General features: G+C 67.5%; 57 protein-coding genes and 2 tRNA genes (1 of these 59 cut by a window edge). 16 read left to right on the plus strand and 43 right to left on the minus strand.

Translation table 11 applies throughout. The features are described 5' to 3' along the window. Positions 1-138 precede the first annotated feature (138 nt). The 11 genes from ABWV23_RS05650 to ABWV23_RS05700 all read right to left on the minus strand — a co-directional run bounded on the left by ABWV23_RS05650 (position 139) and on the right by ABWV23_RS05700 (position 6,803). A tRNA-Phe gene (locus tag ABWV23_RS05650) sits at positions 139-213 on the minus strand. Positions 214-296: 83 nt separating this feature from the next. Then, positions 297-479, minus strand: coding sequence for a DNA gyrase inhibitor YacG (locus tag ABWV23_RS05655; RefSeq protein ID WP_353345840.1), 183 nt, complete (start codon positions 477-479; stop codon positions 297-299). Continuing rightward, positions 476-1,501: a ribonuclease E/G gene (locus tag ABWV23_RS05660; RefSeq protein WP_353345842.1), complete on the minus strand. Its 1,026-nt coding sequence runs from the start codon at positions 1,499-1,501 to the stop codon at positions 476-478. Before ABWV23_RS05660 ends, ABWV23_RS05655 begins: the two co-directional genes overlap by 4 nt. Beyond that, entirely contained in the window at positions 1,498-2,076 is a 579-nt protein-coding gene (locus ABWV23_RS05665; RefSeq protein ID WP_353345844.1) for a Maf family protein, read from the minus strand. The genes ABWV23_RS05660 and ABWV23_RS05665 overlap by 4 nt, the downstream gene beginning before the upstream one ends. Before the next feature lie 45 nt (positions 2,077-2,121). Then, on the minus strand, positions 2,122-2,340 hold the full coding sequence (gene infA, locus ABWV23_RS05670) for a translation initiation factor IF-1 (protein WP_005978431.1): 219 nt from the start codon (positions 2,338-2,340) through the stop codon (positions 2,122-2,124). Between the two features lie 190 nt (positions 2,341-2,530). Next, positions 2,531-2,989: an arsenate-mycothiol transferase ArsC gene (locus ABWV23_RS05675; protein ID WP_353345846.1), complete on the minus strand. Its 459-nt coding sequence runs from the start codon at positions 2,987-2,989 to the stop codon at positions 2,531-2,533. 2 nt (positions 2,990-2,991) lie between these two features. Beyond that, positions 2,992-3,471, minus strand: a complete 480-nt coding sequence (locus ABWV23_RS05680) for a UPF0262 family protein (protein ID WP_353345848.1) — start codon at positions 3,469-3,471, stop codon at positions 2,992-2,994. 7 nt (positions 3,472-3,478) lie between these two features. Beyond that, complete coding sequence (gene hisD / locus ABWV23_RS05685) at positions 3,479-4,780, minus strand: histidinol dehydrogenase (RefSeq protein WP_353345850.1); 1,302 nt, start codon at positions 4,778-4,780, stop codon at positions 3,479-3,481. 111 nt (positions 4,781-4,891) lie between these two features. Further along, positions 4,892-5,362, minus strand: a complete 471-nt coding sequence (locus ABWV23_RS05690; RefSeq protein ID WP_353345852.1) for a DUF2948 family protein — start codon at positions 5,360-5,362, stop codon at positions 4,892-4,894. Then, positions 5,362-6,627 carry a UDP-N-acetylglucosamine 1-carboxyvinyltransferase gene (gene murA, locus ABWV23_RS05695; protein ID WP_353345854.1) on the minus strand — a complete coding sequence of 422 codons (1,266 nt, stop codon included), beginning with the start codon at positions 6,625-6,627 and terminating at the stop codon, positions 5,362-5,364. Before murA ends, ABWV23_RS05690 begins: the two co-directional genes overlap by 1 nt. A 5-nt stretch (positions 6,628-6,632) precedes the next feature. Further along, positions 6,633-6,803, minus strand: a complete 171-nt coding sequence (locus ABWV23_RS05700) for a hypothetical protein (protein WP_353345856.1) — start codon at positions 6,801-6,803, stop codon at positions 6,633-6,635. Between the two features lie 236 nt (positions 6,804-7,039). Between ABWV23_RS05700 and ABWV23_RS05705 the strand changes: the two genes are divergently transcribed. Both ABWV23_RS05705 and ABWV23_RS05710 read left to right on the plus strand, forming a co-directional pair. Beyond that, complete coding sequence (locus tag ABWV23_RS05705; RefSeq protein WP_353345858.1) at positions 7,040-8,953, plus strand: laminin B domain-containing protein; 1,914 nt, start codon at positions 7,040-7,042, stop codon at positions 8,951-8,953. 150 nt (positions 8,954-9,103) lie between these two features. Then, positions 9,104-9,178: transfer RNA gene (locus tag ABWV23_RS05710), tRNA-Thr, on the plus strand. Positions 9,179-9,488: 310 nt separating this feature from the next. On the opposite strand, the gene ubiV is transcribed toward ABWV23_RS05710, so the two are convergent. The 5 genes from ubiV to ABWV23_RS05735 form a co-directional block, all read right to left on the minus strand. Beyond that, complete coding sequence (gene ubiV / locus ABWV23_RS05715) at positions 9,489-10,406, minus strand: ubiquinone anaerobic biosynthesis protein UbiV (protein WP_353345860.1); 918 nt, start codon at positions 10,404-10,406, stop codon at positions 9,489-9,491. A 5-nt stretch (positions 10,407-10,411) separates the two neighbouring features. Further along, positions 10,412-11,413, minus strand: a complete 1,002-nt coding sequence (gene ubiU / locus ABWV23_RS05720) for a ubiquinone anaerobic biosynthesis protein UbiU (protein WP_353345862.1) — start codon at positions 11,411-11,413, stop codon at positions 10,412-10,414. Then, complete coding sequence (gene ubiT, locus ABWV23_RS05725) at positions 11,410-11,940, minus strand: ubiquinone anaerobic biosynthesis accessory factor UbiT (protein ID WP_353345864.1); 531 nt, start codon at positions 11,938-11,940, stop codon at positions 11,410-11,412. The genes ubiU and ubiT overlap by 4 nt, the downstream gene beginning before the upstream one ends. Further along, on the minus strand, positions 11,937-12,638 hold the full coding sequence (locus tag ABWV23_RS05730; protein ID WP_353345866.1) for a 5-formyltetrahydrofolate cyclo-ligase: 702 nt from the start codon (positions 12,636-12,638) through the stop codon (positions 11,937-11,939). The genes ubiT and ABWV23_RS05730 overlap by 4 nt, the downstream gene beginning before the upstream one ends. Positions 12,639-12,714: 76 nt before the next feature. Next, positions 12,715-13,173, minus strand: coding sequence for a group III truncated hemoglobin (locus ABWV23_RS05735; RefSeq protein WP_353345868.1), 459 nt, complete (start codon positions 13,171-13,173; stop codon positions 12,715-12,717). An 89-nt stretch (positions 13,174-13,262) separates the two neighbouring features. Between ABWV23_RS05735 and ABWV23_RS05740 the strand changes: the two genes are divergently transcribed. From ABWV23_RS05740 to ABWV23_RS05760, 5 genes are all read left to right on the plus strand, one after another. Beyond that, positions 13,263-13,679 carry an RrF2 family transcriptional regulator gene (locus tag ABWV23_RS05740; RefSeq protein WP_353345870.1) on the plus strand — a complete coding sequence of 139 codons (417 nt, stop codon included), beginning with the start codon at positions 13,263-13,265 and terminating at the stop codon, positions 13,677-13,679. A gap of 25 nt (positions 13,680-13,704) precedes the next feature. After that, entirely contained in the window at positions 13,705-13,992 is a 288-nt protein-coding gene (locus ABWV23_RS05745; RefSeq protein WP_353345872.1) for a DUF6522 family protein, read from the plus strand. A 148-nt stretch (positions 13,993-14,140) separates the two neighbouring features. Further along, positions 14,141-14,503: a glycine zipper family protein gene (locus ABWV23_RS05750; RefSeq protein ID WP_353345874.1), complete on the plus strand. Its 363-nt coding sequence runs from the start codon at positions 14,141-14,143 to the stop codon at positions 14,501-14,503. A gap of 14 nt (positions 14,504-14,517) precedes the next feature. Further along, on the plus strand, positions 14,518-14,895 hold the full coding sequence (locus ABWV23_RS05755; RefSeq protein ID WP_353345876.1) for a hypothetical protein: 378 nt from the start codon (positions 14,518-14,520) through the stop codon (positions 14,893-14,895). Positions 14,896-14,926: 31 nt separating this feature from the next. After that, the gene (locus tag ABWV23_RS05760; protein WP_353345878.1) at positions 14,927-15,781 is read left to right on the plus strand and encodes an SDR family oxidoreductase; all 855 of its coding nucleotides are present in this window, start codon (positions 14,927-14,929) and stop codon (positions 15,779-15,781) included. Here ABWV23_RS05760 and ABWV23_RS05765 read toward each other — a convergent pair. After that, entirely contained in the window at positions 15,778-16,812 is a 1,035-nt protein-coding gene (locus ABWV23_RS05765) for an AraC family transcriptional regulator (RefSeq protein ID WP_353345880.1), read from the minus strand. The genes ABWV23_RS05760 and ABWV23_RS05765 overlap by 4 nt on opposite strands. Positions 16,813-16,934: 122 nt before the next feature. Between ABWV23_RS05765 and ABWV23_RS05770 the strand changes: the two genes are divergently transcribed. Continuing rightward, positions 16,935-17,594, plus strand: a complete 660-nt coding sequence (locus tag ABWV23_RS05770; protein ID WP_353345882.1) for a hypothetical protein — start codon at positions 16,935-16,937, stop codon at positions 17,592-17,594. A gap of 46 nt (positions 17,595-17,640) precedes the next feature. On the opposite strand, the gene ABWV23_RS05775 is transcribed toward ABWV23_RS05770, so the two are convergent. From ABWV23_RS05775 to ABWV23_RS05795, 5 genes are all read right to left on the minus strand, one after another. Continuing rightward, positions 17,641-18,069 (minus strand): glyoxalase superfamily protein, encoded by a 429-nt coding sequence (locus ABWV23_RS05775; RefSeq protein ID WP_353345884.1) that lies wholly within the window; start codon positions 18,067-18,069, stop codon positions 17,641-17,643. Continuing rightward, positions 18,066-19,445 carry an MATE family efflux transporter gene (locus ABWV23_RS05780; protein ID WP_353345886.1) on the minus strand — a complete coding sequence of 460 codons (1,380 nt, stop codon included), beginning with the start codon at positions 19,443-19,445 and terminating at the stop codon, positions 18,066-18,068. Before ABWV23_RS05780 ends, ABWV23_RS05775 begins: the two co-directional genes overlap by 4 nt. Before the next feature lie 382 nt (positions 19,446-19,827). Continuing rightward, a complete protein-coding gene (locus ABWV23_RS05785) occupies positions 19,828-20,313 on the minus strand; it encodes a flavodoxin family protein (protein ID WP_353345888.1) in 486 nt (161 codons plus the stop codon). Between the two features lie 350 nt (positions 20,314-20,663). Beyond that, positions 20,664-22,127 carry a D-alanyl-D-alanine carboxypeptidase family protein gene (locus tag ABWV23_RS05790; protein WP_502901601.1) on the minus strand — a complete coding sequence of 488 codons (1,464 nt, stop codon included), beginning with the start codon at positions 22,125-22,127 and terminating at the stop codon, positions 20,664-20,666. 237 nt (positions 22,128-22,364) lie between these two features. Next, positions 22,365-23,072: an HAD family hydrolase gene (locus ABWV23_RS05795; RefSeq protein WP_353345890.1), complete on the minus strand. Its 708-nt coding sequence runs from the start codon at positions 23,070-23,072 to the stop codon at positions 22,365-22,367. 99 nt (positions 23,073-23,171) lie between these two features. Between ABWV23_RS05795 and clpS the strand changes: the two genes are divergently transcribed. The 4 genes from clpS to hemF all read left to right on the plus strand — a co-directional run bounded on the left by clpS (position 23,172) and on the right by hemF (position 26,502). Beyond that, positions 23,172-23,513, plus strand: coding sequence for an ATP-dependent Clp protease adapter ClpS (gene clpS / locus ABWV23_RS05800; RefSeq protein WP_353345892.1), 342 nt, complete (start codon positions 23,172-23,174; stop codon positions 23,511-23,513). Between the two features lie 9 nt (positions 23,514-23,522). After that, a complete protein-coding gene (locus tag ABWV23_RS05805; RefSeq protein ID WP_353345894.1) occupies positions 23,523-24,533 on the plus strand; it encodes a class I SAM-dependent methyltransferase in 1,011 nt (336 codons plus the stop codon). Between the two features lie 51 nt (positions 24,534-24,584). Next, complete coding sequence (locus ABWV23_RS05810) at positions 24,585-25,388, plus strand: SDR family NAD(P)-dependent oxidoreductase (RefSeq protein WP_353345896.1); 804 nt, start codon at positions 24,585-24,587, stop codon at positions 25,386-25,388. Positions 25,389-25,608: 220 nt separating this feature from the next. Next, the gene (hemF, locus tag ABWV23_RS05815) at positions 25,609-26,502 is read left to right on the plus strand and encodes an oxygen-dependent coproporphyrinogen oxidase (protein ID WP_353345898.1); all 894 of its coding nucleotides are present in this window, start codon (positions 25,609-25,611) and stop codon (positions 26,500-26,502) included. Between the two features lie 31 nt (positions 26,503-26,533). Here hemF and ABWV23_RS05820 read toward each other — a convergent pair whose 3' ends face one another. The 9 genes from ABWV23_RS05820 to ABWV23_RS05860 all read right to left on the minus strand — a co-directional run bounded on the left by ABWV23_RS05820 (position 26,534) and on the right by ABWV23_RS05860 (position 38,385). Continuing rightward, the gene (locus ABWV23_RS05820; RefSeq protein WP_353345900.1) at positions 26,534-29,638 is read right to left on the minus strand and encodes an efflux RND transporter permease subunit; all 3,105 of its coding nucleotides are present in this window, start codon (positions 29,636-29,638) and stop codon (positions 26,534-26,536) included. A gap of 1 nt (position 29,639) precedes the next feature. Next, the gene (locus ABWV23_RS05825) at positions 29,640-30,980 is read right to left on the minus strand and encodes an efflux RND transporter periplasmic adaptor subunit (protein ID WP_353345902.1); all 1,341 of its coding nucleotides are present in this window, start codon (positions 30,978-30,980) and stop codon (positions 29,640-29,642) included. Between the two features lie 103 nt (positions 30,981-31,083). Beyond that, positions 31,084-32,061: an ornithine cyclodeaminase family protein gene (locus ABWV23_RS05830; protein ID WP_353345904.1), complete on the minus strand. Its 978-nt coding sequence runs from the start codon at positions 32,059-32,061 to the stop codon at positions 31,084-31,086. Next, positions 32,058-32,909 (minus strand): alpha/beta fold hydrolase, encoded by an 852-nt coding sequence (locus ABWV23_RS05835; RefSeq protein ID WP_353345906.1) that lies wholly within the window; start codon positions 32,907-32,909, stop codon positions 32,058-32,060. Before ABWV23_RS05835 ends, ABWV23_RS05830 begins: the two co-directional genes overlap by 4 nt. Continuing rightward, the gene (locus ABWV23_RS05840; protein WP_353345908.1) at positions 32,906-34,357 is read right to left on the minus strand and encodes a M81 family metallopeptidase; all 1,452 of its coding nucleotides are present in this window, start codon (positions 34,355-34,357) and stop codon (positions 32,906-32,908) included. Before ABWV23_RS05840 ends, ABWV23_RS05835 begins: the two co-directional genes overlap by 4 nt. Before the next feature lie 21 nt (positions 34,358-34,378). Beyond that, the gene (locus ABWV23_RS05845) at positions 34,379-34,924 is read right to left on the minus strand and encodes a TRAP transporter small permease (protein WP_353345910.1); all 546 of its coding nucleotides are present in this window, start codon (positions 34,922-34,924) and stop codon (positions 34,379-34,381) included. A 4-nt stretch (positions 34,925-34,928) separates the two neighbouring features. Beyond that, positions 34,929-35,909, minus strand: coding sequence for a TRAP transporter substrate-binding protein (locus tag ABWV23_RS05850; RefSeq protein ID WP_353345912.1), 981 nt, complete (start codon positions 35,907-35,909; stop codon positions 34,929-34,931). A 53-nt stretch (positions 35,910-35,962) separates the two neighbouring features. Then, complete coding sequence (locus tag ABWV23_RS05855; protein ID WP_353345914.1) at positions 35,963-37,252, minus strand: TRAP transporter large permease; 1,290 nt, start codon at positions 37,250-37,252, stop codon at positions 35,963-35,965. Further along, positions 37,249-38,385, minus strand: coding sequence for an NAD(P)/FAD-dependent oxidoreductase (locus tag ABWV23_RS05860; RefSeq protein WP_353345916.1), 1,137 nt, complete (start codon positions 38,383-38,385; stop codon positions 37,249-37,251). The genes ABWV23_RS05855 and ABWV23_RS05860 overlap by 4 nt, the downstream gene beginning before the upstream one ends. A 125-nt stretch (positions 38,386-38,510) precedes the next feature. Here ABWV23_RS05860 and ABWV23_RS05865 point away from each other — a divergent pair, with 125 nt between their 5' ends. Beyond that, positions 38,511-39,104 (plus strand): helix-turn-helix domain-containing protein, encoded by a 594-nt coding sequence (locus ABWV23_RS05865; RefSeq protein ID WP_353345918.1) that lies wholly within the window; start codon positions 38,511-38,513, stop codon positions 39,102-39,104. A gap of 1 nt (position 39,105) precedes the next feature. Here ABWV23_RS05865 and ABWV23_RS05870 read toward each other — a convergent pair whose 3' ends face one another. From ABWV23_RS05870 to coxB, 11 genes are all read right to left on the minus strand, one after another. Then, positions 39,106-40,521: an FAD-binding oxidoreductase gene (locus tag ABWV23_RS05870; protein WP_353345920.1), complete on the minus strand. Its 1,416-nt coding sequence runs from the start codon at positions 40,519-40,521 to the stop codon at positions 39,106-39,108. A 41-nt stretch (positions 40,522-40,562) separates the two neighbouring features. Further along, entirely contained in the window at positions 40,563-41,381 is an 819-nt protein-coding gene (locus ABWV23_RS05875) for an MBL fold metallo-hydrolase (RefSeq protein ID WP_353345922.1), read from the minus strand. Positions 41,382-41,782: 401 nt separating this feature from the next. Continuing rightward, positions 41,783-42,367 (minus strand): GNAT family N-acetyltransferase, encoded by a 585-nt coding sequence (locus ABWV23_RS05880; RefSeq protein ID WP_353345924.1) that lies wholly within the window; start codon positions 42,365-42,367, stop codon positions 41,783-41,785. Between the two features lie 19 nt (positions 42,368-42,386). Continuing rightward, positions 42,387-43,649, minus strand: coding sequence for a M16 family metallopeptidase (locus tag ABWV23_RS05885; RefSeq protein ID WP_353345926.1), 1,263 nt, complete (start codon positions 43,647-43,649; stop codon positions 42,387-42,389). Next, positions 43,646-45,034 carry a threonine synthase gene (thrC, locus tag ABWV23_RS05890; protein ID WP_353345928.1) on the minus strand — a complete coding sequence of 463 codons (1,389 nt, stop codon included), beginning with the start codon at positions 45,032-45,034 and terminating at the stop codon, positions 43,646-43,648. The genes ABWV23_RS05885 and thrC overlap by 4 nt, the downstream gene beginning before the upstream one ends. 5 nt (positions 45,035-45,039) lie before the next feature. Next, complete coding sequence (locus tag ABWV23_RS05895; protein WP_353345930.1) at positions 45,040-45,711, minus strand: SURF1 family protein; 672 nt, start codon at positions 45,709-45,711, stop codon at positions 45,040-45,042. 96 nt (positions 45,712-45,807) lie between these two features. Beyond that, positions 45,808-46,617 carry a cytochrome c oxidase subunit 3 gene (locus tag ABWV23_RS05900; protein ID WP_353345932.1) on the minus strand — a complete coding sequence of 270 codons (810 nt, stop codon included), beginning with the start codon at positions 46,615-46,617 and terminating at the stop codon, positions 45,808-45,810. 22 nt (positions 46,618-46,639) lie between these two features. Beyond that, positions 46,640-47,215 (minus strand): cytochrome c oxidase assembly protein, encoded by a 576-nt coding sequence (locus ABWV23_RS05905; RefSeq protein ID WP_353345934.1) that lies wholly within the window; start codon positions 47,213-47,215, stop codon positions 46,640-46,642. Then, positions 47,215-47,385: a cytochrome c oxidase system small membrane protein gene (locus tag ABWV23_RS05910; protein WP_353345936.1), complete on the minus strand. Its 171-nt coding sequence runs from the start codon at positions 47,383-47,385 to the stop codon at positions 47,215-47,217. Before ABWV23_RS05910 ends, ABWV23_RS05905 begins: the two co-directional genes overlap by 1 nt. Before the next feature lie 4 nt (positions 47,386-47,389). Next, positions 47,390-48,331: a heme o synthase gene (gene cyoE, locus ABWV23_RS05915; protein ID WP_353345938.1), complete on the minus strand. Its 942-nt coding sequence runs from the start codon at positions 48,329-48,331 to the stop codon at positions 47,390-47,392. 49 nt (positions 48,332-48,380) lie between these two features. After that, positions 48,381-49,268 (minus strand): cytochrome c oxidase subunit II, encoded by an 888-nt coding sequence (gene coxB, locus ABWV23_RS05920; RefSeq protein ID WP_353345940.1) that lies wholly within the window; start codon positions 49,266-49,268, stop codon positions 48,381-48,383. A gap of 180 nt (positions 49,269-49,448) precedes the next feature. Here coxB and tldD point away from each other — a divergent pair, with 180 nt between their 5' ends. Both tldD and dprA read left to right on the plus strand, forming a co-directional pair. Further along, entirely contained in the window at positions 49,449-50,870 is a 1,422-nt protein-coding gene (tldD, locus tag ABWV23_RS05925; RefSeq protein WP_353345942.1) for a metalloprotease TldD, read from the plus strand. 107 nt (positions 50,871-50,977) lie between these two features. Next, the gene (dprA, locus tag ABWV23_RS05930) at positions 50,978-52,144 is read left to right on the plus strand and encodes a DNA-processing protein DprA (protein ID WP_353345944.1); all 1,167 of its coding nucleotides are present in this window, start codon (positions 50,978-50,980) and stop codon (positions 52,142-52,144) included. 184 nt (positions 52,145-52,328) lie between these two features. Here the strand turns inward: dprA and ABWV23_RS05935 are convergent, their stop codons facing one another. Beyond that, a complete protein-coding gene (locus ABWV23_RS05935) occupies positions 52,329-52,778 on the minus strand; it encodes a hypothetical protein (protein ID WP_353345946.1) in 450 nt (149 codons plus the stop codon). A gap of 151 nt (positions 52,779-52,929) precedes the next feature. Between ABWV23_RS05935 and topA the strand changes: the two genes are divergently transcribed. Next, positions 52,930-54,319, plus strand: the 5' portion of a protein-coding gene (gene topA, locus ABWV23_RS05940) for a type I DNA topoisomerase (protein WP_353345948.1). Its footprint extends 1,205 nt past the window's final position; only the first 1,390 of its 2,595 coding nucleotides appear in the window; it begins with the start codon at positions 52,930-52,932; the stop codon falls past the right edge of the window.

Genomic DNA, 54,319 nt, shown 5'->3' on the forward strand with positions numbered 1-54,319 from the left:
ACGCCCAACTGAAGCCCTCGTGCGGCCCTACTGGGTAGGTAGGCGATAGCGCGTCCCCAGTACGTCCCCATTAAGGAAAATAACATTCTCTACGCGCTGATGCCTCGAAAATACTTCAATCATTTCAGCTGCTTGAAGTGGTGCCCGGGGGCGGAATCGAACCACCGACACGAGGATTTTCAATCCACTGCTCTACCCCTGAGCTACCCGGGCACGGGAAAGGCGCTGGCCTTTGGGTGGGGGCGTTCTAGGCATTCCTCGAACGGGTGTCCAGAGGCATTTTGGCCTTTGTGACGCTAATGTGGGCGCATGGCTCCGGCCTCGATCTGTTCGACCGCGTTTTCAAGGTCTTCGGGGTCGTCGGAGGGCACCGCATAGGCCCCGGTCAGCCAGTTGCCCAGGTCGATATCGGCGCAGCGTTTCGAGCAGAACGGGCGATAGGCAGGATCGGTTTTCGCCTTGCAGACCGGGCAACTCATGCCAGCACCTCGTGCAGCGGCGCGCGCCCGCGCTTGCGCTGCAGCTCGTAGTGGCCAAGCGGGGTCCAGCCGGCCAGCGCGGTCTCCTCGGGGTCGGCACGGAACGCCGCGCGCAGGGCACTCTCGAAGGTGCGCCGGTCCTTCTTGGGCATCGGCGCCAGGTCGATCGTGATCTGGCCGCCCAGCCCCCGCAGGCGCAACTGGCGCGGCAACTCTCGAGCGGCAGCGATATTGGCCTTGAGCCCGGCGGCGAGCGAGGTATCGGCGCCGGTATTCACATCGACCGCCACCAGCGCCCGGGTCGGTTCGACGAAGATGTAAGCGCCCCCCGAGAGCGGCGCGCGCGGCGATTTCAGCGTCTCCATCAAGTCGAGCACGCCGTGACGGTCGAAGCCGCCCGGATCGGTCTCGACCTGCGCCGGCTCCGACCAGTCGCGCCAGGCCAGCAGGTGCGGCCCGTCGCCCTCGGTCAGTTTCTCGGCGGCGCCGTCCCGATCCGCCAGCACCGCATCGGCCAGCGCCAGCATGGCGTCCACGTCCTCAGCGATCTCGTCGGCATCGGCGCCGGCGCAGGCCGAGCGCAGGATGAGGCCATGGGCGCTGTCGTCGGCGACCTCGGTACCGGCCGCGGCGAGGATGCGGATGCGCTCCTCCTCGTCGTGGATGCGACGCGACAGGTTGATCCCCGGTGCCTCGGGGGTGGCGATGGCATAGCGGCTCTTGAACAAGAGCTTGGTGGTCACCGGGATCGCCTTGCCCGGCTCGGCATAGCCGGTGACCTGCACCAAGAGCGCCTGGCCCGGCGCGATTCCCTTGACCTGGCGCAGGTAGGCATTGCCGTCCGGGGTGTCGAGGAACAGGCCTCCCTGCCCCTTCATCGGGCGTCGCGCGATGGCGCGGTAGATCGCGCCGGGGCGCGGGGCGTCGCTGTCGATCAGCAGATCCTCCAGCCGCCCATCAACAAGAAGCGCCGCCGCCTCGCGGTCACCGATATGGTCCAGGATGATCTGACGGCCCTTCATCTGTCTTCTCCGTAAACGGGGTATCCTGCCGCCTGCAGCAGCGTGGCGGTTTCGGCGAGCGGCAGGCCGACGATCCCGGTGAAGGATCCGCTGATCCAGGGGATCAGCGCACCGGCGGGCCCCTGGATGCCATAGCCGCCGGCCTTGCCCTGCCAGTCGCCGCAGGCGAGATAGGCGGCGATGTCAGGCTCGGACAGGCGTTTCATGCGCACCGCGCTGACCACGTCGCGCTCCCACAACCGGTCGCCGCGCCGCACCGCCACGGCGGTGATCACCCGGTGACGCCGCCCCGACAGAAGCCGCAGAAAGCGTTCGGCCTCGTCCCTGTCGGCCGGTTTGCCAAGGATGCGGCGGCCCAACGCCACGGTGGTATCGGCACAGAGCACGATCTCATCCGCTGCGGCATTGATCGCCTGCGCCTTTTCGCGCGCCACGCGGGCGGCATAGGGGCGAGGTGGTTCGTCCTTGTGGGGGTCTTCGTCGATATCGGCCGGGCGGATCTCGTCCGGCACGACATGGATCTGCGCCAGCAACTCGCGCCGGCGCGGGCTGGCTGAGCCCAGGATCAGTTTCATCTCACGGGCCCTCGCGCATATGCTGCCGCGCCGGGGGCGCGGGTCTTACTTGAAGCGATAGTTGATCCGACCCTTGGTCAGATCATAGGGGGTCATCTCGACCTGCACCTTGTCGCCGGCAAGGACACGGATGCGGTTCTTGCGCATCTTGCCTGCCGTATGCGCGATGATCTCATGGCCGTTTTCCAGCTCGACCCTGAATGTCGCGTTCGGCAGGAGTTCCTTCACGACACCGGGAAATTCGAGCGTATCTTCCTTGGCCATGTTCTCTCCATAGTGGTTTCAGCCGCGCATTTGCGGACCGTGCGCTTAGATGATCCCTTTCCCCCGGATTTTCAAGGCTGCTTGCGACCGAACCGTACAATTTGTGGCGGATATCCCCCGAAACACCGGGCCACACCCCCGCTTTCGGGGCACGTCATGGTGCAAGACCCCCCGAATCCGCGACCTCGGGTCAGGGGTCTTCCCGGGGCGGTCCCCATTTCTCGACCAGCTTGGCGATGATCTGGTCCCGAGTCTGGCGGTAGGCCTCCAGTTTCTCGGCCCGGGTGTTGCCCAGCCCGGTGGGATCGAGAATCGGCCAGTACTCGACCTCGAGGTGAAAGAACCGGGTCAGGTCCAGCGCCCGGCGCTGGCTGGCGGGCGAGAGCGACACAACCAGGTCAAAGGAGCTGAGGTCGTCGCCCCATTGCTCCATGTCCTCGAACGAGCGGCTGCGGTGCCGCGAAAGCTCCACGTCGATCTCCTGGCTGACCGCGATGGCGAACCCGTCGATCTCCAGGTCGCTCCTGACACCGGCCGACTGCACGTAGGAGGACATGCCATAGAACTTCTTCATGATCCCCTCGGCCATCGGCGACCGGCAGGAATTATGATCGCAGCAGAACAGGATCGACTGCGGCAGCGGTTCCATGGTTACGCCCCGAAGTGAAGGACGCAGATCAGCGTGAACAGGCGCCGCGCGGTGTCCTCGTCGACCTCGGCCTTGCCTTCCAGCCGTTCCTTGAGGACCCGGCTGCCTTCGTTGTGAATGCCGCGTCGCGCCATGTCGATGGTCTCGATCTGGCTGGGCGGCATGGTCTTGACCGCGTTGTAATAGGATTCGCAGATCTGGAAGTAGTCCTTGACCACCTGGCGGAACGGGCCAAGCGACAGGTGAAACTCCGCCGCCTTCTGCGCGTCCTCGGTGTCGATGTCGAAGACCAGCCGCTTGTCGCGGATCGACAGCGTCACGCGATAGGGGCCCTCGGGCACCGCGCGGCCCTCCCGCCGGGGCAGGGTAAAGCTGTTCTGTTCCAGAAGGTCGAACATGGCGACCTTGCGTTCCTGTTCGATCTCGGGCGTCGGCGGGGGCAGCCCCGCGTCGTCCAGCGCGATATCCACGATATGTGACATGGGCCGCCTACCTGTTCAGTTGATCCAGACGCGCACGCACCGACAGGCCGTGCGCCTCGAGGCTTTCGGATTGCGCCAGCCGTTCGGCGCCGGGGCCGATGGCGCGCAGCGCCTCGGGGGTCATCCGGGCCAGGGTCGTACGCTTGAGGAAATCCATCACGCTGAGGCCGGAGGAAAACCGCGCCGAGCGCGCCGTGGGCAGCACGTGGTTCGGCCCGCCGACATAATCGCCGATGGCCTCGGGCGTGTACTGGCCCAGGAAGATCGCCCCGGCGTGAACGCATTTTTCGGCCAGCCCCTCGGGGTCGGCCACGCAAAGCTCGAGGTGTTCGGGCGCGATGCGGTTGGACAGCGCCGCCGCCTCGTCCAGATCGCGCACGGTGATCACGGCGCCGAAATCGCGCCAGCTTGCCCCGGCGATGGCGCGGCGTTCCAGCGTTTCAAGGCGCTTGTCCACCGCAGCGGCCACCCGTTGGCCAAAGGCCGCGTCGTCGGTGATCAGCAGAGACTGCGCGCTTTCGTCGTGTTCGGCCTGGCTCATCAGGTCGAGCGCGATCCAGTCGGGATCGTTGTCCTTGTCGGCGATCACCAGGATCTCAGACGGGCCGGCGATCATATCGATGCCCACCTTGCCGAACACCCGCCGCTTGGCCGCCGCGACAAAGGCATTGCCGGGGCCGGTGATCTTGTCGACCGGCTGAATCGTGTCGGTGCCATAGGCCAGCGCCGCGATCGCCTGCGCGCCGCCGATGCGATAGATCTCATCCACCCCGGCGAGATGCGCCGCCAGCAGCACCAGCGGGTTGACCTGGCCATCCGGCGTCGGCACCGCGACGGCAAGTCGCCCGACCCCCGCCACCTTGGCCGGCACCGCGTTCATCAGCACCGACGACGGGTAGGACGCCAGCCCGCCCGGCACGTAGAGACCGGCGGCAGAGACCGGCGTCCAGCGCCAGCCCAGCGTGGCCCCCTCGGGATCGGTCCAGCGGGCATCCTCGGGCATCTGCCGCACGTGATAGGCACGGATGCGTTCGGCGGCCAGTTCCAGCGCCTCACGCTCCTTTGCCTGGACGGTTTCGATCGCTGCGGCGATCTCCCCGGGCGTGAAGGCCAGTGTTTCGGGCGTCAGCTCCAGCCGGTCGAATTTCGCGGTCAGCTCGATCACCGCCGCATCGCCACGGGCGCGCACATCGGCGATGATCGCGGCCACGGTGTCGTCGACATCGGGGCTGTCCTCGCGCTTGGCGGCGAGCAGCGCGGCGAAGGCAGGGGCGAAATCGGCGTCTTTGGTGTCGAGGAAAACGGGCATCAGGGGGTCTCCGGGTCTGGTCCCTGCACATATCCGCAGGCGGGGCGGGGCTCAAGCCCGCACAGGCCGGCACGCCCCCTGCCCCGAACCGGGGGGCGAACGGAACACTGCTCAGTCAGAATGCGAAGGCGTCCGACCCGAAGGGGCGCGATAAGGGCGGGTGACATCCTTGAGCGTGACGCCAAGGGCCTCGACCTCCAGCCGGATCGCGCCATCGCCGGCCAGCGTCAGGAGGATATGCCCGGTGCCGTCCTCGCCCGGTTCGAAATCGACCGAAAGCAGCGACAGGATGGTATCGGCGTCGCGGTGCGGCACGCCTTGGCTGGCGACCCTCAGAACCTCATCCACCACCAGAAGCGACCGGACCCGTTCCGGTCCGTGCCTCTCGCCGCCCTTGTCCTCCCAGCGGAAGCGGTTGAGCAGGATGGCGAAACGCCGCCCGGCCGGGGTCCAGGACATGTCGGCGGCGACAAAGACGGCGTCCTGCACCAGCGCCGAAATCACCTTGAGATCCTCGGCATCCAGTGCGCCCAGGTTCAGCGGCGCTTCGCCGCCCTCTTCGAATGTGGCATCTTGGCTCATCAGTCCTGGATCCGTTCGATTCTCGCGCCCACGGCCTGCAGTTTGCGCTCCACGTTCTCATAGCCGCGGTCCAGATGATAGACACGGTTGACCACGGTTTCGCCCTCGGCGGCGAGCGCGGCCAGGATCAGCGAGACGCTGGCGCGCAGGTCGGTCGCCATCACCGGCGCGCCCTTGAGCTGTTCGACCCCGGTGACGGTGGCGGTGCCGCCGTGCACCTCGATACTGGCCCCCATCCGCATCAGTTCCGGCGCATGCATGAACCGATTCTCGAAGATGGTCTCTTCCAACACGCTGACCCCCTCGGCGGTGCACAACAGCGCCATCATCTGCGCCTGCAGGTCGGTGGGAAACCCGGGGAAGGGTTCGGTGGTGACATCCACCGCGTTGACCCGGCCATTGCGGCGGGCGACCTTCAGCCCCTTGTCGGTCTCTTCGACGGCGATGCCGGCGGCGTCCAGTTTCTCGCAAAAGGCGCCGACAAGGTCGATCCGCCCGCCCAGCAACTCGACCTCGCCGCCGGCAATGGCGGGGGCCAGCATGTAGGTGCCCAGTTCGATCCGGTCGGTCACCACCGGGTGCGTCGCCCCATGCAGCCGGTCGACCCCCTGGATGGTGATCTCCGGGGTGCCGTCACCCTCGATCTGCGCGCCCATCTTCCGCAGGCAGGAGGCCAGGTCGACGATCTCGGGCTCGCGCGCGGCGTTTTTCAGAACCGTCGTGCCCTTGGCCAGCGTCGCGGCCATCATCACGTTCTCGGTCGCGCCCACCGAGGCAAAGGAAAATTCGATCACCGCGCCCTTGAGCCCGCCCGGCGCCTTGGCATGCAGATAACCGTCCTTGAGTTCGATCTCGGCGCCCAGCGCCTCCAGCCCGAAAATATGCAGGTCCATCGGCCGCGCCCCGATGGCACAGCCGCCGGGCAGCGACACCACCGCGTGACCCAACCGGGCCAGCATCGGCCCCAACACGAGGTTCGAGGCCCGCATCTTGCGCACGATGTCATAGTCGGCGACGTGGTTGTTGATGTCATGGCTCGACATCGCCAGCACCTGCCCGTCCTGCAGGTCGCTCACCTCGGCGCCCAACGATTGCAGCAGCGCCGTCATGGTGCGGATGTCGGACAGCCGCGGCGCATTGGTCAGCGTCAGCGGTTCCTCGCTCAGCAGGGTCGCGGGCATCAGTGTCAGGCAGGCGTTCTTCGCCCCCGCAATGGGGATCTGGCCGGCAAGCGGCCCGTTTCCCGTGACCAGTATCGAATCCATCTGCCCTAACCCTCGTTCTTGTCCGTCGCACCCGCGTCCTCACCCGGCCTACCCTCGGCGCGGGCGCGCGCCTGCGCCTTGCGCTTGGCCATATTGGCCTTGAGCGCGGCCTTGAGCCGGTCTTCCCGACCCGCCGCCGGGGTCGTCTTGTCTGTCTGTTTCGGTCTGCGTGCCATGGGTCACCTCTACAGCAGCCCCCGCGCCTGGTCCAGATTGAGCGGCGCCCTTAAGGGCGCGGCCGGCGCAAATCGCGGGGTGGGCGCAATTGACGCATATCAACAAAAAAATTCTGAAATTCGAATATAATTATTCTTGTCAGGTACGGGGAAGCCGACGCCACCTGACAGGCCGGATTTCCGGCCCCGTTTCCGGCAATGACGCCCTGACGGACATCACCATTGGGAAATGAAATATGACAAAAAGTACTTTCAAAACCGACTTGGAGGGGTGGACCACCACCAACGACACGCAGCTTTTCGACGCTGTCGATGGCGATCCCGCCGGCAGTTTGCGCGGCATCGAGAAGGGCAACGATACTTGGTATTTTCTGGCCCCCGATGCCTATCTGGGCGACCAGTCCGATTATTATGGTGGTTCGATCAGTTTCGACATGAAGCAGGACACCACCGCCAACCAGTTCAGTGATATCGACATCATTCTCACCGGCGGCGGGATGGATCTGGTTCTGGACATAGGCGACAACCCGGGCACCGACTGGACCTCCTACTCGGCCAATCTGTCACTGGGCGGCGGCTGGCGGATCGACAGCCTGTCCGGCTCGGTGGCGAGCGAGGCGCAGATCCAGTCGGTTCTGGCCGATCTCGAATCGCTCTCTGTCCGTGGCGAGTTCGTCAACGGCAACACGGACGATGCCAGCAACCTCGATAATTTCTCGATGGTCAAGGAACCGGCGACGCCGCCCGAGTACATCGGCGTGAAGATCGATTCTACCTTTGACACCGGGCTGGACGGCTGGTCCTTCGTTGCCGACGTCAAGGCCTTCGATTGGGTCGATACCGGCGGCAACCCCGGCGGTTATGTCGAGGCGGTCGACTATGCCACCGGCGCCGTATGGTATTTCGTGGCGCCCGAGAAATACCTCGGCGACAAATCGGCCTATGCCGGCGGCGAGCTGGAGTTCGACCTCAAGCAATCCTCGCTCAGCAGCCAATTCGACGACGAGGATGTGGTGATCACCGGCGGTGGCAAGACCATCGCGCTCAGCACCGAGGACAACCCCGGGCTCGACTGGACCCATTATGCGGTCTCGCTGGACACGGACAGCGACTGGCGGCTGGGGTCGATATCGGGCGAAGCGGCGAGTCAGGCCGATATCGACGCGGTTCTCGCCGATGTGACCAGCCTGTGGATTCGCGGCGAATACGTGAATGGTGCGGACACCGGCGGGCTGGACAATGTCCGGCTGAGCCCCGACCCCTCGGCGGTCCGGGTCCTGTCCGACACCACGCTGGGGGAGTTGCTGTCGAACCACGACACGCTGTCGGATGCGCTGGCAGCGACCGAGGGTGGCAACGTGGTGCAGATCAACAAGGCCACCGCGGTGACCGAGGACAGCTATACGGTCGCCGACAACGGGCTGACCGTGACCTCGAACCGGGCCATCGGCGCCGAACTCAAGCTTGACGGGGTGACCAGCCTGACGTTGTCAGGTGACAATGACCTCGACGCAACCGGCAACACCCGGAAAAACACGCTGATCGGATCGGATGGCGACAACACGCTCACCGGGCGGGGCGGGCGCGACGTGCTGACCGGCGGCGACGGTGACGACCACCTCCTGGGGGGCAACAAGGCCGACAAGCTGTTCGGCAACAAGGGCGCCGACAGCCTGTTCGGCGAGAACGGCAACGACACGCTGAAGGGCGGCAACGGCAGGGACCTGCTCGACGGCGGCCTCCACAACGACCTGCTGCTGGGTGGAAACCTTGGCGACAAGCTGCTCGGCAACAAGGGCGCCGACGAGCTTTTCGGCCAGAATGGAGCCGACAAGCTCAAGGGCGGTAACGGCGGGGATCTGCTGGACGGTGGGGCCGGAAACGACAAGCTCTACGGCGGGATTGGCGACGATACGTTCCAGTTCTCGGACGGGTCCGGCCTCGACACTCTCTTCGATTTCGAGGCATCGAACGATGACGAAAAGATCGACCTGTCCGGCATGACCGCGATCACCGGTTTCACCGATCTGGTGAACAACCACATGACCAAGGACGGGGCCGACGTTGTGATCGACGCCACCGGCGGCGATGTCATCACCTTGGCGGGGGTCCAACTGGCGAACCTGGACACGGTCGACTTCCTGTTCTGAGCCGCGCCGGAATCGCCATCGGGCGGCCCCTCGCGGGGGGCCGCCCAGTTGTCCTTGGCCCCCAGCCGCAGGGCAGCGAGGGCTCATCGAAAAAATTCCGAAGAAGCGCTTGCGCCCCTCGGATTTTGCGTCTAACTAGCCGCCCACGGCGCTGCTGTAGCTCAGAGGTAGAGCACTCCCTTGGTAAGGGAGAGGTCGAGAGTTCAATTCTCTCCAGCAGCACCATTTTCGGTCGGCTTTATAACCACGACACGCATCTCGCCCGCACGAGATCACTGTTTGACCCGCCTCTGCGGCCCCCCCCCGGACTGTTGACAAAGCCCTTGGTAAAGCGATTGTTTTCGTTCCACCAATAGGGGGAAAGATCCTCGCCGCGCCCTGCGGCCCGGCGAAGCTGGCCAGTTCCGATCCGTTGTTGCGCGCAGGCCGAAAAGGCAGCGGACCGAAACGGCACGGTCACCGATAGAGAGCGCGACGCGAGATCACGCCCCCACTGCATCGGTCGAGGCCCGAAGATCGCCCCGCCATGTCCCTGTCAGGTCGATGCCCGGGCCGTTCCCTCGATGCGGCGATATCCGGCGGCGCCGAAATAGAACCCGTTGCTGAGGCTGGTTTCGCCGCAAAGCGCACGCAGCCGCGCGTCGGCCTCACCGACCGCACAGGCGCCGTCGAGAACATCACGAAACGCCCAGGCCACCTCAACCATATCCACCGCCTGCGGCATCAGTCGCAGGTGGCTCACGCCCATCGTCTTGATTGCCTCGGTCTCGGGCAACAGATCGACATAGCTTTCCGACAGGGTCTGAATCCCGTTCACCCGCAGGATCGGATGATCATCGCGGGTGGACAGGGGCATCCCGTCCGGGTCGTTCTCGCAGACGAACTGGCAGTTGTCCTTGGTCCGGCCATGGGCGCGCGCGTGATAGCAACGCGCCGAGACCGCCAGCGGGGCACGGCCAAAGACCTGCATCTCCACCCCCAGCCCCAGATCGCGCGCCGCCCGTGCCGCCACCGCCACCGCCTCGCGCGGAAGCTCGACCGGCAGGGTGACATGGGTCGCCCCCTGCCCCGCCATCCAGGCGATGGTGGCCTCGTTATAGGCGTTCAGGAACGGCCCGACCCGGTGCGGACGCCTTTCGCGCGCGAACAGCCCCGCCGCGTTGTTGATTTCGACCTCCGGGCTGTCCATCCCGGCGAGATCCGCCGTGGCCTTACGTTCCCGCGCCAGCATCACCTCGGCCAGAGACGAGACGATCACCGTCTTGCCGGCCCGCTCCAGCCGTTCGATCGTGGCGGGCAGATCGGCCTCGTGAAAGGGCGCCCGCTTGGAGCAGATCACCTCGCCGAGGTACACCTCGTCGACCGGGGCCTCGTCGGCGATGCGGGCATAGAAATCGCGCCGCTCGTCGCGGCTCCAGTGATAGGCAATCGGCCCGAGTGTGAGGTTTTCCATGTCCGTTACCGCCATTTCTTGGTCTCGAAGGCGCCCTGGGTCTGTTTCTGGCCCTCGGTCAACGCCACGAGGTCGTCGATATTCGCCTTGCGCCCGGCGCGGATGTCGTCCACCGCGCGGCGAAACGCCGAGACGACGCTGCGCACATAGGCCTTGGAGCGTTGCCGCCCCTCGATCTTGAAGGCATGCACGCCGGCGTCGATCAGCTCGGGAAGCAGGCGCGACAGGTTCAGGCTGACCGGCTCCTCGAAGGCGTAATAGCCCTCGGGCCGGTGCGGGGCGGTGTAGCGCCCCTTGCAGATGGTGGGATAGCCGGCCTTTTCCTCGGGGCCGAAACGGTCGATGGTGAACCCGCCAAGGCAGCTCGACATCTCTCCCGTGGCCTCGTCGCGGATGTATTCCACGTCGGAGGCGGGCGAGCAGACCCCGTCCATGTTGGTCGACTGGCCGGTGAGGTAATTGGTCAGGCTGCACCGCCCTTCGACCATCAGCCCGTGATTGCCAAAGATGAAGGTCTCGATCTCGCAGGGGATGTCCTGCCGAATCTTGCGGATCTCGGGGATCGTCAGGATGCGCGGCAGAACCACGCGTTTTACCCCGAAGTTCTGCACGTAGTAACGGATCGCCTCGGGGCTGGAGGCGGCCGCCTGCACCGACAGGTGCAATCGGACGCCCGGGTGGGTGCGCGCGATATAGTCGGCCACCCCCATGTCGGCGACGATGAAGGCATCCACCCCGAACCGCGCCCCTGTATCGGCCGCCTGTCGCCACAGGTCCACCTTGCCCGCCGGCGGATAGGTGTTGAGCGCCAGCAGCACCTTGGTGCCGCGCGCATGGGCATAGGCCACCGCCGCCTCCAACTCCTCGGGGGTGAAGTTCAGCCCCGGGAAGTTGCGCGCGTTGGTGGCGTCCTGGAACCCGCAATAGACGGCATCGGCCCCCGCATCGACAGCGGTGCGCAAGGCCGCCGGGGTTCCGGCCGGGCAGATCAGTTCGGCAAGGCTCATCCTTCACCTCTTGGCATGGCATCATCGGAATACTTGCGGCGCAGCCGCGCCAGGATCGCGCGGCCGGGCGGGCCGAACATCGCCGCCGTTTCCTCGGCGATGGAGCCGTCCACGTCGTCCAGCGCGTTGCGCAGGCGCACCACCGCCTCGGTATCGCCGGTGATCTCCAAGGCGCGCGAGAAAAAGGCGGCGTCGCCGTCCTCCTCGGAATCGAGCAGTTCCAGCAGCATCAGGAACCGGCCGCGGATGGTCGCCCCGGCCTCGGGCAGCGCATCTCGGGACACGGCGCGAAACAACAGCGCCTTTGGGTCGGGACGCAGATGCAGCGCAAAGGGCAGTTCGACCGGGTCGATCACGAAATCGGTGCCCTGATGCGGCCCCAGCCGCGCGAAAAGCGAGCTGTGGCGCGCCGCGACACGGCGAACGACCCGGCCAAGGATCGGCTGGGCCAGGGCGGCGGCAAGGCGCGCGAACGCGCCCGTTCCGGGCGGTCGGGGCGGCAGCACCACCCCTTGATCGACGGTCATGAGCGGCTCTCCTCCGGGAACTGGACCCCCGCCTCGGTCACGATGGTGGCGAGCGGGATGTCATGGGGTTGCGGGTAGATCGAGGCAAGGCGCGCCGCCTGCAGACCGATCCCGATGGTGAACGGGCATGGCGCACAACCCGCCAGCGTGCGGTCGAAATAGCCGCCGCCATAGCCCAGGCGATACCCTTGCCCGTCCCAGCCCATCAGCGGCGCCAGCATGATATCGGGAAACAGCGGATCGGCCTCGGGCGGCGGCACCGGGATGTTCCAGTCGCCGCGCACCATCTTCGTGTCCGGGGTCCAGCGGCGAAACGCCAACGGCGCGGATTTGACCTCGACCACCGGCAGAGCGACGATGACCCCGGCGGCATGCCATTCGCCCATCAGCGGGCGCAGGTCCGGCTCTCCCTTGATCGGCCAATAGGCGGACAGAACCCTGCCCCGCAGCGAGCCGAACCGCGCCTCGAGCAGGTCGCGCAGGTGGCCGGACAGCACCTCTCCCACCCTGCGCCGGGTCTCGACGCTCAGCGCCTGCCGCGCGGCGCGCAACCGCGCCCGCTCGGCTCGGCGCCAGCGTGCCACGTCGCGGGCTTGTGCGGGGTCCACTGCCAACGGGTCGAAATAATCCGGCGCGACCTCTCCCGCCATGCAGGGGGGAGAGGCATAACCGCCGGTCCCGTCGTGATCTTGTGTCATTCCCGTCCTCCTCGCATCCCGGGCGTGCCCGCCGCATCGCCGGCGGGCCTGGCGCGGGCCATTTCCGCGTGCCGTCTCACCGCAGAACCGGCGTCGTGGCACCGTCTGCCCTCCCCGCGTCCTCGACCGCCATGTGCAGGGATCGCGCGATGCGCTCGGCGGCCTGGATCACGTGGCGCGCGCCCTCGGGCGGGCAGACCTCCTGCGCGGTCTCGCGGAACAACATCAGCCAACGATCGAAATGCGCCCATGTCACCGGCAGCCGCGCATGGGCCGGAACCGGCGCCCCGTGATAGCGTCCGGTCATCAGCGCCACCGAGGACCAGAAAGCCACCATGCGCTCCAGGTGCGGTCCCCAATCGGTGATCCGCGCCTCGAAGATCGGCCCCAGCATGGCATCGCCGCGCACCTTGCCGTAAAATCGGTGCACGAGGTCGGCGAGCATCGCCTCGTCAAGGCCCGTCCGCGCCATCAGCGCGGCCGTCACGTCCGGTCGGGCCGAGGCGATACGCGGTGTCATGTCGGAACGGTTCATCAAGGCACTCCCGGATTCGCGCTTGAAATCCTGCGTATCGCCGCTAATAAGTATTGTAAATACCCATTCAAAAGGATCCCCCTGCGATCATGCGCCTCACCTCTTTCACCGACTACGGGCTGCGTATGCTGATGCGCATGGCCAGCGCACCGGAGCGCGCCTTTTCCACCGCCGAACTGGCGGAGGAGTTCCAGCTGTCGCGCAACCATCTGGCCAAGATCATGCAGCGCCTGTCGCGTGCGGGGTTCATTGAAACGCGCCGGGGCGGCGGCGGCGGGGCCATCCTGGCGCGCCCGGCCGAAGAGATCCGCCTCGGATCGGTGGTCCGGCTGCTGGAGCAGGATCAACCGCTGGTCGAATGCCTTGGCGCGGACGGGGGAAATTGCGTCATCGACGGACAATGCCGGCTCAAGGTGCGGTTCCGCAGCGCCGAGGCCGCGTTCCTGGCCGACCTCGACCGCTCGACCCTGGCCGATGTCGCCTTGAGCCCGGCACCAACGGCATGACCCGAGAAGACAGGAGGACCGACCGATGACAACAATCGAACGCGACGGCGACGGGTTCGCAGTGGATGCAACCCTGCTGGCCGAGGCACTGGGGCTGACGCCGGCACAGGTCAAGGAGCGGATGCGCGATGGCCGGATCACCTCGCGCTGCGAAGCGGGCGTGGACGAGGACAAGGGCCGCTGGCGCCTGACCTTTCACCACGGGTCGAAAGCCTGCCGGTTCATCGTCGATGACAGCGGCCACCTGCTGACCCGTGCCAGCTTTCCCGTGCGCCCGCGCGGGGCGGCGCAAAAGAAAGACGACGACCGCTAAGCGCCGGGGCGCGCGCCCCTCCCCGCCCCCGCAACGCGGACGTTTGAAACCAACGGTCAACCCCTTGGCACCGGCGGTCATGTCCGGATCGCCCCGAGCGGCCTAGACCGGCCTTCGACACATCAACACCCTGTCGAGGCAAAACCCCATGAAACCCGCTTCCCTTCTTCTCGCCACCCTGATCGGCCTTGGCGCCTGTGCCGACAGCGGCGCGCGCCATGCCCCCATTCTCGACGGCCCGGAAACCGCCGCCTACCGAGCCGACCTTTCCGCCTGCCAGACGCTCGCCAAGACCCAGCGCCAGTTCGACCAGGAAACACTGGGCGCGGCGGTGCTCGGCGCCGGTCTCGGCGCGGCCCTGGGCGCGGCGGAGGATGAAGCCACCGCCGGCGAAGGCGCCGCGGTCGGGCTGATCGGTGGTGGTCTGGCCGGCGCGGTCAACACCAGCGACCGACGCCAGGCCATCGTCATCCAGTGCCTGCGCGGGCGCGGCCACCGCGTCGTCGGCTGACCGGGGGCGGGGCAATGACACTCACCACGCTTGCCGCGCTCGGGTTTGCCGGGCTTGCCGGGTTTGCCGCCCTGGTCCAGCTCGCCTTGATCGCAGGCGCCCCCTGGGGCGCGCTGACCTTGGCCGGGCGCTGGCCCGGGGCCCTGCCGATGCGGCTGCGCCCCGTCGCGGCGCTTCAGGCCGCCTTGCAGATGGCGATGGCGACGGCGGTCCTGGTCGAGGCGGGCCTCGTCGCGCTTCGCCTGCCGGGTTGGTGCATCTGGGCCAGCCTGATCCTGACCGGGGTATCGGTGGGCCTGCACCTCGTGACCCCTTCGGCGGCGGAACGGCGGCTGTGGCTGCCGATCCTCTGCCTGATGATGATCTGCGGCGGGATCGTGATCATCGCCTGACACGCCGCCCGAAGCCTGAGAGGATCAAGACATGAAAACCGTTCTCATCGCCGGCGCGACCGGATACCTCGGGCGCCACCTTGTCCGCACCTATGTCGAGCGCCGCTGGCATGTCCGGGCGCTGGTCCGTGATGCCCGCCGCGCCGAGGCGTCGGGCCTTATCGCGCATGAGCTGATCGAGGCCGAAGCGACCCGCCCCGAAACCCTCACCGGGGTGATGGAGGGGGTCGACCTGGTGGTCTCCAGCCTCGGGATCACCCGCCAGAAGGACGGGCTGAGCTATCGCGACGTGGATTACCAGGCCAACCGCAACCTGCTGGAGCGGGCCTTGGGGGCCGGCGTCGAGCGCTTTGCCTATATCCACGTGCTGGGCGCCGAGAGCATGCGACACGTACCGCTGGTGGCGGCAAAACAGGCCTTCGTCGACGCATTGCAGGCAGCGCCGATCCCTTCCACCGTCATCGCGCCGTCGGGCTATTTCTCGGACATGGCGGATTTCCTGAGCATGGCGCGCGCCGGGCGCGTCTGGCTGTTCGGCAAGGGAGAGCATCGGCTGAACCCGATCCACGGGGCCGACCTTGCCGAGGCGGTGGCCGAGGCGGTCGCGACCGGGAAACCCCGCGTCGATGTCGGCGGCCCCGACGTGCTGAGCCAGAACGACTTGGCGCGGCTGGCCTTCGAGAGCCTCGGGAAAGAGCCGCGGATCACCCACCTGCCCGATGCGCTGCGCCGGCTCGCGTTGGCCGTCCTGCCCCGGGTCACGCCGCGCCACATCCACGGCCCGGCACAGTTCTTCCTTACCGCGATGGGCCGCGACATGGTCGGCACGCCCTGCGGCACCCACCACCTGATCGACGACTTCCGCGCGGCGGCAAAGACCGCCTAGGGGGCAACCCTGCGCCCGTGCCGGCTGCGAAACTCGGCCGGGGTCTGGCCGGTCCAGCGCCGGAACGCGCGGACAAAGGACGAGGCTTCGGAGAACCCCACCAGATAGGCGGTCTCGTTCACCGAGACCTTGCGCGCGGTGAGATAGTCCGAGGCCATCCGGCAGCGCAGGTCGTCCAGCAACGCGGCGAAGGTCACCCCCTCCTGCTTCAGGCGACGATAGAGGGTCTGTCGGCTCATCCCCATCTCGGTGGCCACTGCCTCGACCGAGACCTCGCCCTTGTGCAGGACCGGCAAAAGGTACGCCTCGACCCGGGCGCGCAGGCTGTCCTGCCGGTCCAGTTCCGCCAGCAGCGCGTCGGCCTTGTCGGTAAAGACACCGAAGACGTAGGCGATGTGGTTGTCGAACGCCTGCTCCAGCCAGTCCGCCGCGATCAGCATGGCGTTGCGGGGCGCGCCAAAGGTGACCGGACAGCGCCACAGCGCCCCATACTCCTCCGCGTAATCCGGTGCCGCATGGGTGACCTCGACCGCCAGCGCAAAGGGGCGGCCGGGAAACTCGCGCGCGAACTCGCCGATGAATCGGCCAAAGCCACCCTCGGTCAGCTCGGGAAACCCGTTGGGATCCGGCCGGTTGTCGATGATCCAGACGCCGTCGCGGGTAAGCTCGGTGCCGAACCGCTCCTGCCCGTCCATCACGTCCACCTCGACCATCAGCTTGCCATAGCGGTTGAGCTGCGACAGCGCCTCGCCCACGGTGCGGCAGGAATGCACGATCAGCCCGACCACCGAGATCGCGGCGATCTGCGTGTCCATCTCGTGATGCAGCACGAAGGCGGGATCGCCGGTGGCGGCCTTGGCGTGCAGGGTCAAGCTCTGGAACCGGTCGAGCGGAACACGCGCATCCTGATCGGTCAGGTCAACCGCCTCCAAACCCGCAGCCGCCAGAAGCGCGGCGCGATCGGCGCCCTTCCGGGCGGCATAGTCTGCAAAGCTCCGCGCAAGGCCGGCGGCGACGGTCAGGTGCTTCATGCACGGTATTTACGGTGCGCTGGCACGATCTGGCAATAGAGTGTCACCCCCGGTCATCGCCCGCCCCGCCCGGCGTCGGTATTCGGCACGGCAGTGGAAACACCCCATGAAAGGATCGAAACATGACCCGTCTTGGCGCGCTCGCGGCACTGCTGTGCGGATCAACCTATGTCTTTGGGTTTGCCATCATGGCCACCGTTCTGGGTGGCACCGGCTATGGCGCAAGCGCCGCCGACCCGGGCGTGATCGTGGGTTTTCTGGCCACGCATCACGGGCTGATGTCGGTCTGGACCCTGACCATCTACGTGGTGAACGGGCTGGCGCTGGCAGCGCTGGCCATCGCCTTGGGCGCGGTGATGCAAACCGACGCCCCGACCCTCGCGCCGCTGGTACGCGGATTCGGTCTGCTCTGGGCGACACTGGTCGTCGCCGCCGGGCTGGTCGGCAATGTCGGGTTGACCGAGGTGGTGCGACTGCAATCCATCGCCCCGGAGGAGGCAGCGCGACTTTGGCAGCTCGTGCACATTGTCGAAACCGGGCTGGGCGGTGGCAACGAGATCGCCGGTGGGGTCTGGGCCCTTCTCGTCGCGGGCGCGGCGCGGGCCTCGGGGCTGTTGCCCGGCCCGCTGCCCTGGTTCGGCGGATTGGTGGGGGTGAGTGGGCTGCTCACCCTGCTGCCCGTGTTCACCGATGGCGCGGGGGTGGTGTTCGGCCTTGGCTACGTGGTCTGGTTCTTCTGGCTCGCGGCAGCTCTCTCTCGCGCCCCGGCCAAGGGATACTGACAGCCGATCCGCAGCCGACGGCGCTGCGCCCGGAGGCGCAGCGCCGTCAGATATCAATCTCCAGATGCGGCACCCCGTCCGAGGTGCGTTCACGCGACACCCCGGACGGGCCGATCACACCCCGGATCCGTTTGCGGAAATTCGAGAAGCTGTCGAAGGTCACCACGTCGACGGCCTCATCCAGATCCAACTCCAGCCGATACCAACCGGGGCGCGGCATCTCGACCCCGATCACGGTTGCCTCGAACGGCTGGCCCAGGTAGCGCCCGCGCACCCGCCCGCCGGGCGTGAACCCCTCGGGCGGACGGTTGCCGATCGCGGCGTGAAAGGTGTTCCAGTCCCGGAACCCGTGCTGCTGGGCCAGAAGCTCCAGCGATTTGGCATGGGCGATCTCGGTGCCCTCGGCGCGCAGCCGGTCGCGCAGGCGGCGGGCCTGGGCCTTGGCCTCGGCGAGGGTGGGAAGCTGCGTACTCATGCTTGGATCTCCTTGATTTCGCGCAAGGTTTTCGGACCCCGCGCGGCTTGGAACAAGACGGCAGCGGTCAGCAGGGCCAACATCCCCTCGGCCGCCGGGCCCGCCCACCAGATCGCCGTCGCCCCGAACAGGCCCGGCAGCGCAAAGGTCAGCGGCAGCGCGAACAGATAGGGTTTGGACAACCCCAGCAACGCCGCGCGCGGCGCGTCCCCGACCGCCTGAAAATGCGACGCCACCATGACCAGAGGACCGGACAGGACATAAAGCGTAACCATCACCGGCATGATCGCCGCGACCTCGGCGATGACGCGCGCATCGGAAACGAACATGGCGCCGATCCCGCCCGCGAAAAGGGTGGCGATCCCCTGGACCGCCGCGCAGAACAGCAGCGCCACCCCCACCGCGAAAATGAGGCTGCCGCGCACCCGGCGCTCGTTCCCCGCGCCGAGGTTGTTGCCAATGATCGTCTGCATCGCCTGCGCCAGCCCGAGAACCGGCAGGATCGCGAAGGTCAGCGACCGGGTGACGATCCCGTAAGCCGTTACGGTGGTTTCATAATCCGGTGTCCCGACCCATTGCAGCGCGACCAGGACCGCCGATGAGACCAGCGCCACCCCGACGAAGTTCAGGCTCTGCGGTGCGCCCAGCGCCAGCAGGCCGCCCCAGCCGGACAGGTTAACCCGCCGCAGCGCCGCCAGCGGGTGCAGCACGGTTCCAACACGACTGCGATACCGTGTGACGAGGGCCAGCGCCACCGCCTGCGCCAGCACCGTGCCATAGGCCGAACCGGCGACTCCGAGGTCGAAGACCGCGATCAGCAGGTAGTCGAAGCCGATGTTGCCGAGCGAGACCAGCAGGCTGGCTGCCGCCATGAAACCGACTCGCCCCTCGCTGCGCAGCGCGTCGGTGTTCACCGACAACACGAACATCACCGGCGAGAAGATCACCAGGATTTGAAGGTAGGTTTCCCCCATGGAAACAAGGGGTTCCGAGCCACCGGCGATCAGCTTGACAAGTGGCCCGCCCAGCAAGACATAGGCCAGGACGAGCGCCGCCCCGGTGGTGATCGCCAGCCAATGGGCGCTGGCGTAAACGCGGCGCGCGTCGGTGTAACGATGGGCACCGAGGTGGCGGGCGAGAGGGCTGGCCATGCCGGTGGCGACGAGGGTGGCGAGGGCGACGATCAGCATGTAGAGCGGGAACATCAACGTCACCGCCCCCAGCGCCGCCGCGCCGACGTAGTGGCCCAGGAACAGCGCATCGACCACGGTCATCAGGCCGTTCATGCCCATCACCAAGATGACGGGCAGCGCGGTGCGCGCGAAGATGACGGGTAAAGGCCCGTCAACAAAGGGATTTTTCGATAGATCAGACATCTCACTGCAGTCCTCATGCGCGAGTCTCGTCAGTCTGGATGGGTCCCGCATTACCACCCGCGCGAGACGCGGAGAGGGTTTTACAGCGTTGGTCTCATGCAGCACTTCACCAAGAGTCATGCGACTCCGCGGGAGGCGGGCGGCTGCGGCCGCGCCCCGGATAGACCCGAGGGCGGCGCCGCGTCAAGCCCCCCTGGATATGCAGTTTGGGGAATCCGGGGGGCGTTTCGTACGATCCGCCCCCCGCCGAAACCGGCCCGAAACCCCGGTTCGGGGGATTTTCGGCCGGTTTTGTACGATCTTCGCTGCCAGCGGGTAAACGGGCCACGGCGCGCGGCGGGTTAACCCCCTGCTAACCACCTCGGGCGAGGGTGCCCCATGCTCAGAACACGCCCAGGGAGAGACCGGCGGCCAGTGCCGCGCCCAACTCGCGGCAGCGGGCCAGCTCGGGGTCGGGGATGGTCTTGTCGGCCAGGATCGCATCGGGGGTCTGGGCATGGGTGCAGACGATCAGCGGCGGCTGCACCGCCCGCAACCGCCAGCCGGTGGCGATCCGCGCCGCCTGCCGCGCCGCCCCCTCGCCATCGGAGCCGGCACAGATCATCAGCGCATAGGGGCGCCCCTCGATCCGGCCCAGAACGGGGTAGTAGCAGCGATCGAAAAACTCCTTCATCGCGCCCGAGAGCGCGGCGAGGTTCTCTGGCCCGCAAAAGAGATAGCCCTGCGCACGCAAAAGGTCCTCCGGCCCGGCGTCCTCGGCGGGCAGCAGGACACAGTCACCCTCTGCCCGCGCGGCCCCGGCGGCGGCCTCGGCCATCTGCCGGCTGCCGCCGGTACGGGAATGGTAGACGATCAGAAGCTGGGCCATGGGGAGGGGTGTAGCGCGGGAGGGGGAGCGGCGGCAATGCCCCACCCCGCCCGAATAGCGCCGCAGGCGCCGGGCGAGCGACGGCCTCTCGGCGATTGCAGGCAATCGCCTGTCGGCAGGGCATTGCAAAGCAATGCCCGAGAGACCGTTCCGTCGCACCAAAGGTGCGCCGCCTATTGATCGGCACGCCTCTGGCGTGACGGGCTGGCGCTCTGGATATCTTGCGCGTCGATCACAGGGAGGAGGTATTTGGCGACAATAAAGCGCGTTGCACGACCGTTGCGGCGCCATCCCACGGGCCGCCGCGCGCCCGGGCGCGCGGGGGGATAGTGCCCGCCGCCGGGGTCAGCTCAGGACGACGGGCTGAGCAGGTTGCAGGTGACGTTGCGGGCCTTGAGGCGGCGGCAGGCGAGGTCGGCGGTCTCGGCCGACATGCCCATGAAATTGGCCTCGAAGCCCTGCTTGCTGCGCACCACCTTGCGCAGGGTGCCGTCCAGCGTCTCCATCTCCGCCAGCGCGGTACGCAACAGCGTCTTCTCGGCCTGGTAGCGACTGGTGTAGCGGCCCACGTTGATGCCCCAGTGCAATTCCCCCGAGGTCGAGAGGCGGGTGACGATCTCCTGTTCCTCTTCCTCCGGTGCGGCGGCGCTGACCTGGGTCAGTTCGGCGACCAGATCCTCTGGCCGCAGGGCGGGACGGGGTGCCTCGGCGGGGGCGGCGACATCGGTCGTTCCGGCGGTGGGCGGCGGCGTCTCGGACATCGCCTCGGCCACGGCAGCGGCGATGACCTGGGCGTGGGCGTCGGCCTCGGCGACCAGTACCGCGGTGCCGCCGGTGCGCGCCACCGGCCGGCGGCTTTTGCTGACCGCGCCGCTCACGCGGACCACCCGTCCGGCGGCGCCATCGGCGGCGTTGCCGGCATAGACCGGGCGATTGGGCTTGCGCAGCGGCGCCCGCGACGGCGCCCGGCGGAACCCGAGGTCGAGCAGTTCGGCCACCTTGGCATTGCGCGAGGAGGAGGATTTGCCGCCGAACACCGTGGCGATCACCCGCTCGTTGCCGCGCTGCGCCGAGGCGACCAGATTGAAGCCGGCGGCGCGGGTATAGCCGGTCTTGATCCCGTCGGCGCCCTTGTAGCTGGTCAGCAGCCGGTTGTGCGAGGACACCGTCTTGATCCCCGCGTGGGTCGATTGGCGCGAGAACAGGTTGTAGTACTCGGGGTAATCATACAGCAGGTGACGCCCCAGGATGGTCATGTCGCGGGCGGTGGACAGGTGGCCGCTCGCGGTCAGCCCATGGGCATTCTTGAAGGTGGTCCGGGTCATCCCCAGCGCCTTGGCGGTCCGGGTCATCCTGCGGGCAAAGGCGGCCTCGGAGCCGCTGATCGCCTCGCCGATGGCGGTGGCCGCGTCATTGGCCGATTTCACCGCCGCCGCCCGCACGAGATAGCGCAGCGCGATCTTCTGCCCGGCCCGCAGGCCCAGTTTCGACGGCGGTTCGGCGGCCGCGTTCTGCGACACCCGCACCAGGGTATCCATGGTCATCTCGCCGTTCCGCACCGCCTCGAAGGCGATGTAGAGCGTCATCATCTTGGTCAGCGACGCCGGGTGCAGCCTGGTGTCGGCATTGCGCGAATGCAGCACCTCGCCGGTGCGCGCATCCATCACCATCGCCGCATAGGGCGCGGCGCGCAGCGGCACGGTGGCCATGACGACCAGCAACGCAGCCAAGGCCAGCGCCCAAAGCGATGTGATCTGAGTCGTGAAAAATGGACTCGGCCCGGGACGGGCCGGACGAATGCGCCGAACCTGCACGATATTGCCTCTGTCTGCCTCATGCCTCCGGTTTGCCGGCGGCTCATTGTCGAATTATTACCCTCAGGCTAGCATAGGGAATAATCAAAATAAACCCGCCGGTTGGGAGGTTTTGTTCATTTCGAGCGGTTCGGGTTTTCTAGATCTAGCGGTTGCTCAAAAACCGCCCGCAACACCGGCGAATGGGGCGAAATCATGGCCATGGTCGATGCGGACGGGGGCGGATATCCGCCGACGTCAGTCGGATTCGATCGCCGCCACCAGCCCCGGCAATTCGCCCAGGTCGGCGATGCTGCGATAGCGCGGCGCCTGCTCCGGCGGGTCGGCGTGCTCGATCTCCCAGACCAGCCCGTGCGGCACGTGGACCCCCCAGCCGCCCAGTTCGACCACCGGCACCACGTCCGAGCGCATCGAGTTGCCGGCCATCAGCGCGCGTTCGGCCCCGTCGCCGTGGCGCGCGAAGATCTCGGCGTAGACCTGCGGGGTCTTCTCGGACACGATCTCGACCGCGTCGAACAGATCGCCCAGCCCCGATTGCGCCAGCTTCTGTTCCTGGTGCAGCAGGTCGCCCTTGGTGATCAGCACCACCCGGTGGGTTCCCGCCACCGCCTCGACCGCCGCGCGCGCATGGGGCAGCAGTTCGACCGGATGCGCCAGCAACTCCTGCCCGGCCTCGATCAGGGCGCGGATGGTGCGGGCGGGCACCCGGTCCTCGGTCACCTCGATGGCGGTCTCGATCATCGACAGGGTGAACCCCTTGATGCCATAGCCATAACGCCCGATGTTGCGTTTCTCGGCCGCCAGCAGCCGCTCGGCCAGGTGATCGTGCGGGACATAGTCCGACAGCAACTCGGCAAAGCGTTTCTGGGTCAGGTGAAAGAACCGCTCGTTGTGCCAGAGCGTGTCATCGGCATCGAAGCCCACCGTGGTCAATCTGCGCGTCATCACTTGCTTGTCCGCTATGCCTTTTCTAAACCCGTCAGAGCGTTATATAAGAGCATCGACCCTTCAGCGCACAGACCGCAACCGGATGAGAGCTTCGCGATGCTGCTACAGCCATTGATGATGACCGACAACCCGGATGGCGGGGGCGATGCCTCGACCCTGCTCAAGACACGGCCGAAAACCAAGCGGCCGCCGCTCTACAAGGTGTTGCTGCTCAACGACGACTATACCCCGATGGAATTCGTGGTCCACGTCCTTGAACGGTTCTTCGGCATGACCCACGCCGAGGCCTTCGAGGTGATGCTGACCGTGCACAAGAAGGGACTCGCCGTGGTCGGCGTGTTCAGCCACGAGATCGCCGAGACCAAGGTCGGGCAGGTGATGGATTTTGCCCGGCGGCATCAGCATCCGCTGCAATGCACCATGGAAAAAGAGGAATAGGGAAGCGCAGTGTCCGCGCGCCTGACAACCGCCACCGACCAGGGTGGGCTCGATCTTCCTTCCGAGGGACAGATCCTGGTGCTGCATCCGCGCGCCGGGGCCGACCTGTCGGTGCTGCCGCGCGACCGGGCGGTGCTGGTGCAGCCGTTCCGCCCCGATCATGATTTCCTCGCCGCCAGCGGCTTTTCCAATGTCACATGGTCGGTGCCGCAGGCGCATCGTTTCGCCGCCGCGCTGGTCTGCCTGCCGCGGGCCAAGCCGCTGGCGCGGGCGCTGATCGCCCAGGCCGCCGCCCAGACCGACGGGGTGGTGATCGTCGACGGCGCCAAGACCGAGGGCGCGGACAGCCTGTTGCGGCAGGTCTCGCGGCGGGTGGCGCTCGATGGCTCGCTGTCCAAGGCGCATGGCCGCATCTTCTGGTTCCGCACCGACGTGGAAGGGTTCGACCGCGATGCCTTTTCCGACTGGGTCGCGCCCGAGACGCAGCGCGTCGACGATTTTGTCACCGCGCCCGGCGTGTTCTCGGCCGACGGGATCGACCCGGCGTCGCGGCTCCTGGCCGAGGCGCTGCCGGGGCACCTGGGGGCCCGTGTCGCCGACCTCGGCGCCGGCTGGGGCTATCTCTCGGCGCGGATTCTCAAGGACGACCGCCTCGAATCGCTGGACGTGGTCGAGGCCGACCGCGTCGCGCTCAACTGCGCGATGGAGAATGTCTCCGATCCGCGCGCGCGGTTTCACTGGGTCGATGCGGCGCTGTTCCGCACCACCCGCCCGCTTGACGCGGTGGTGAGCAACCCGCCCTTTCACACCGGCCGCGCCGCCGACCCTGCCCTTGGTCAGAGCTTCATCGAGGCTGCCGCGCGCCTGCTTGGCCCGCACGGGCATCTCTGGATGGTGGCGAACCGGCAACTGCCCTACGAGGCCGCGCTCGCGGCTGCCTTCTCCTCGGTCGAGGAGATCGGCGGCGATGCCCGGTTCAAGCTGCTGCGCGCCGCCAAGCCGCGCCGCCGGCCCGGCTGACCCCATCCCGCACGGCCATTCCGCACGGCCCATCCCGCCAGGAGAGATCCCATGTCCTTTTCCATCGCCGGCAAGACCGCCATCGTCACCGGCGCCGCCAACGGCATCGGCCTCGCCATCGGGCGCCAGTTCGCCGAGAAAGGCGCCAACGTCATGTTCGCCGATATCGACGAGGCCCGCCTCGTCGATGAGCTGGGCAGTCACGCCGAGGACAGCAACGTGCGCTATTTCGCCGGCGACCTGCGCGAACGGCTGACCATCGCCAACCTGCTGTCGGCGACCATCGACGCCTTTGATGGGGTCGACGTGCTGGTCAACGGGGCGCGGCAGGTGATCCCCTCCGACCCGCTGGACCCCGAGGACGACTCGGTGATCGCGCTGCTGAACCAAAACGTGATGCCGGCGATGCGGCTGAGCCAGATGGTCGCCAAGCGGATGATCAAGCAGGCCGAGTCGCGCGAAGAAGGGGCCAGCGCCGGGGCCATCATCAACCTCAGCTCGATCGCCGCGCGCCGCACCCATCCCGACCTGATGGCCTATTCGGTCAGCTCGGCCGCACTCGACCAGCTCACCCGGTCGCTCGCCGTGGCGCTGGCGCCGCACCGCATCCGGGTCAACGCGGTGGCCATCGGTTCGGTGATGAGCGCCTCGCTCAAGTCCACCCTCAAGGAGAACCGCGAGTATCGCCAGGACATCGAGGACCACACGCCGCTGTCGCGCATCGCCGCCCCCAGCGAGTTGGCTGATACCGCGCAGTTCCTTGCCTCGGACGCCGCCGGGTTCATGACCGGCCAGATCCTGACGCTGGACGGCGGCCGCACCCTGCTTGACCCGGTGGCCGCGCCGGCGCACTGACCGCGAGCCCCAGGATCCCGGGTCAGGCCCGGGATGACAAACGGGGGGGCGGACCTGTCACCCCGGACTTGATCCGGGGTCGCCCAGACCGGAGAGATCCCGGGTACGGCCCGGGATGACAGCCCACCTGGACAAGGTCGCATTTCCGGCCAAAGGGGCTGGTCCCCGCCGCTAACCCGGTTAGATTGCCCGCCCAGAACCCCCAGCCGCGAGAGCCCAGATGACCGCACCGCTCGACACCGAAAAAGCCACCGCCGCCGCCTGGTTCCGCGAATTGCGCGACCGTATCGTCGCCGCCTTCGAGGCGCTGGAGGACAGCCACGAAAGCGGCCCGTTTTCCGACGCCGCCCCCGGTCGCTTCGAGGTCACCGAGACCAAGCGCGCCTCGGACGACGGCTCGGACGCCGGCGGCGGGCTGATGAGCGTGATGCGCGGCGGCCGGGTGTTCGAGAAGGTCGGCGTCAACGTCTCGACCGTTCACGGCACGCTTGGCGAACGCGCCCAGGCCGCGATGATGGCGCGCAAGGGGTTGCCGGGGATGGGTGACGACCCGCGCTTCTGGGCCTCGGGCATCTCACTCGTCGCGCATATGCGCAACCCGCATGTGCCAGCGGTGCACATGAACACCCGGATGTTCTGGACCCCGCACGCCTGGTGGTTCGGCGGCGGCTCCGACCTCAACCCCTGCATCGAGTACGATGAGGACACCGCCCATTTCCACGCCACCCAAAAGGCGCATCTCGACCCCCACGGGGCGGCGCATTACCCGCGGCTCAAGGACTGGGCGGACGAGTATTTCTATATCCCCCATCGCAAGCGGGCGCGCGGGGTGGGCGGCATCTTCATGGACGATTACTGCACCGGGGACTGGGCGGCCGATTTCGCCCTGACCCAGGACATCGGTCGCGCCTTCCTGCCCGCCTTCCTGCCGCTGGTGGAGAGACGCCGGGTGCAGGGCTTTTCCGAGGCGGACCGCGACACCCAGCTCATCCATCGCGGCCTCTATGCCGAGTACAACCTGGTCTATGACCGGGGCACCAAGTTCGGGCTGGAGACCGGCCATGACGCCAACGCCGTGCTGATGAGCCTGCCGCCGCTGGCCAAGTGGCCGTGAGGGGCAGGCCGGGGGCGCGCGCCGGCAACGCTCACGCGGCGCCGGTGTCCTCGGCGCGGAACTTGCCGATCCAGCGGCGCAGCGAGAAGATGTCGAAGTAGATCGCCAGCAGCGACGGGAACACCAGCACCACCAGAATCATCGAGGCCAGCAGGCCGAAGGCCACCGAGACCACCAGCGGCACCATCGTCTGGACCTGCGGCGAACTGTCGAACATGATCGGCACCAGCCCGGCGAAGGTGGTCGAACTGGACAGCAGGATCGGGCGGAACCGGTCGCGCACCGCGTTGAGCGCGGCGGCGATGTAATCGTCGCCCTGCAGGTGGGTCTGGAAGAAGGTCAGGAACAGGATCGCGTTGTTGACCACGATCCCCGACAGCGAGGCAAAGCCGATCATCGAGGGCATCGACATGTCCAGCCCCAGCGCAAGGTGGCCCAGCACCGTGCCGATCAGCGCGAAGGGAATCGACAGCATCACCACGATCGGCAGGCTGTAGGAGCGGAACTGGAACGCCAGCACCAGGTAAACGCCGACCAGCCCCAGCAGCAGCGACCGCATCATCGAGACCTGCGATTTCTGCTGTTCCTCGGTGGCGCCGCCGATCTGGACGGTGACACCGGGAAAGTCGCGCATGATCTGCGGCGCCAGTTCGTCCAGCGCCACGGCGGAGATTCGTGACGAGGTGGTGGCGGCGCGGTCGATCTGGCCCTCGATCCGGGCCGAGATCCGGCCGTTCTTGCGGGTCAGCGCCGGGAAGCTGGCGCTGTAGGTGAAATCGGCCACCCCGGACAGGGCCACCTGCGCGCCGTCCGGCAGGGTGATCGGGAAAACCTCGAGCGCGCTGAGGCTGGGGATGCTGTCGGCCAGTTGCACGCGCACGCTCATGTTGGAGGGGCCGGCGCGGAAACTGTCGACCTCCTCGCCGGAAAAGGCATTGCGCAGTTGCGCGGCCAGATCCTGCGGGGTGAGCCCGACGGCATAGCCGGCGGGGGTCAGTGTCATCTGAACCTCGCGCCGGCCGCCCTGCAGGTCGAGATAGGCCTCGGTCACGTCGGCGCGGGCGACCAGCGCCAGCAGCATCCGGTTCGCCGCCGCCTCGAGCGTGTCGAGGTCGTGCGACAGCAGTTCGACATCCAGATCGGAGCCGCCCGGGCCTCGTTCGGCCTGGGAAAAGCTGCCCTGCACCAGGTCGGGGATCGGCCCGGTCTCCTGCCGCCAGAGCGCCAGGACGCTGTCGGCCTCGACGTTGCGCACGGCGCTTTCCAGCAGGTCGACGGTGACCGTCGCGGTGTGCGAGCCGTTGGCGGTGACATCGCTGTTGACCGCGTATTGCACCAGCACGCGCTGGACCAGCGGCGCGGCGCCCTTGGTGCCCGGGGTCAGTTGCGCATCGACCCGGTCGAGCGCGGCGAGGATGCGGCCGACCTCGGCCACGGTGCGGCTGCGGTCGATGCCGGGGGTGAGCGCGATGCGGGCTATGACCGTGTCGCTCTCGGTGGCGGGAAAGCCGATCACCTTGACCGCGCCCGAGGCGATCAGCCCGACGGTGAGGATCAGCGCCGCGATCACCGTGCCGAAGGTGAGGTAGCGCACCTTGACCAGCCGCGCCGCCGTGGGCAGCAGCACCCGGTCCTTGAACCGTTCCAGCACGCGGGTGGCGCGGCGTTCCACTGGCGCAGCCTCGTCCCGGCCGCCGTGGCTGAGGTGATGCGGCAGGATCAGGAACCCCTCGACCAGCGACAGCGTCAGGGTCAGCAGCAGCACCATCGGGATGAACTTGAGGATCTGGCCGAAATCGCCGGTGATGAACATCAGCGGGCCGAAGACGCAGGCGGTGGTCAGGAAGGACGAGACGACGCCCGGCATCACCTCGGCCGCGCCGCGCGCGGCGGCCTCGAGCCGGCCGACCTTGCCGCGCCACTTGTCGATGTTCTCGGCGATGACGATGGAATCGTCCATGATGATGCCCACCGCCATCAGCAGGGCGACAAGGGTGATCATGTTGATGGTGATGCCCAGCACGCTCATCAGGAACAGCCCGCCGAGGAAAGACACCGGCAGCGAGGCCGAGATCCACAGCGATTCGCGCATCGAGAAGAACAGCCACATGGTGCCGAAGACCAGCACCAGCCCCATGGCGATGTTCTGCAGGATCAGCGTCAGCCGTTCCTGCACCACCTCGGTCAGGTTGTTGATCACGGTCAGGCGGAACGGATCGGGCAGGCGCGCCTGTTCGCTGGTCAGAACGGCATCGACCGCCGAGAACACACGGATGCTGTCGTCGTCCTTGGATTTGTAGATGGCGATGATCGCGGCCTGGTCGCCGTCGATGTAGGATTGCAGGTTCTCGTCGCTGTCCACCAGGGTGACCCCGGCCAGGTCGCCGAGCCGCACCACGCCGCCCTGTCGGGTCTGCAGCACGATCAGGTCCTCGAGCTCGGTCACGCTGCGGCGCACGTCGGTATAGCGCAGCACGAAGCTGGTCTCGCCGATCTCGACGTCGCCGAGGGGCTGGCGCAGGCTGCGCGCCTGGATCGCGTTGAGCACGTCGCTGGCCGACAGCCCGTAGCGGCGCAGCGCCTGCGGATCGAAGTTGACGCGCAATTCGCGGTCGGAGATGCCGGTGACCTGGGCATCGGCCACCCCGTCGAGGGCCTGCAGCTGGTCGGCGAGACCGTCGGTGTATTCGAGCAGCCCCTGCTTGCCCGAGATGCCCGAGACCGCGACCAGCGCGACCAGTTCGGTCTGGCCCTGGATCTCGACGGTGGGGGTCTCGGCGGCGGTGGGGAAATCGGTGACGCCCGAGACCGCCGAGAACACGTCGTTGAAGAACTGGATGATGTCGCCGCCCTCGTCCAGCTCGGCGGTGGCGCTGGCGCGGCCGTCGAGCGAGACGCAGTCGAACTCGGCCAGCCCGGTGAGGCCGGTGACCGCATCTTCCAGCGGGACACAGATCTCTTCATCCACATCGCGGGCCGAGGCGCCGGGATAGACCACGCCGATGCTGACCGTGTCGGCAGAGAACTCGGGGAAGGTCTCGCGCTCGATGTTCAGTACCACGGCGATGCCGAGGATGCAGACCAGCGCCATCAGCAGGTTGGCGGCGACCGGGTGGCGGACGAAGTAGCCGATCATCTCAGTCGTCCCCGCCGGCACTCACCGGGACCAGCCGGATGCCGGGGATCGAGGGCGAAGGCACGCTGAGCACGAGGGTTTCGCCCCCCGAGAGGCCGTCGGTGACCAGCACGTCGGCGCCCAGAGCCGGGCCGATGGTGACCGGCCGGAGCTCAAGCCGCTGATCGGCGTCGGAAAGATAGACGAAGGCGGCGCCGTCATCGTCGAGGTGCAGCGCGGTGCGGGGCACGGTGATGGCGTCCGGGAGCGGCGGGGCGATCAGCGTCACGGTGACGAAGCTGCCGGGGTTGAGCGGCGGGCGGCCGCTGGCGCCGTTGGCGATATAGGGGTCGTCGACCTGCACCACCACGCCGATGGTTCCGGTTTCGCTGTCGACGGTGCCGCGCAGGCGCAGGATGCGGGCGTCGTAGCGAGCGGTGATCCCGGCCACGTCGAGCGACACCACGGCGGTGATGCCCCGGTCCTCCATCAGGGTGCCCAGGCGGCTGGTGTCGACCAGCGCGCCCTCGGGCAGTTGCCCGCCCACCGACGCCAGCGCCAGGTTGCGAAAGGCGCGCGGCGCGATCTCGGCGGTGATCTCGGCGGCGGCGGCGCTGTCGAGGGTGAGCAGCACCTCGCCTGTGCGAATGAACTGGTCGCCCTCGACGTTCAGCTCGTTCACCCGGCCCCAGAACGGCGCGGCGATGGTGGTCTTGGACAGGGCGCGCTCGGCCTCGGCCAGCTCGGCCTTGCGGACCGCCAGCGTCGCCTCGGCCGAGGCGCGCTGTGCCGGGTAGAGCGCCAGCGTGTTGGTCGCGTTGGTGAGCGCGTTCTGCTGGGCGAAAAGCACCTTTTCGGCGGTGTTGAGGGCCGACTGGGTGCTGGCGCCGCTGTCGACCAGCGATTGCACGCGGTCATATTCGGTCTGCGCCACCTCAAGGGTGCGCTGTTCGATCTCGAGGCTGCGCCGTGTGTTGGCCTCCTTGCGGTCGATCTCGGCCAGGGCGGCCTCGGCGGCAGCGATATTGGCCTCGGTCTTTTGCACCGTGAGGTCGTAATCGGTGCGGTCGACCTCGACCAGGACGGTGCCGGCCTCGACGAAGCTGCCCTCGGCCAGCCCCTCGGCAAGACCGGAAATCCGCCCCTCGACCTCGGAGACCGCGCTCCAGCGGTGCGCCGGTTCGACCCGGCCATAGCCCTCGGCGCTGGGGGCGATGGCGGCGGGCGTGATCTCCATCACCCGCACGGCGACGGTGGCCTCGGGTTCGGCGGCGGCGGGCGGCTGGCCCTGCCGGGTCATCCAGACGAAGCCGAGCACGCCGATGGCCAGCGGCGGCAGGATCAGAAGGGGACGCAGGTTCATCAAGGCTCTCCCGCCGGGACCGGAAACGGGCCGGGACATATCCCGGCATTGTTTTCCTATAGCCCAGCTATCCCTATGGAAGAAAGCGTGGCCTGCGTCGCGGTCAGAATGTCACGGGCTGGCCGCGCCCCTCGGCCCGGGCCCGGGTCAGCACATGCTGCGCCGCCGCCAGGTCCTGGGCCGCCACGCCGAGCGAGCGATAGAGGGTGATCTGCTCGTCGCTTGCGCGCCCGGCGATGTCGCCGGACAGAAGCGCGCCGATCTCGCCCTTGAGGTCGGACTCGGCAAGGGTGCCGGCGGCGATCATCTCGACGATCTCGCCGGCCTGCGCCAGTGTCGAGGGCAGGTAGTCGACCCAGATCGCGGCGCGGCTGACCATGCGATCATCGACCTCGCGCATGGAGGGGATCGAGGAGCCGACCACGTTGACATGGGCGCCCGGCTTCACCCAGTCGCCCGAGACGATGGGGGTGGGCGCGGCGGTGACGGTGCAGATGATGTCGGCGCCCGACACGGCGGCGCGCAGGTCGGTGCCGCTGGAGAACGCCACGTCGGGGTAATCGGCAGCGGCGGCAGCGGCGAAAGCAGCCGCCTTTTCGGCAGACCGCCCGGCTACGGCGACGCGCTTGATCGGGCGCACCGCCATCATCGCGGTCAGGTGATACTCGGCCTGTTCGCCATAGCCGATCAGCGCCAGGCTCTCGGCCTCGTCGCGGGCCAGCGCGCGGGTGGCCACGGCGCTGGCCGCGGCGGTGCGGATGGCGGTCAGCAGGCTGGCGTCCATCATCGCCACGGCGCCGCCGGTTTCGGCCTCGAACAGCACGATGGCGCCGCGATGCGAGGACAGGCCCCGCGCCGGGTTGTCGGGAAACAGGCTGATCAGCTTGACGCCGAAACAGGCCGGGTCGGCGATGGCGCCGGGCATCACGCCCATCCGGTTGTCGCCACCCACCGGCACCACCGAGCGCAGCGGCAGTTGCGCGGTCCGCTCGGACACGCCCTTCATCACGCGGGCGACCACCTCGATCGCCTCGGTCATCGGCAGCAGGGTCGCCACGTCGTCATGGGTCAGGACGATCATAGCACGCGCTCCGTCTCGCCGCCCCAGTCGGGTCCGGTGACGGTCAGGCCCATCGCCTGTTCCAGCAGGGCGGTATAGGCCTCGGGGCGCGCGATATAGGGGAAATGCCCGCCCCAGGTGAAGCGATAGGCGACGTCGGGCTGGACCCGGGCGCGGACGGCGGCGCGCATCTCGGGCGGGATCAGCGGATCGTCATCGGCCTCGATGGTGAACATCCGGTCCTGCGGCAGCGCGAGATCGGGCAACCCCGGCGCGGTTTTCAGCGCCTTGAGCCGCATACGCAGTTCGGCCTCGGGGATGCGGCCATCGACCTCGCCCATCAGCAGTTCGACAAGGTCGGCCTGGTCCGGGTGCGCCTTGGCCCATTGGCCCAGCCCCTGGCCGAAGCCCGCGCGCAGGTCGGCGATGGGGGCGGCGTCGAGATCGAGCGCATAGGGCATCTTGTCGGTGATGCCAGCGACCGAATGCAGGGTGTTGGCGGCGAACAGCCGGTCGACGCGGGTGGGATGCGCGGCGGCGAAATACTGGGCCAGGTAGCCGCCCAGCGAAGAGCCGAGCAACGCGGCGCCTTGCAGCCCCAGGTGACCCATCAGCGCGGCGAGATCGTCGGCCCAGTCCTCGATGCCGCCGGTTTCGGGGTAGGTCACGGCGACGACGCGCAGCCGGTCCGACAGCGCCGCGATCTGCTGCCAGAAGACGTCGCCGCGCCCCAGCGTGCCCGGGATCAGCACCAGCGCGGGGCCCTGCCCGGCTTCGACATAGCCCCAGGTGCGCCCGTTCAGGACCAGGCGGCGTTCGGGGAATTGCGCGGCGAAAGCGTCACGCGCGGCGATCAGGGGGTTGCTCATGCGAAGGGGTCCTCGACGACGGGAAAATAGGTTCTGGCCCGGTTCTTGTACGGGATGTTGGCGAAATCGGGGGTGATCGAGCCGGGCGTCGCGACGCCGATCACCTGGGCCGCGATCGGGTTGAAGCCGGCCTCGTAGTGGTTGGAGGATTTCACACAGACATAGCGGCGCCGCGACAGGTCGATGCCGAGTTTCTCGAAGGCCTCGGGGTGAAAGGTCTGGCTACGCACGTCGTTCAGGACGATGTCGATGCCGCGTGTTTCGATCCAGACAGTCTCGCCCATCGGCGCGGACAGCGTGCCGAACCGCTGGGTCAGGCCCGAGGCCACCTTGCGGACCGTCACCACGAGGTCGAGCGGGTCACCCGACATCGGGCCGCATTTGCCGCCAAGGCGCAGGTTGAGCGTGGCGCCCTCACCCGCCTCCTTACAGATGCGCAGGGCGATCGGATCCCAAAACAGGCCGGTGGCGACGCTGGTCATGCCGCGTTCGATCATCGCACGCAGAAGGAAGGTGGCGTCGGACGGGGCACCGCCGCCGGCGTTGTCGGACATGTCGGCCAGCACCACCGGCCCCTCGGGTGCGGCCTGGGCCATGTCAAGGGCGGTGTCGATATCGGGCGGAACGCGGTGCAGCTCGTGGCGCAGGGCAAAGATCCTGCGGCCCAGCGTCTCGGCCTGCTGCTCCGCCTGCTCGGCGCTGCCGTCGCAAATGGCGACGGCGCGGGTGCCGGTGCGGGGGTGGTCGGACCAGGGAAAGCCGTGGATCAGCGACAGCGAGAGCAGACCGCCCTGCCCCTCGGCCGCCAGCATGTCATCGACAAAGCCGCGCATCGGCGGCTTGGTGGTGGGCATGGCGATGATCATGCGGCAGTCCCAGTCGCGCATCACCGGGGTGATCTTTCCGTCGGCGGTCTCGGCGGCAAGGCGGAACAGGTCGGCGGCGCGCTCGGGCACGTCGACATGAGGGTATTCCTTGAACGCGACCAGCAGCGAGGCCTCGGTCATCATCTTGTCGGTCAGGTTGGAATGCGGGTCCAGCAACCCGCCGATCACCGCGTCTGGACAGATCGCCCGGCAACGGGCGATCAGGTCGCCCTCGCAATCGTCGTAGCCGTCGGCGATCATCGCCCCGTGCAGCGCCAGCAGGATGATGTCGGCGCCGCCGGCGGCGGTCAGCTCGGACAGGATCTCGTCGCGGAACCCCTCGTAGACGGATTTGACCGTGGGACCGGAGGGCTGGGCATGGGCCGAGAGGCTTTCGATCACGTGCCAGCCGCGCTCCTCGGCCTTGTCGCGCCAGATGTGCAGCGGCGCGGTCCAGTACATCGGCTCGTCCCGCGTGGCGTCGCCGTGGTGGATCGAACCCTCCTCGAAACTGGCCATGCCGGTGGGCATCGGCGAGAAGGAATTGGTTTCGGTGCTGAGACCGGCAATGAAGAGTTTCATCGGCACGTCCTGTGAATTGGGTCAGGGATTGGCGGCATCGTTTTGCGGCACCGGCAGTTGGCCGGTCGCCTGCATGGTCAGCCGCGCGACGAGGTGGATCAGGATCAGGGCGAAGGCCAGCGGCACGGCGGCGGTGAACCAGACCATCGGGATGTCCAGCATCTCGGCCTGCCGGTTCAGGCTGCGCCCGAGAAAGCCGCGCGCCATGTCCATGCGCGCGTTGAACAGCGAATACCAGATCACCGGCACGGCGAAGGCCAGCACGCCGACGGCCCGGATCAGCGCCAGCGCCATGCCGGGCCGGCCGCGCACCGCCTGCATTTCGGGGAACAGCGTCGGGTCTGCGGCGGCGCGAAAGGCGCAGGAGGCCCCGAGCATCCCGGCCCAGACCATGGCACGGCGGGCCAGTTCCTCGGTCCAGATCGGCGGCGCCTGCAGCACGTAGCGCGCCAGCACCTGCCATCCGGCGGCAAAGACCATGACCAGCACCGCCAGCACCGCCCCCCAGAGGGCGATGCGGTTGAGCCTGTCCGACAGAAGGTCGAGGGCACGGGCCATGGCTTTCATCGGCTCAGTTGCCCTTGGCCGCTTCCCAGGTGGCGATCTGCTCCTGGCTCAGCAGGCCGCTCTCATAGGCCGGGGCCGAGGCGTCGCGGAACGCGGCGCGGGCGGCCTCGTCCAGCTTGACCACGGCGACGCCGGCCTCTTCCAGCTTGGCCAGTACCGCATCCTGGGTGCCGAGCCATGCACGGTTGGCCGCCGTGGCGGCGGCGGCGGCGGCATCGACGGTGGCGCGGTCCTCGTCACTCAGGCCCTGGTACCAGTCCTCGGAGACGATGGTGATCCGCAGCGAGGGCGAGACGCGGGCATCGGTGAAATGCTTGAGGAAATCGGTATGGCCGAACAGCAGCGGCACGAAGGCCGGGTTCATGTAGCCGTCGGCGACCCCGGTCTGCAGCGCGTTGGGCACCTCGGCCCAGCTGACGATGGTGCCGGCGGCGCCCCAGGCTTCGTACAATTCGATCTGGCTTTCGTCCAATGCGCGCATGCGCAGGCCGGCCATGTCGGCGACCGAGGCGACCGGTTTCTTGGTGTTGAAGATGCCGCTGGCCTGGCCGACGGTGTTGACGGCGATCACGCGCACCCCCTCGGGTGTGGTGGCCGCGTTGATCCTGGCCAGCATGCCGCCGTCGTTCAGGGCGCGGTCGACCTCCTCCATGTCGGCGAAGAAATAGGGCAGGCGCAGACCATAGATCAGCTTGTCGATGGAGCCGACGATGTTGAGCGGTGACATCGAAACCTCGAGCAACCCCTGGCTGACCTGGTCGAACAGCTCGTCATCCCCGCCGAGCGCGCCGCGCTGGAATTCCTCGGCCTCCATCCCGTGGTCGTTGAGGTAGGTCGAAAAGGTATGCGCCCAGACATAGGTGCCCGAGCCATTGAGGTCCGGCGGGCTGTCGAGCGCGATCTTGATCTCGGCCGAGGCGGTGCCGCCGGCCAGCGCGAGCGTGGCGGCGACAAGGCCGCCGGTCAGGAATTTCGTCAGTTTCATATCAGGTCCTCCTCTTGGGGTGTCGGTCTTTTCTTGTTGTTATGAGTTGCGGGTCACGGTCCGCCGCCCAGCCCGAAGGCGCGGGGCAGCCACAGGCTGAGGCCCGGCACGTTGACCAGCAGCACCAGCACGGCGATCTGGGTCAGCACGAAGGGAAGCACGGCACGCGCCAGTTTCCAATAGTTGACTCCGGTCACCGCCGAGACCACCAGCAGGCATCCGCCCATCGGCGGCGAGACCAGCCCGATGCACAGGTTGAAGCAGAGCACGATGCCGAGGTGCACCGGATCGGCACCCTGGGCCAGCGCGACCGGCGCCAGAAGCGGCACCAGAAGCGCCAGTGCGACGGGGATGTCGAGCACCATGCCGGCAAGCAGGAAGATCACGTTCATCACCAGCATGTAGCCCGCCGGGCCGAGCCCCAGCCGGGTGACCATGTCCGAGATCGCCTCGGGGATGCGTTCCAGCGCGCCGAGGTGCCCGAGGGCCGAGACCGCGCAGATGATGATGAAGATCGAACCGGACAGGACGGCGGTGCGGCGCAGCGCCTCGAGCACCTCGCCGCCCGAGAGCCGGGCATAGAACCAGCCCGCCGCGAGCGCGGCAAAGACGGCGACGCCGGCGGCCTCGGTCGGGGTCATCCAGCCGAAGACGATGCCGCCGAGGATGATGATCGGCAGGCTCATCGCGGGCAGAGACTGCAGCAGCGTCGGCAGGAACGGCGGCATGTCGGCCTTTTCCACCCTCGGGTGATCCTCTCGGACGGCAAAGGCGCCGTTGACGGCCAGCAGGGCGGCGGCCAGCACCAGCCCGGGGATGATCCCGGCGAGAAAGAGGGCTGTGACCGAGGTGCCCATCAGGGCGCCGTAGAAGATCAGGATGATCGAGGGAGGCACGATCGGGCCGATGATCGAGGAGGCGGCGGTGACGGCGCTGGCATAGGTCAGCGTGTAGCCCCGCCGAGTCATCTCGGGCACCAGCGTGTTGGACAGCGCGGCGGCGTCGGCCACGGCAGAGCCGGAGATGCCGGCGAAGAACACCGAGGTAAGGATGTTGACGTGCCCCAGCCCGCCGCGCACCCGGCCCACCAGCGCCATCGAGAGGTTGATCAGCGCGCCGGTGATGCCGCCCCGGTTCATCAGCTCTCCGGCCAGGATGAACAGCGGCATCGCCATCAGCGCGAAGACGTCGATCTTGGAGAATATCTGTTGCGGCAGGATGGCGAGGTAGCGCGCGTTATCGGTGGCGATGAAGGCCAGCACCGCCGCGCCGCCGATCACATAGGCAATGGCCAGCCCCGAGGCCAGGAAGGCGGCAGCGGCGAGGCCAACCCAGATCATCATGGGGTCAGCGCCGGCCGCGTCGGGGACAGCCCCGCCTCGGTCACACCCTCGGCGGCGATGTCGCCGGGGATCGGATCGCCCAGCGCCAGCGCGGCGGCGGTACGGGCCATCGCCGGGGCGGTCTGGATGCCATAGCCGCCCTGCCCGGCCAGCCAGAAGAACCCCGGCGCCGCGCCGTCATAGCCCACCGCCGGAGAGCCGTCCGGCAGGAAGCTGCGCAAGCCGGCCCATTTGTGTTCGATCCGGCGGACCTGGATGTCAAAGGCGGTTTCGATCCGGTCGACGCAGATCGCCACGTCAAGCTCCTCGGGTTGGGCATCGCAGGGCTCGGACGGGGTTTCATCGGCGGGCGAGATCAGCAGTTTGCCGGCGTCGGGCTTGAGGTAGAAATCCTCGGCCACGTCGATCACCATCGGCCAGCGGTCGGGCACCACGCCCGCGGGCGGCGCGATCAGCAGCGCGGTACGCCGCAGCGGGCGCAGACCCAGCGGGCGCACAGCGGCCATCCCGGCCACCGCGTCGGCCCAGGCCCCGGCGGCGTTGATCACCACCGGCGCGCGCAGGGGGCCGTTCGGGGTGTCGACCACCCAGTCACCACCCACGCGGGCGAGGCCAAGAACCTCGGCCTTCAGGTGCAGCGCACCGTCACGGGCGCGAAAGGTCTTCAGGTAATGCTGGTGCAACCCGTGCACCTCGATATCGGCGGCGGAGCGGTCGATCAGGGCCGAGCCGACATGATCGGGGCGCAGCAGCGGCACCATCTCCCGCGCCGCGGCCCCGGTCACCGGTTCGACCGCATCGCCAAGCTCGGCCTGCAGCGCGGCGATCTCATCGGCTTGGTCGGCGCGCCCCACGAAGAGCGCCCCGCGCGGCTGGATCAGACCGGGCGGCGGGTTGCCCGGCCCCTCGCCCCGGTAAAACGCGTGGCTGGCGCGCGACAGCGCCCGGATCACCGCCGGACCGTAGGCCACGGTGAACAGCGCTGCCGAGCGCCCGGTGGTGTGATAGCCGGGCTGGGTTTCGCGTTCGAGCAGGATCACGCGCGCAGACCGCGCCAGTTCGGCCGCCGCCGAAGCCCCGGCCATGCCGGCCCCGATCACGATGAAATCGGCCGTCTCGCCACCCTGCGTCATGTACCCCGTCCCTGTCCGATCCGTACTTGGAAAAAAGCCTAGCACCGATTTTCCAATCGGAAAACAAAATTTTTCCTATTGGAAAAATCCTTGGTCCCACAGGGATTTGGGCCTAGAGTCGCCCCATGACAGAGGTCACAGATTCCCCGAACCCACGCGCCGATTTCGGCCGCCGCCTGCGCCAGCTGCGCCGCGACCGGGGGTGGACCCTGGCCGAGGTGGCCGAGCGGTCGGGGCTGGCGATCTCGACGATTTCCAAGGCCGAGCGCGGGGTGATCTCGCTGACCTATGACCGGCTGTCGCAACTGGCGCAGGGGCTGGAGGTGGACCTTGCCGCCTTCTTCAACGCCGAGGGGCAGAGCTTCGCGCCGGGCAGTTTCGCGGTGGCGCGCAAGGGAGAGTTCAAGCGGCAGGAAACCCCGAACTACGTCTACGAGATGCTTTTCCCCGACCTGTGGAACAAGGCGATGGTGCCGATGATGGGGTCATTGAAGGCGCGCGAACTTGTGGATTTCGAGGATTTCGTGCGCCACCCGGGGCAGGAGTTCCTGGTGGTGATGGAGGGCGCGGTCACCGTGTTCACCGAGGGGCGCGAACCGGTGCGGCTCGAGGCCGGGGACAGCCTCTATTTCGACAGCGCGATCGGCCATCTCTATGCCTCGGACGGCGACCGGGATGCGCGCATCCTGGTGGTCTGCGTGCCCGGGCCGGGCGGCTGACCTAGCCGCGCAGCACCGCGCCGGGGTTCATGATCCCAGCCGGGTCGAGCGCCGTTTTGATCGCGCGCATGGCCTCCAGCTTTACCGGGTCGCCGTAGCGGGTCAGGTCGTCGACCTTGAAGCGGCCGATTCCGTGTTCGGCGCTGACCGAGCCCTCCATCGCGTGCACCAGGTCGTGCACCGCGCGCTTGATCGCGTCGCTTTGGTTGGCGTGTTCGTCCCTGCTGCGGCCGGGGGCGGGAAAGACGTTGAAATGCAGATTGCCGTCGCCCAGGTGGCCAAAGCAGTTGAGGCGGAAATCACCCAGCGCGGCGACCACCTCTCCGCCCCGCGTGATGAACTCCGGAATCCGCCCGATCGGCACCGAGATGTCGTGGCTGGAGATCGCGCCGACGCGGCGGTTGGCTATCGGGATATGTTCGCGCACCGACCAGAACGCGGCGCGCTGCGCCTCTGATTGGGCGATCAGCCCGTCGGAAGTGAGATCGCAGGCCAGCGCCAGTTCGAAGAGATCCGCAAGCGCCGCCTCGGGATCGAGGCCCCGGGCGAGGCCGACCTCAATCAGCACGCACCATTTGGGCGGGGTGGCGAAGGGTTGCCGGATGTCGGGCAGGTGCTCGGCGAGGAAGTGCAGCCCCTGGCCCGCGATCAGTTCAAAGGCGCTGACCCCCTCGCCCATCTGGTCGCGCGCCAGTGCCAGCAGATCGACCGCCGCCTGCGGGTCGGGTACCACGAACAGCGCGGTGCCCTCGCCCGCCGGGCGCGGGAACAGCTTGAGCGTAGCGGCGGTGATGATGCCCAGCGTGCCCTCGGCGCCGATCAGCAGGTTGCGCAGGTCGTAGCCGGTGTTGTCCTTGCGCAGCCGCGACAGCCCGTGCCAGATCCTCCCGTCGGGAAGCACTGCCTCGAGCCCGAGACAGAGGTCGCGGGCGTTGCCATAGCGCAGCACGCCGGTGCCGCCGGCGTTGGTCGACAGGTTGCCGCCGATCCGCGCGGTGCCCTCGGCGGCCAGCGACAGCGGGAACAGGCGGCCGGCCTCCTGCGCCGCCGCCTGCACATCGGCCAGCACGGCGCCGGCCTCGGCGATCAGCACGTTTTCCTGCGGAAAAATCCCGCGGATCGCGGCCATCCGTTCCAGCGAGACGACCAGCGGCGCCGGCCCCTCGGGCATGACCTGCCCGCCGACCAGCCCGGTGCCGCCGCCATAGGGCACCACCGGCACGCGGGCCTCGGCGGCGGCGGTGACCAGCGTCGAGACCTCCTCGACCGTGCGCGGCAGGGCGAGCAGCCCGCATTGGCCGGTCCAGCGCCCGCGCGGCTCCTCGAGGTAGCGGGGTTCCGGGGCGCGCAACACCGCCTCGGGGAGAGACTGGCGCAGGCGGGCGGCAAAGGTGTCATCGGCGGGGATCAATGTCATGACACAGTCGTGCCCAATGACGCGGCCCAGTGCAAGTAGGTTCAGTCGGTCAGAAAGCGCGGTTCCAGCACCACGACGGTGGGGCGCGAGGGAAGATCGCGCAGCGACAGGGTGATCGAGGAGGTGCCGGGACGCTCGACCGCGAAGCTTTTCGAGATATCCTCGAGAAAGCGGTTCAGGCTGTAGCCGCTGAACCAGTGCATCGGCAGCACCACCGAGGAGCGCAGCCGCTCGATCACCCGGACCATCTCGGGCAGTGGCAGGGTGAGGCCGCCATCGACCGGGGCCATCACCACGTCGAGCCGGCCAAGCGCGGCGAATTGCGCGGCGTTGGGTACATGGTGCAGGTGGCCCAGGTGGCCGATGCAAAGCCCGGCCACCTCGAACACGAAGATCGAGTTGCCGCGCGACTCGGCCCCGGTGAAGGCCGATCGGATATCGGTCGAGACATTGCGCACCAGCATTTCACCGAGGTCGAGGTGATGCTCGATCCCCTCGCCGTAGTTGCCCCATCCCTTGAGCACATGGGGAATCGCCGGGTCGGGGGTGGCGGTCCAATGGGTGTCATGGGCGTGGTTCATCGTCACCACGTCGGGCACCAGCGCGGTGGTGCCGAGAAAGCCGGTGTAATCGGTGACCGCGCTCAGCCCGCCGGCGGTCTGGAGCAGAAAGCTGGCATGGGCGATGTAATGCAGGCGCACGCTGTACTCGGGCAGCGGTGCGCGCCAGGAGGCCCTGTGCAGGTAGGCAATCCCCGGCGCGGCATCGGCAATGGCGATGCAGTGGCTCGGGCGGCGGTCCTGCGCCGGGGCGGCTCCGGCCAGGCAGGCGAGAAACACAGCGATGATAAGGCGTGCCATCGGCCCCCTCCGTCCCGGTTTGTCCTGTTGCTCCGGGTCAGGTTAGCACGTGACGGGGGCAAATCCAGAGCGGCCGCTCGGTTCTGTTTTCCCGCGGCCGCGATCTGTCAGCCCGGGCTTGACCCGGGATCTTGCCGCGCTGCCCCCGGGACCCCGGATCAGGTCCGGGGTGACAGGGGCAACCTTGATCTCTCACCCCCAGGGCCGCGATCTGTCATCCCGGGCTTGACCCGGGATCTTGCCGCGCTGGCCCCGAGGCCCCGGATCAGGTCCGGGGTGACAGGGGTGGGGTGCAGGTGGGGTCTTGCCGGGATGTTGCGCAGGTCCGAGACGCCGCCCTTCCCGGGGCTCCGCCCGTTCGGCGCTGGAAAAGGTCCACAGGACCTTTTCCCGGGCGCGCCTCACCCCACGTCGGTCTTGCCGCGGCGGTCGCTGCGCAGGGCGGCGTAGAGCACATGGGTGCGCCAGCGCCCGTTGATCTGGAGATAGCTTTGCGCCACGCCCTCGTACTTGAACCCGGCGCTTTCCAACAGCCCGCGCGAGGCGGCATTTTCCGGCAGGCAGGCGGCCTCGATCCGGCTGAGGTCCAGTCGGGTGAAGGCATGGTGCACCACCGCGCCGATCGCCTCGCGCATGTAGCCCTGGCGGGCAAAGGCCTCGCCCGTCCAGTAACCCAGCACGCCAGATTGCGCCGGGCCGCGGCGGATGTTGTCCAGCGTGATCGCCCCCAAGAGCACCTCGTCGGCACGGCGAAACAGGAACAACGGCAGAGCCGAGCCGCCCGAGACGGAGCGTTGCGCCCAGTAGACCCGGTTGGTGAAGGCCTTGCGCGACAGGTGATCGCGCGCCCAGGAGGGTTCCCAGGGTGTGAGGAAATCGCGGCTTTGGGCGCGCAGCGCGCACCATGGCCGGAAATCAGAGTGCACCGGCGGACGCAGCGTGAGACGCTCGGTCTCGATCTTCAACTTGCGTTTGGCCAGAAGCATCTTCGCGGTTCCGGGCGCCTCAGGCGGCGCGTCGCTCCTGCAATTGCTCCAATGTCGGCGCCGCCTTGACCGGACCGTATAGCGCCAGGGCCGCCGGTGCGGTACTGGCGAGGCGTTCGGCAAAGCCGCGCACCTTGGCGGTGGTCACCGCGTCGATCTTTTCGACCGTCTCTTCCAGCGTCGGCACCGTGTCCCAGATCTGCACCAGCCGGGCCAGCCGTTCGGCGCGGTTCGAGGGGCTTTCCAGCCCCATCAGCATGCCGGCCTTCATCTGGGCGCGGGCGCGGGCGATCTCGTCGTCGTTCATGTCCCCGGCGGCGCGCTTCATCTCGTCGACGGTGATGGCGGCCAGTTCGGCCACCTGTCCGGCCGAGGTGCCGGCATAGATGGTGGTGCAGCCGGTATCGGCATAGGCGCCGGCCTGGGCGAAGATGGTATAGCACAGCCCGCGCTTCTCGCGGATCTCCTGGAACAGGCGCGAGGACATGCCGCCGCCGAGCGCATTGGCATAGATCTGCGCGGTATAGATCGCGTCGTCGCGATAGCCGGGGCTTTCCAGCGCCAGTGCGAAATGTGCCTGCTCCAGCTTTTTCGCCTTGCGGTATTCGCCGCCGGTGAAGCGGGCAGGTTCGGCGGTGCTGGCCGGGCCGGGTTCCAAGTGGCCGAACAGCCCCTCGGCCATGCGCACCAGTGCGTCGTGATCGACCGCGCCGGCGGCCGAGAGAATCATCTGCCCCGGCCGATAGTGTTCCGACACGAATTTGGCCAGATCCTCGCGCGAAAAGGCGCTGACCCGCTCGCTGGGGCCGAGGATGGTGCGACCCAGCGGCTGATCGCGATAGCTGGCCTCTTGCAGCCAGTCGAAGATCACGTCGTCTGGGGTGTCGTTGGCCTGTCCGATCTCTTGCAGGATGACGCCGCGCTCGACCTCGATCTCGCGCGGGTCGAACACCGGGTTGAGCACGATGTCGGCGATCACGTCCATCGCCAGCGGCACGTCGGCCTTGAGCACGCGGGCGTAATAGGCGGTGACCTCGCGGCTGGTATAGGCGTTGATGAAGCCGCCGACGTCCTCGATCGCCTCGGCGATCTCCAGCGCGCTGCGGGTCGCGGTGCCCTTGAACGCCATGTGTTCGAGGAAATGCGCGATGCCGTTCTGCTCGATCCGTTCGTGGCGGCCGCCGGCGCTGACCCAGATGCCGATGGCGGCCGATTGCAGCCCCGGCATGCGTTCGGTCACGATGCGGAATCCGTTGGACAGTTGAGCTTGCTGAAGAGTCACGCGGGTATATGCCCCTTGATGTGGGTTTCGATGGCGGCGAGATCGTTGTCGATCCGGCTCACCCGTTCCGGTCTGTCATACAGGTCCGCCATGCGCGGGGGAAGGGGGGGACGAATGCCGCTGGCGCGCTCGACCGCGTCGGGGAACTTGGCCGGGTGGGCGGTGGCCAGCGTGATCATCGGGGTTTGCGGATCGCGCTGTTCCTCGGCCACCTTCACGCCGACGGCGGAATGCGGACAGAGCAGCTCGGTGCTGGATTTCAGCGTCGCGGCGATGGTGGCGAGCGTCTCTTCCTCGGAGGCGCGACCCGACGAGAAGGTTTCGCGCAGCGCCTGAAGCGCGCCCTGACTGACGTTGAAGCCGCCGGTCCCGAGCTCGTCCATCAGCTGCGCCACCGCGTTGCCATCCTGACCGTAGGCATAGAACAGCGCGCGTTCGAAATTGGAGCTGACCTGGATATCCATCGACGGGCTGATCGAGGGGATCGTCTCGCCCTTGAAATAACCCTGCCCGGTCAGGCAGCGGTGCAGGATGTCGTTCTGGTTGGTCGCCACCACCAGCCGGTCGATCGGCAGCCCCATCTGCTTGGCGATGTAGCCGGCGAAGATGTCGCCGAAGTTGCCGGTGGGGACGGTGAAGCTGACCTTGCGCCCCGGCGCGCCAAGGCTGACGGCGGAGGAGAAGTAATAGACCACCTGCGCCAGCACGCGGGCGAAGTTGATCGAGTTCACCCCGGCGAGTCGCACCCCGTCGCGGAAGGCGAAATCGTTGAACATGTCCTTGAGCCGCGCCTGGCAGTCGTCGAAATCGCCCTCCAGCGCCAGCGCATGCACGTTGGCGTCGTCCGGCGTGGTCATCTGGCGGCGCTGCACCTCGCTGACCCGGCCATGGGGGAACAGGATGAAGACATCGACCGCGTCGAGCCCGCGAAACGCCTCGATCGCCGCCGAGCCGGTATCGCCCGAGGTGGCGCCGACAATGGTCACCCGCTCGCCCCGCCGCTTGAGCGCGACCTCGAAGAGTTGACCGATCAGCTGCATGGCGAAGTCCTTGAACGCCAGCGTCGGGCCGTGGAACAGCTCCAGCAGGAAGTGGTCCGGGGCCAGCTGGACCAGTGGCGCGCGGGCGGCATGGCCGAAGCCGGCATAGGCGCGGGCGATGATGCCGCGAAACTCGTCATCGGTGAAACTGTCGCCGATGAAGGGGCGCATCACGCGATAGGCGGTTTCCTCGTAGCTGAGGCCGGCCAGTGCCGCGATCTCGTCGGCGGACATCTGCGGGATGGTCTCGGGGACGTAAAGCCCGCCGTCGCGTGCCAGACCGGTCAGCATCGCCTCTTCGAAGGTGAGCGCGGGCGCCTGGCCGCGGGTGGAGATGTATTTCATCGCTGTCAGCTCCGGGGTCGGGCGCGGGTGCGCCACAGGAAGTAGAATGTCATCATCGCCCAGACCAGGGCCAGGCCGAACCAGGTCACCGCGTATTGCAGGTGATCGTTGGGAATGCCCACGGTTGTCACCGGCAGGGGCGTCACGTCGGGGTCGGTTTGCGACCGCGCGATCAACAGCACCGGTTCGGTGTCCAGCGCGGCGGCCAGGGTCGGCACATCACGTGCGAACCAGATGTTCTTGTCCCGTTCGGGATCGGGGGTGAAACCGTCGATCTCCTGCGGCCAGTGCAGGTTGCCGGTGATTTCCATCGCGCCGGTCCTGCGCGGCCGGGCCTTGGCCTCGGTGGGAATGAAGCCGCGGTCGACCAGGATGCGGCGCCCCGCGTCGGTGGTGAAGGGCGCGATGATGCGGTAGCCGGCGCCGAGGTCGCGGGTGGAGACCAGCACGTGAAGCTCCGCATCGCCCAGCGTCCCGGCGACCCGCACCGGGAGGTAGCGGTCGGCCTCGGGGTCGGGGGTTGTCGGAAGTGCTACGGGATCGGCCGCGATTCGCGCCTCGATCTCGGCCAGCACGCCCTGTTTCCACTCCAGCCGGCGCAGCTGCCAGGCGCCAAGCGACACGAGGACGCCCCCCCCGACAATGCCGAAGACCAGCAGGAACAGAAGACGGCGCATGGAACGCTCCGATGACCAACGAAAAAGCGCGCGGGAAACCCGCGCGCCTTGCTTTACTGGGGATGCGGTCAGGGTTTCAACCGCATTCCGCGCCGATCACAGCCCGGCGGTGCCCCAGATGTAGACGGCGAAGAACAGGAACAGCCAGACCACGTCGACGAAGTGCCAGTACCAGGCTGCTGCCTCGAAACCGACATGCTGTTCCGGCGTGAAGTCGCCCTTCATCGCCCGGACCAGACAAACGAACAGGAAGATCGTCCCGATGATCACATGCGCGCCGTGGAAACCGGTGGCCATGAAGAAGTTCGAATAGAACTCGTCACCGCCGAACTGCCAGCCCTCGTGCAGCAGGTGCGCATATTCATAGGCCTGCAGCCCGGTAAAGGCCAAGCCCAGCACGATCGCGATCGCCAGCCCCTGGATCAGCGCCTTGCGGTCGTTGTTGTGCACCAGCGCGTGGTGCGCCCAGGTCACCGCGCAGCCCGACAGCAACAGAACGAGGGTGTTGATCAGCGGCAGGTGGAACGGATCGACCGGAAAGATCTCGGGGCGCGCATACTCGGACCCGAAGTAGTTCTCCATCGGGTACATGGCGTGTTTGAAGAACGACCAGAACCAGGCGAAGAAGAACATCACCTCGGACATGACGAACAGGATGAAGCCATAGCGCAACCCGATCCGCACGACGGGGGTGTGATCGCCGATCCGGCTTTCGACGACGACCTCGGCCCACCATGCGTACATGGTGTAAAGCACCATGGCGAGGCCGATGAAGAACACGAAGGGGGTAACTGCGTGCATCCACAGCACGGCGCCGAACAGCATGACAAACCCGCCCACGGCGCCGAACAGCGGCCAGATCGACGGGCTGAGAATGTGATAGTCGTGATTTTTTGCGTGTGCCATTAAGTGTCCCTCACCTCTCGGCCTAGTTCAGATTGGTGTCTGCCTTTTGATCGAGGGCGGCGTATCCCTCGGGCAGATCGATTTCATAAAACGTGTAAGACAGCGTGATCGTGTGTACGAATTTCGCCTCCGGATCCTCGACGATCTCGGGGTCGACGAAGAAGGTCACCGGCATCTCCACCCGTTCGCCCGGCTGCAGGATCTGCTCGGTAAAGCAGAAACAGGCGATCTTGGTGAAATAGGCGCCGGCGGAATAGGGCGCGACATTGTAGCTGGCCTGCCCGGCGATCGGCCGGTCGGTCGGGTTGTAGGCCTCGTAAAAGGCCAGCCCGGTTTCGCCGATGCGCAGTTCGACCTCTTGCTGGAGCGGCTTGAACTGCCACGGCATGCCGCGCTCTTTCGAGCCGTCGAAGCGGATCTTGACGGTCTGGTCGAGGATGGTGTCCGAACCGGCGTCGGCCACGTTGGTTTCGCCGCCGAAGCCGGTGACCTTGCAGAACCAGTTGTAGGCCGGCACCGACGCCCAGGCGAGCGCGCCCATGGTGACGACGACGGCGACAAGGTATTGAACGGTTTTCTTCGGGGTCAGGTCGGCCATCACTTGGTTCCCGCGGATGTGACGCTGGGGCGCATCTGGAAATCGCCGCTGGTGACCTTGGCGACGGTCAGCCCGAACACGATGGCGACGAACCCGGCGAGCACCAGCCCGACCCCGAGGTTGCGACCGAAGCGCCGCTTGTGAAGTTCGTGGGTTGCCTTGATCGCCATGGTCTTACCAGCCTCCCAGGCCAAAGGGTTTCAGCACGGCCTCGGCCAGGATCGCGCCGAAGTGCAGAAACAGGTAGAGCAGGGAGAGCCGGAAGAAAGACCGCTCCGCGCCGAAGTTGTCGGCCTCGGACGCGGCCTCGTCCCGGCGACTGATGCGCCAGGCCCCGCGCAGGAACAGCGCGTTCATCACCACGGCCACGGCCAGGTAAACCGGCCCGCCGATGCCCGAAAAGGCGGCGCCGATCGCCAGCAGGGCCAGCAGCGCGGTATAGACCAGGATATGGGTCCGGGTTGCGCGGCGACCGTGGGTCACGGTCAGCATCGGCACGCCGGCGTCGTCATAATCCGAGCGCATGAACAGCGCCAGCGCCCAGAAGTGCGGCGGCGTCCACATGAAGGTCAGCGCGAACATCAGCCAGGGTTCGATCGCCATGTCGCCGGTCGCCGCGATCCAGCCGATCACCGGCGGAAAGGCCCCGGCGGCGCCGCCGATCACGATGTTCTGCGGCGTCGCGCGCTTGAGCCACATGGTATAGATCACCACGTAGAAGAAGATGGTGAAGGCCAGGAAGGCACCGGCAAAGATATTGGTGGCCAGCGCCAGCATGATCACCGCAAAGCCCGACAGCGCCAGCCCCAGCACCATCGCCTCGCCGGCCTCGACCTTGCCGGCAGGGATCGGCCGGCCCCGGGTGCGTTTCATCACCCGGTCGATGTCGGCGTCCCACCACATGTTCAGCGCGCCCGAGGCGCCGCCGCCGATGGCGATGAACAGGATCGCGCAGAAGCCGACCATCGGGTGCACCGGCGTCGGCGCGGCCAGCAGGCCGACCAGTGCGGTGAACACCACCAGCGACATCACGCGCGGCTTGAGAAGGGCGAAGTAATCGCCGAATCCCGCCTCGTCCTCGCGGATGGTGCTGGCGTTGATGCTTGCGTCGCTCATAGGGGGCGTTCTCCGGTGTGGGCGGGCGCCTGGCCCGCCCTAGGCCTTGTCAGTTCGATGCGACCTGGAAGATCTTCGGCTGACCCGCGTCGGCGTATTCCTCGATCGCGCCTTCGAGCCATTTGTCATAGGCTTCCTGGCTGACCACCTTGACGGTGATCGGCATGAAGGCGTGGTCCTTGCCGCACAACTCCGAGCACTGGCCGAAATAGATGCCTTCGCGCTCGGCCTTGAACCACAGCTGGGCCAGGCGACCGGGAACGGCATCCTGTTTCACGCCGAAGGCCGGCATCGCCCAGGAATGGATCACGTCGGCGCCGGTGACGTTCATCACGATGGTCTTGCCGACCGGAACCACCACGGCGGTGTCGGTGGCGAGCAGGAATTCATCGCGGCTGTAGCCGGCCTCGACCAGTTGTGCCTCGACCTCGGGGGTCAGCACGTAATTGCCGCCGGTTGCCGGCTGGCCGATCATGTAGCTGTCGAAGGCAAAGCCCGCGTCGACATATTCATAGCCCCAGTACCACTGGTACCCGGTAACCTTGATGGTGATGTCGGCCTCGGGGATTTCCTGCTGCTTGAACAGCACCGGCAGCGAGAAGGCGCCGATGAACACCAGGATGATGATCGGCACCACCGTCCAGGCGATTTCCACCGGCGTGTTGTGGGTGAAAGAGGCCGGCGTCGGGTTGCTGCGGCGGTTGAAGCGCACGATCACCCAGAGGATCAGGCCGACCACCAGCACGCAGATCGCGGTGATGATGACGTTGAGCATGTGGTCCAGCGACTGAAGGTCGCGGGCCAGTTCGGTGGCGGCCGGCTGAAAGCCCATCTTGCCATCGGCCGGCTTGCCGACGATTTCAAGGGCGTCCTGCGCCTTGGCCGGAAGGCTGGTGAGGGCTGCAAAAAGCCCAGAAAGCATCAAAGCGTTCTTCATATCTCGTCCCGATCGGTTGATCCCGTGTTTCTCCCCGGACAACGGATGTTTTCGGTATGCCTTGGCGTACACCCGTTGTCTTTGAGGTCGCTAAAAACCATATTCCGCAGATCAGATAAAGCGAAATGCTTGCGTCAAAGAGACGCTTTTTTGATCTATGTCAAATTGCGAGGCTGGCCAATGCCATCAAAATCCTACCGCCCGTTCGACTCGGCCCTGCCCGAGGACGAGGCGCTTTCGATCCTGAAAAGCGCCACAAACGGGGCCGATGACGGGGAAATCTACGTCGAACGGCGCAAGTCCGAGGCGCTGGTCTTTGACGATGGCCGGCTGCACACGGCCAGCTACGACGCGTCGGAGGGATTCGGGCTGCGCGCGGTGCGCGGAGAGGTGGCGGGCTATGCCCATTCCACCGATGTCTCGATTCCCGCGCTGCGGCGCGCCGCCGAAACCGCGCGGCTGGCGGTGGGCGCGGGCGGCGGCACGCTGGCCGATCCGCCACAGCCCACCAACCGGCACCTTTACACCGACGCCGACCCGATCGGCGGCACCGGCTTTCCGGTCAAGATCGAGACCCTGCGCGAGGTCGATGCCTTTTCCCGCGGGCTCGACCCGCGGGTGGTGCAGGTCTCGGCCACGCTGGCGGCCTCGTTGCAGGAAATCGCGATCCTGCGTCCCGACGGGGTGCAGGTGCGCGATGTGCGCCCGATGACCCGGCTCAATGTCTCGGTGATCGTGGAACAGGACGGACGGCGCGAGACCGGCACCGCCGGCGGCGGCGGGCGGGTCGGCCTCGACGGGCTGATCGACCCGGCAGACTGGCAGGCCAAGGCGCGCGAGGCGCTGCGCATCGCGCTGGTCAACCTCGAGGCGGTGCCGGCCCCCGCCGGGGTGATGGAGGTGGCGCTGGGGCCGGGCTGGCCCGGCATCCTGCTGCACGAGGCGATCGGCCACGGGCTGGAGGGCGATTTCAACCGCAAGGGCAGCTCGGCCTTTGCCGGCCTGATGGGGCAGCGGGTGGCGGCAAAGGGCGTGACCGTGCTGGACGACGGCACGATTCCCGACCGGCGCGGTTCGATCACCGTCGACGACGAGGGCACGCCGTCGCGTCGCAACGTGCTGATCGAGGACGGCATCCTTGTCGGCTACATGCAGGACCGGCAGAACGCGCGGCTGATGGGGGTCGAGCCCACCGGCAACGGGCGGCGGCAAAGCTATGCCCATGCGCCGATGCCCCGGATGACCAACACCTACATGCTGGGCGGCACCGCGGACCCCGGCGACATTGTGGCCGATATCAAGGACGGCATCTGGGCGGTGGGATTCGGCGGCGGCCAGGTGGACATCACCAACGGCAAGTTCGTGTTCTCCTGCACCGAAGCCTACCGGGTGCAGAACGGCAAGGTCGGCGCCCCGGTCAAGGGCGCCACGCTGATCGGCGACGGGCCGACCTCGCTCCAGCATATCCGGGCGCTGGGCAACGACATGGCACTGGACCCGGGGATGGGCAACTGCGGCAAGGACGGCCAGTGGGTGCCGGTGGGCGTGGGCCAGCCGACGGTGCTGATGGACCGGCTGACGGTGGGCGGTTCGGCCGCCTGAGCGGAAAATTGTACGAAATCGTGGCGGATTTGCCTTAATTCCACCACGATTCATCCCCTGTTAACATCCGGCGTTCTACACCTGTTCTGCACCAGGCGGAGCCACGGATGACCGAGACGCAGCAATCTTCCACCCCCCCACTACTCCCACCCACCACGGAAGATGATCGGTTCGCGTGGCTTCGCCTGCTGCGTTCCTACCGGGTGGGAACCTCGACCTTTTACCGGCTGATGGCCGAGCACGGCAGCGCACAACGCGCACTGGCGGCCCTGCCGGCGGTGGCCCGCAGCGCCGGGCTGGACCAATATGCCCCCTGCCCCGAGGCCCGGATCGAGGCCGAACTCACCGCTGCCCGCGCCGCCCGTGCCACGCTGATCTGTATCGGCGCGCCCGGCTATCCCGCCGAGCTGGCGCGCATCACCGATGCGCCGCCGATGCTCTGGGCGGTGGGCGACGCGACCCTGCTGGACCGTCCCACGGTCGCGCTGGTGGGGGCACGCAACGCCTCGTCGCTGGGCACCCGGATGGCGCGGGCGCTGGCGAAGGAACTGGGCGAGGCCGGCTTCGTTGTCGCCTCGGGCCTGGCACGCGGGGTGGATGCGGCGGCCCACCTGGCGGCGCTGGAGACCGGCACCGTCGCGGTGCTGGCCGGGGGCGTCGACGTGATCTACCCGCCCGAGAACGCGGGACTGGCCGCCGATATCGCCGAACGTGGGCTGCTGCTGTCGGAACAGCCGATGGGCATGGCCCCGCAGGCGCGGCATTTCCCGTGCCGCAACCGGATCATCTCGGGGTTGGCGCAGGCGGTCGTGGTGGTCGAGGCCGCCGCGCGCTCGGGCAGCCTGATCACCGCGCGCGACGCGCTGGACCAGGGGCGCGAGGTGCTGGCGGTGCCGGGGCACCCGTTCGACGCCCGCGCCGCCGGCTGCAACACGCTGATCCGAGACGGCGCCACGCTGGTGCGCGGCGGTCGGGACGTGATCGCGGCACTGCCCCCCGAGCAGGAAGACGCAATAGAAGAGGTAAAAAGGGCACAACGCGAGGTGCCGCAATCGCCACCTCCCGCCCCGCCGCCGGACAGGCGTAGCCTGCGCGAGACCGCGCAGCTGCACCAGCAGATCCTGTCGCGGCTGGGCCCCTCGCCGCTGGGCGAGGACCAGTTGATCCGCGACCTCTCGGTGCCGCCCGGACGGGTCGGGCCGGCGCTGGTGGACCTGGAACTGGAGGGCAAGATCACCCGGCAGGCCGGCGGGTTGCTGTCGCTTCGGCAGTAGTGCGGCCAGCCGCGACGTTGGTAACGCGTGCGGTTCCGCCCCCCGGTCACGCGGGACACAGGCGAGATCGACGGGTATCCGGGTGAGGCACCGGGGGGCGATCCGGGCACATTGTTCCCCGTGGACCGATTCGGACATCGATTCGAGCACAGATTCGGGGGGGCAGAAGAAGGCGCGGCGCCGGTTACATCCCCCGGCAGGCCTCGGGGATCACCGGGCGCCAGACCGTGCAGATCGGGCCATAGGCGTACCAGACATCCGACGCGCCCATCGCCCAATGCACCGCGACCCAGGTTCGGCCTGATCGGACATAGAGCGCCTGCATCGTGGTGCCGCCCTCCATGCCCTGCGGGTCGATCTCTCCCCGGGCATAGCCGGGCGTCTGCCAGAGCGATATCTCGCCGCCGCCCGGGCGCTGCGGCGAGACCGAGGCAAACCCCAGATTACCGCTGACCCGCAGGTCGTGGACGACGAATTCGACCGGCGCCCCCAGAAGCCAGACCGCGTGCGGGCGCAGCGCGTCCATCAGCGCCGCGCGCAGGTCGGTGCCCCGCTGCGGCTCATACCAGCCCTGCGCCAGGGCCGGGACCGGCCCGGCCAGCAGGAAAACGACCATGATCGCGACACGCAGCATTGTCCGACCCTTCCCTCAACCGGCGCAAACCGCATCGGTCCACCAAGGGTATTGTGTGCCGAAACGGCGCGGATTGACAATCTGCCCTTGCGCCCCACATGGTGGCCCGCCATAGAAAGCGCCAATATTGTCGCGAGAGGTTTTCCGCTAAATGCCCGTAGTTGTTGTCGAATCCCCAGCCAAAGCAAAAACGATCAACAAATACCTCGGCCCCGACTACACCGTTTTGGCGTCATATGGGCACGTGCGTGACCTGCCGCCCAAGGACGGATCGGTCGATCCCGAGCATGATTTCGACATGAAATGGGAGATCGCCACCGACAGCCGCAAGCACGTCAAGGCGATCGCCGACGCGCTGAAAGAGGACAACGCGTTGATCCTCGCGACCGACCCCGACCGCGAGGGCGAGGCGATCAGCTGGCATTTGCAGGAGGCCCTGACCAAGCGCAAGTCGATCAAGAAGGACACGGCGGTGTCGCGGGTCACCTTCAACGCCATCACCAAGGACGCGGTGACCGAGGCGATGAAACATCCGCGCGATGTCGATGCGCCGCTGGTCGAAGCCTATCTGGCGCGCCGCGCGCTGGATTACCTCGTCGGGTTCAACCTGTCCCCGGTGCTGTGGCGCAAGCTGCCCGGCGCCAAGTCGGCGGGCCGGGTGCAATCGGTCTGCCTGCGGCTGATCGTCGAGCGCGAGATGGAGATCGAGGCGTTCAACCCGCGCGAATACTGGTCGGTCAAGGCGGTGCTCTCGACCCCGCGCGGGCAGGAGTTCGAGGCCCGGCTGACCCTTCTGGCGGGCAAGAAGCTCGACAAATACGATATCGCCAACGCCACCCAGGCGGAACTGGCGGTGCAGGCGATCACCAGCCGCGACCTGAGCGTGGCCAGCGTCGAGGCCAAGCCGGCCAACCGCAACCCCTCACCGCCGTTCATGACCTCGACCCTGCAGCAGGAGGCCAGCCGCAAGTTCGGCATGGGCGCGCGCCAGACCATGAGCACGGCGCAGCGGCTCTACGAGGCGGGTTACATCACCTACATGCGGACCGACGGCATCGACATGGCGCCCGAGGCTGTGACCGCCGCGCGCGACGCGATCAAGGACCGCTACGGCGCCGAATACGTGCCCGGCAGCCCGCGCATCTACAAGAACAAGGCCAAGAACGCGCAGGAAGCGCACGAATGTATCCGCCCCACCGACATGACCCGTGACGCCGAGGCGCTGAAGGTGACGGATGCGGACCAGCGCAAGCTTTACGACCTGATCTGGAAACGGACGCTGGCCAGCCAGATGGAGGCGGCCCGGCTGGAGCGGACCACCGTCGAGATCGCCAGCGCCGACGGCCAGGTCGGGCTGCGCGCGACCGGGCAGGTGATGTTGTTCGACGGTTTCATGCGGGTCTATGAAGAGGGGCGCGACGACGTCACCGACGAGGACGACAAGCGCCTGCCGCAGATCATGCAGGGCGAACCCGCCGAGAAGCGCACGATCAGCCCGGAACAGCATTTCACCCAGCCGCCGCCGCGCTATACCGAGGCGA

This window comes from Aquicoccus sp. SU-CL01552, assembly GCF_040365005.1.
Taxonomy (GTDB): Bacteria; Pseudomonadota; Alphaproteobacteria; order Rhodobacterales; family Rhodobacteraceae; genus Antarcticimicrobium.

Excerpts from the sequence above, each read along its gene's own strand:
- cyoE (WP_353345938.1), bottom strand. The coding sequence starts at position 48,331 with ATGAGCGACGCAAGCATCAACGCCAGCACCATCCGCGAGGACGAGGCG.
- ABWV23_RS05690 (WP_353345852.1), bottom strand. The coding sequence starts at position 5,362 with ATGAGCCAAGATGCCACATTCGAAGAGGGCGGCGAAGCGCCGCTGAAC.
- ABWV23_RS05855 (WP_353345914.1), bottom strand. The coding sequence starts at position 37,252 with ATGATGATCTGGGTTGGCCTCGCCGCTGCCGCCTTCCTGGCCTCGGGG.
- ABWV23_RS05900 (WP_353345932.1), bottom strand. The coding sequence starts at position 46,617 with ATGGCACACGCAAAAAATCACGACTATCACATTCTCAGCCCGTCGATC.
- ABWV23_RS05740 (WP_353345870.1), top strand. The coding sequence starts at position 13,263 with ATGCGCCTCACCTCTTTCACCGACTACGGGCTGCGTATGCTGATGCGC.
- ABWV23_RS05730 (WP_353345866.1), bottom strand. The coding sequence starts at position 12,638 with ATGACACAAGATCACGACGGGACCGGCGGTTATGCCTCTCCCCCCTGC.
- ABWV23_RS05835 (WP_353345906.1), bottom strand. The coding sequence starts at position 32,909 with ATGAGCAACCCCCTGATCGCCGCGCGTGACGCTTTCGCCGCGCAATTC.
- ubiT (WP_353345864.1), bottom strand. The coding sequence starts at position 11,940 with ATGACCGTCGATCAAGGGGTGGTGCTGCCGCCCCGACCGCCCGGAACG.
- ABWV23_RS05705 (WP_353345858.1), top strand. The coding sequence starts at position 7,040 with ATGACAAAAAGTACTTTCAAAACCGACTTGGAGGGGTGGACCACCACC.
- clpS (WP_353345892.1), top strand. The coding sequence starts at position 23,172 with ATGCTGCTACAGCCATTGATGATGACCGACAACCCGGATGGCGGGGGC.
- ABWV23_RS05770 (WP_353345882.1), top strand. The coding sequence starts at position 16,935 with ATGACCCGTCTTGGCGCGCTCGCGGCACTGCTGTGCGGATCAACCTAT.
- ABWV23_RS05880 (WP_353345924.1), bottom strand. The coding sequence starts at position 42,367 with ATGCTTCTGGCCAAACGCAAGTTGAAGATCGAGACCGAGCGTCTCACG.
- ABWV23_RS05775 (WP_353345884.1), bottom strand. The coding sequence starts at position 18,069 with ATGAGTACGCAGCTTCCCACCCTCGCCGAGGCCAAGGCCCAGGCCCGC.
- coxB (WP_353345940.1), bottom strand. The coding sequence starts at position 49,268 with ATGAAGAACGCTTTGATGCTTTCTGGGCTTTTTGCAGCCCTCACCAGC.
- ABWV23_RS05845 (WP_353345910.1), bottom strand. The coding sequence starts at position 34,924 with ATGAAAGCCATGGCCCGTGCCCTCGACCTTCTGTCGGACAGGCTCAAC.
- ABWV23_RS05745 (WP_353345872.1), top strand. The coding sequence starts at position 13,705 with ATGACAACAATCGAACGCGACGGCGACGGGTTCGCAGTGGATGCAACC.
- ABWV23_RS05675 (WP_353345846.1), bottom strand. The coding sequence starts at position 2,989 with ATGGAACCGCTGCCGCAGTCGATCCTGTTCTGCTGCGATCATAATTCC.
- ABWV23_RS05680 (WP_353345848.1), bottom strand. The coding sequence starts at position 3,471 with ATGTCACATATCGTGGATATCGCGCTGGACGACGCGGGGCTGCCCCCG.
- ABWV23_RS05735 (WP_353345868.1), bottom strand. The coding sequence starts at position 13,173 with ATGAACCGTTCCGACATGACACCGCGTATCGCCTCGGCCCGACCGGAC.
- ABWV23_RS05840 (WP_353345908.1), bottom strand. The coding sequence starts at position 34,357 with ATGAAACTCTTCATTGCCGGTCTCAGCACCGAAACCAATTCCTTCTCG.
- ABWV23_RS05785 (WP_353345888.1), bottom strand. The coding sequence starts at position 20,313 with ATGGCCCAGCTTCTGATCGTCTACCATTCCCGTACCGGCGGCAGCCGG.
- ubiV (WP_353345860.1), bottom strand. The coding sequence starts at position 10,406 with ATGGAAAACCTCACACTCGGGCCGATTGCCTATCACTGGAGCCGCGAC.
- ABWV23_RS05660 (WP_353345842.1), bottom strand. The coding sequence starts at position 1,501 with ATGAAGGGCCGTCAGATCATCCTGGACCATATCGGTGACCGCGAGGCG.
- ABWV23_RS05825 (WP_353345902.1), bottom strand. The coding sequence starts at position 30,980 with ATGAACCTGCGTCCCCTTCTGATCCTGCCGCCGCTGGCCATCGGCGTG.
- thrC (WP_353345928.1), bottom strand. The coding sequence starts at position 45,034 with ATGAAATACATCTCCACCCGCGGCCAGGCGCCCGCGCTCACCTTCGAA.
- ABWV23_RS05765 (WP_353345880.1), bottom strand. The coding sequence starts at position 16,812 with ATGAAGCACCTGACCGTCGCCGCCGGCCTTGCGCGGAGCTTTGCAGAC.
- ABWV23_RS05795 (WP_353345890.1), bottom strand. The coding sequence starts at position 23,072 with ATGACGCGCAGATTGACCACGGTGGGCTTCGATGCCGATGACACGCTC.
- ABWV23_RS05875 (WP_353345922.1), bottom strand. The coding sequence starts at position 41,381 with ATGGCACGCCTTATCATCGCTGTGTTTCTCGCCTGCCTGGCCGGAGCC.
- ABWV23_RS05760 (WP_353345878.1), top strand. The coding sequence starts at position 14,927 with ATGAAAACCGTTCTCATCGCCGGCGCGACCGGATACCTCGGGCGCCAC.
- ABWV23_RS05820 (WP_353345900.1), bottom strand. The coding sequence starts at position 29,638 with ATGATCGGCTACTTCGTCCGCCACCCGGTCGCCGCCAACCTGCTGATG.
- ubiU (WP_353345862.1), bottom strand. The coding sequence starts at position 11,413 with ATGAGCCTTGCCGAACTGATCTGCCCGGCCGGAACCCCGGCGGCCTTG.
- ABWV23_RS05860 (WP_353345916.1), bottom strand. The coding sequence starts at position 38,385 with ATGACGCAGGGTGGCGAGACGGCCGATTTCATCGTGATCGGGGCCGGC.
- ABWV23_RS05910 (WP_353345936.1), bottom strand. The coding sequence starts at position 47,385 with ATGGCGATCAAGGCAACCCACGAACTTCACAAGCGGCGCTTCGGTCGC.
- ABWV23_RS05655 (WP_353345840.1), bottom strand. The coding sequence starts at position 479 with ATGAGTTGCCCGGTCTGCAAGGCGAAAACCGATCCTGCCTATCGCCCG.
- infA (WP_005978431.1), bottom strand. The coding sequence starts at position 2,340 with ATGGCCAAGGAAGATACGCTCGAATTTCCCGGTGTCGTGAAGGAACTC.
- ABWV23_RS05830 (WP_353345904.1), bottom strand. The coding sequence starts at position 32,061 with ATGATCGTCCTGACCCATGACGACGTGGCGACCCTGCTGCCGATGACC.
- ABWV23_RS05780 (WP_353345886.1), bottom strand. The coding sequence starts at position 19,445 with ATGTCTGATCTATCGAAAAATCCCTTTGTTGACGGGCCTTTACCCGTC.
- ABWV23_RS05700 (WP_353345856.1), bottom strand. The coding sequence starts at position 6,803 with ATGGCACGCAGACCGAAACAGACAGACAAGACGACCCCGGCGGCGGGT.
- ABWV23_RS05850 (WP_353345912.1), bottom strand. The coding sequence starts at position 35,909 with ATGAAACTGACGAAATTCCTGACCGGCGGCCTTGTCGCCGCCACGCTC.
- dprA (WP_353345944.1), top strand. The coding sequence starts at position 50,978 with ATGACCGAGACGCAGCAATCTTCCACCCCCCCACTACTCCCACCCACC.
- ABWV23_RS05755 (WP_353345876.1), top strand. The coding sequence starts at position 14,518 with ATGACACTCACCACGCTTGCCGCGCTCGGGTTTGCCGGGCTTGCCGGG.
- ABWV23_RS05750 (WP_353345874.1), top strand. The coding sequence starts at position 14,141 with ATGAAACCCGCTTCCCTTCTTCTCGCCACCCTGATCGGCCTTGGCGCC.
- murA (WP_353345854.1), bottom strand. The coding sequence starts at position 6,627 with ATGGATTCGATACTGGTCACGGGAAACGGGCCGCTTGCCGGCCAGATC.
- ABWV23_RS05905 (WP_353345934.1), bottom strand. The coding sequence starts at position 47,215 with ATGGCCGACCTGACCCCGAAGAAAACCGTTCAATACCTTGTCGCCGTC.
- ABWV23_RS05870 (WP_353345920.1), bottom strand. The coding sequence starts at position 40,521 with ATGACATTGATCCCCGCCGATGACACCTTTGCCGCCCGCCTGCGCCAG.
- hemF (WP_353345898.1), top strand. The coding sequence starts at position 25,609 with ATGACCGCACCGCTCGACACCGAAAAAGCCACCGCCGCCGCCTGGTTC.
- hisD (WP_353345850.1), bottom strand. The coding sequence starts at position 4,780 with ATGCCCGTTTTCCTCGACACCAAAGACGCCGATTTCGCCCCTGCCTTC.
- tldD (WP_353345942.1), top strand. The coding sequence starts at position 49,449 with ATGCCATCAAAATCCTACCGCCCGTTCGACTCGGCCCTGCCCGAGGAC.
- ABWV23_RS05895 (WP_353345930.1), bottom strand. The coding sequence starts at position 45,711 with ATGCGCCGTCTTCTGTTCCTGCTGGTCTTCGGCATTGTCGGGGGGGGC.
- ABWV23_RS05665 (WP_353345844.1), bottom strand. The coding sequence starts at position 2,076 with ATGAAACTGATCCTGGGCTCAGCCAGCCCGCGCCGGCGCGAGTTGCTG.
- ABWV23_RS05935 (WP_353345946.1), bottom strand. The coding sequence starts at position 52,778 with ATGCTGCGTGTCGCGATCATGGTCGTTTTCCTGCTGGCCGGGCCGGTC.
- ABWV23_RS05865 (WP_353345918.1), top strand. The coding sequence starts at position 38,511 with ATGACAGAGGTCACAGATTCCCCGAACCCACGCGCCGATTTCGGCCGC.
- ABWV23_RS05810 (WP_353345896.1), top strand. The coding sequence starts at position 24,585 with ATGTCCTTTTCCATCGCCGGCAAGACCGCCATCGTCACCGGCGCCGCC.